Source organism: Brucella pseudogrignonensis (genome assembly GCF_002252525.1).
Lineage (GTDB): Bacteria > Pseudomonadota > Alphaproteobacteria > Rhizobiales > Rhizobiaceae > Brucella > Brucella pseudogrignonensis.
Genome location: NZ_NNRM01000053.1, coordinates 1 through 57,671, shown reverse-complemented (window position 1 = coordinate 57,671; position 57,671 = coordinate 1). Strand labels below are relative to the sequence as shown.

The following is a 57,671-nucleotide window of genomic DNA, read 5'->3' as shown; positions in this document are numbered from 1 at the left end:
TCCGGTTTCTTCTGCAATCTTGTCCCAAAGCTCGAGGCTTTTTGTAGCCATCGGAAGCTCACGGGCATCGCGGTTTTGTTGTCGACACCAGCCCCAGTTTCGGCTCGATTGCTCCGCAGCGATACGCCCCTTTTCAACAAGAGCCACTTTTACGCCGCTACGCGCTAGATAATAGGCTGTGAAAACGCCCACTACGCCACCACCAATCACAACGACATCCGCCTCACTTGGCAAGGTTGGACTGGTTTCGATGTGTAAAAGCGGTGCAGACATGCGCAGGACTCCAATGTTTCGCATATCCTAGTGCTGTACGTTCCGCTTGATGCGTTGGAGTTCGTCTTTACACAGAATTTCGTATGGTTTGGCGTCGTTTTGACAGGCGATTATTGCGCCCAAACAGCGTGCAGTGCGTGGCTCTACTGAATATCAGAAACAGAGCATGGCGCGATTGCAGCTTCCGGGGAAAAAGATAATAATCTCAACCGAAAGTACCGAATAACTGGTTTTGCTATGAAGCTCGATAAAATCGACATCAAAATTCTATCCGAAATGCAGAAGAATGGGCGGATAACCAATGTCGAGCTTGCAGAACTCGTCAACCTTTCACCCAGTCCCTGCCTCATGCGGGTGAAAAAACTGCAATCTGAAGGTTATATTACCGGCTATTCCGCGCAAATCAATGTTTCGAAGCTTGGACAGACATTGACGGTTTTCACTGAGATTACGCTCAAAAACCATCGTCAGATCGATTTTGCGCGATTTCTTGCCACCGTCGAGAAGATCGATTCCGTTATTGAGTGTCATCTGGTTTCCGGCGGCTACGATTATCTGATGAAGTTCGTCACCGCCGGAATTGTCGAGTATCAGACGATCATGGAACGCCTGATCGATATGGATATCGGCATAGATAAATATTTTAGCTTCGTTGTCCTCAAATCACCGATCGTCAAAGCGCATCTGCCGCTTGATGTGATGTTCACAGAGTAGCGGATCAGGCGGCCTCAGAACGCGGCGCCATTGCGCCTGTCATCAAGGCCACTGCATCCGACATCGAATATTCCTTCGGATCGACTACCGTCAGTCGCTTACCAAGACGATGAATATGGATGCGATCAGCCACTTCAAAAACATGCGGCATGTTGTGCGAGATCAGCACAATCGGCATTCCTCGTGCCTTCACATCCTGAATAAGCTCCAGAACGCGGCGGGATTCCTTTACGCCAAGTGCCGCCGTCGGCTCATCCATGATGACGACCTTTGAACCGAAGGCCGCCGCGCGTGCAACCGCGACACCTTGCCGTTGACCGCCGGAGAGCGTTTCCACCGCCTGACCAATATTCTGGATGGTCATCAGGCCGAGTTCAGACAGCTTTTCACGCGCGATCTTTTCCATCGCTCCACGATCAAGCATCCTGAGTAATGAACCAAGCGGTCCCTTGCGGCGGATTTCGCGTCCAAGAAACAAATTATCCGCAATGGAAAGCGCAGGAGAAAGAGCAAGATTCTGATAAACCGTCTCAATACCTGCATGGCGCGCTTCCATTGGCGAATGGAAACTGACTGGCTTGCCATCAAGCAATATCTCGCCTTCATCGGGACGGATGGCCCCTGACAGCGCTTTAATAAGCGAAGATTTGCCAGCGCCGTTGTCGCCAATGACAGCAAGGATTTCTCCCGGATAGAGGTCAAAGTCGGCATGATCGAGTGCAGTGACGCGCCCATAACGCTTGACGAGACCGCGTGCGGAAAGAACCGGTGTTGTAGAGGTTTTCATGCGGCAGCCTTTCTGATCCATTGGTCAATGGCAACGGCAGCAATAATAAGAACACCAATAAGGAGATAGGTCCATTGCGGATCTGTACCCCACAAGCGCAAGCCCAGCGAAAAAACACCAACAATCAGCGCGCCAAACATTGTGCCAAGGATGGACCCACGTCCGCCGAAGAGCGAAATCCCACCAATCACGACAGCCGTAATGGATTCAATGTTGGCAAACTGCCCAGCGGTTGGTGACACAGAACCCAAGCGCCCGATCATAGCCCAGCCAGCAAGTGCGCAAATAAGACCTGCCAGAACATAAACCGACATGAGTATCGGCTTAACCGAAACGCCTGATAGTTTTGCAGCCTCCGGATCATCGCCTATGGCATAGACATGGCGCCCCCAGGCCGTGTGATTTAGCACGAACCAGAGCAACAAAACCAAAAGTACCATCGCGATAACGCCATAGGTGAAGACCGCCCCACCTACGCGAATGCTTTCTCCAAAAAACTGCAGGATAGGCGCCTCTGCCGTAATCTCCTGTGCACGAATGGTTTCATTCGAGGAATAAAGAAAATTCGTCGCCAGGATCACCTGCCACATGCCAAGCGTGACAATAAATGGTGGCAACCGCACATAAGCGATCAAGAACCCGTTGATGAAGCCGCAAAGCGCACCGGTAGCAAAGCCGAACAGGATGGAAAGCTCTGCAGGCAAGCCATAGCGGAATGTGAACTGCCCCATGACCACGGAAGATAAGACCATGATTGCGCCAACCGAGAGATCGATGCCGGCGGTAAGGATCACCAAAGTCTGCGCCGCAGCCACGATGCCTGTAATCGCGACTTGCTGTAGAATAAGTGTCAGCGCGAAAGCGGAGAAAAACTTTCCACCAAGCGTTATGCCGAAGACCAGCAACGACATAACCAGCACAATCAGCGGTACAGCCGCGGGATTGTGATGCAGAAAATGCCGGAGGCGATAGAGCAAAGACTGATCACCCGCATCGAAAGATGCGACATCGCTTGCGCTTTGGGAGAGCGATTTTTCATATTCCTGCATTGATGCTTTTACAGGGGTGGTCGTCGCCTGCGGCTCACTCATATCTATCTCCTGCTTTAGAGCGCATCCCGAAAAGTGTGAAACGGTTTTCGGATAAAGATGCGCGTTAAAACAAACTTTTAGAGCGCCGATCTGATCCAATCAGATCGAACCGCGCTCTAAGGCGCAAGAGCATCCGGCAAAAGCTGCCGGATGCGAGTTATCACTAGAACGCATCTCGAAACGAGCGAAGCGGTTTTCGGAACAAGAAGCGCGTAAAAACAAATGGGTAGAGCATTTCCAATGACTCAATCAAAACCGGAAATGCTCTAAGCTTTTAACCCCAGCACTTGCCGAGCGCAGTTTTGGTGTCGATTGATTCCACACCCTCGACTGGCTTGTCAGTGACCAGCGCCACGCCCGTATCGACGAAGGTCTTGCCTTCTGTCGGCTTTGGCTTTTCGCCGCTATCCGCGAATTTTTTGATAGCTTCGATGCCAAGCGCTGCCATCTGCAGCGGGTATTGCTGCGACGTTGCACCAATTACACCAGCTTCGACGTTTTTAACGCCTGGGCAACCGCCATCGATCGAAACGATAAGCACGTCTTTTTCACGGCCTACGGCCTTGAGTGCTTCATAAGCACCAGCTGCAGCAGGTTCGTTGATCGTATGAACGACATTGATGGTCGGATCTTTCTGGAGAAGGTTTTCCATCGCGCGACGGCCACCTTCTTCATTACCATCAGTCAAATCACGACCTACAATGCGTGGATCATCTTCATCACCAAGCTTGGTCTTGTCTTTCGGGTCGATGCCAAAGCCAACGGCAAAACCCTGATCGCGCAGAACGTCAACGCTTGGCTGCGACGCGGTGAGGTTAAGGAACGCCACGCGCGCATCCTTGACCTTATCGCCAAGCGTTGCCGCAGCCCATTTGCCGACTAGTTCGCCCGCAAGGAAGTTGTCTGTCGCGAAAGTGGCATCTGCTGCATCCGCTGGTTCTAGCGGCGTATCAAGCGCAATGATCAACGCACCCGCGTCACGAGCTTTTTGCAGCGACGGTACGATGCCCTTTGTGTCAGAAGCGGTAATCAGAATGCCCTTGGCACCATCCGCAATACAGGTTTCGATTGCCGCGACCTGACTTTCGGAATCGCCGTCGATCTTACCTGCATAAGTCTTGAGATTGACGCCTAGCTCCTTGGCTTTTGCAATCGCGCCTTCCTTCATCTTGACGAAGAAGGGATTGGTGTCGGTCTTGGTAATCAGGCAAGCACCAACATCCGCCGCATTGGCTAGGCCTGCAACCGAAGCGGCCACACCAAGCGTAAAGGCAGCAACCGCTGCCGAGAGAACTGTCTTCTTCATGAACTCCTCCCAGAGTGAAACCGGTTCCTCTTCCCCCGGCGTGATGAAAGCAAAACACGGCTTCGCAACAGAGTCAATTAATAAATCCACTTGATTTATTAATTTGCTGTGCCACTCTCTGGCTGGGAGATTAAGGCTGGCTTGTTTGCTTAAAGTACGATTCCGGCGCTTAAGTTGATGTTTTTATTTAACATGTTCGACAAATGAGGGCTTTTTCTGCTTCATCGAATGGAGTAGGCCAATCGACGATAAAGCGCGCTTGGATCTGATTGAACCAGATCGACGCGCTAAGCTTATGTTTATTCGCGCATCTTGTTCCGAAGATCGTTTCACACATTTCCGGGCGCGATTTCAACATGCGGGACCTTGGGAGAGGATATGGTCAGGCACACTTCAGAACGTGGTTCTGAGCAGCGCGGCGAACCCGCAGCAGCTGGATCCGCTTTGCCACAATTTGCCGAAACCGGGGCGAGTATTAATCGTGGATCCAATCAAATTGGCGTTCGCGCCTATAATGAACGCCTTGTACTGGCGCTGGTGCGCCGACATGGTGCAATGGCGCGCGCTGATATTGCGAGGAAGACCGGGCTTTCCGCACAAACCATTTCTGTGATCATTCGCGAACTCGAAAAAGATGGCCTCATTACACAAGGCGAACGCGTGCGCGGGCGTGTGGGGCAACCATCCATGCCCATGCGGCTTGCTGCCGATGGTGTCTTTTCCTTTGGCCTCAAGATTGGACGGCGCAGTGCAGAGATCATCCTGATGGATTTTCTCGGTCACATCCGGCAGCGCCGCCACGTCACATATTCCTGGCCCGTTCCCGATAAAATTCGCCAATTCGCTTTCGATAGTATCAATGAGTTTACGGTAGCCCTTGATGCAGATAAACGCACCCGTATTGCGGGCCTCGGTATTGCGCTTCCGTTCGAACTCTGGAACTGGGTCGAGGAAGTTGGTGCACCTGCCGCCGATATGAATGCTTGGCTTGATGCCGATCTGATCCATGATTTCGGGTCAGCTTTGCCATTTCCTGTTTTTCTGCAAAATGACGGAACTGCCGCCTGCGGCGCCGAGCTGACATTCGGGCGCGGGCCTGAATTTACCGATTTTGTCTATTTCTCAATCGGGTCATTTATCGGTGGCGGTGTGGTTCTAAACAACACACTCTATCCGGGTCGCACCGGCAACGCTGGAGCGCTTGGCTCCATGCCTATGCGTATGCGCGGAACAGACGATGCTCGCGAAACAATTCAGTTGATCGATACTGCCTCGCTCTTCGTGCTTGAACGCATGTTGCGTGAGCACGGTATCTCGTCGGAAGAGCTGTGGCTTTCCCCGGAAAGCTGGCCGGATTTCGGTCAATTACTAGACGAGTGGGTTGCATTGGCGGCGCGCGGCCTGGCCCATGCGGCAGTTGCAGCCGCATCTGTGATTGATTTCCCTGCAGCGATTATTGACGGCTGGTTGCCAGAAAATGTCCGCCACAGCATCGTCGAAGCAACTAAGCTTGAGCTAACGCGCATCGACCTGCAAGGTCTTTCGGCACCCGAAATCATTGAAGGGAAAGTCGGTGTTCATGGAAAAGCGATGGGCGCTGCAAGCCTGCCGCTCTCCCATCGCTATCTTTTCGACCAGAGCGTCCTCTTCAAAGACAGCGCCTGATGGTTAGCCGCTGGCGCTGCCTGCATACAGACAGCGCCAGTTCTCTTTGACCACTTAGAATGAACGCTGGAAGCGGACTTTCAAACCGAATGCGTCTTCACCATCAAGCGCAATACGCTTGTTATTCCACTGAACATAGGTGAGTTCCGGGGTGATGTTGAAGCCCGGCACCAGTGCATAGCTCACATTGCCGGTCGCCATCAGCGTTTCGCTGGCATCATAACCAACCTGCAGGTTGAGCTTTGCCTTTTCTGTTGCCTGATAGGCAAGACCGCCCCACAAAGCCCAATCGCCACCCCATGTACCGTAGAAGCTGTCCACCATACGATAGACTTCGCCATTGGCATTGGCTTTGTAATGGTCATCATTGGATTTATAGGCGAACTGCGACCAGACCGAGAACTTGTCGTTCAATTTGAGGTCGACCTTGACCTTACCTGCCCATTCTTCGTTGCGCGCGTCATAGGCCGCTACACCTGCAATGCTACCCCATGACTGTGCATATTTCAGACCACCCACCACATGCGGCATGTAATCATCGATGGTAACATCGACGTCCGCATCTGTGTTTCCACCCTGTTCAAGTGACAAGGTAGCCGAGAAGCCCTCCTTGTTTTTGTAGGTATAGCTGATGAGGTTCGTGCGATAACCACCGGCAAGAATGACGTCATCATTGAGCACATTGCCCAAATAGTCCGTGAATGTCACAAAGGCCGATTGATCGAGACCGACGCGCAAACCACCCAGCTCGATAAAGCCGAGACGCAGGGAGCCTGACGATGAAGAATCTGCACCATTGTACCACTGATAACGAACTTCAGTGACTGTCTTGAGTGTACCAAGTTCGGTTTCGGTTCCAGTAAATGAGCGGAAAGTGAAACGGGTCAGCTGCGCATAAGTATCCATATCCCGGGTGCTCGGTACGCGCGCATAAGCATTATCGCCACCACTGACATCATAACGCACATAACCAGCAAAACGCAGGCAGGTTTCGGTTCCGGGAATATAGAAATAACCCTTGCCATAGGCATCGCAAACGCGAACATATTCAACAGCTTCAGGCTCAGGTGCAACAATGGTATCGGCAGCCGATGCAACTTGCGACATTGCTAGAACAGCGACCGATGCAGCTAGAATTTTCTTCATTTGAGTAAGTGTCCCCTTTGATTTTAGACAATAGGAGTTTTTCGGCGGAAAGAGACTTTCCGTCGTGCTGAGAACAGACTGCCGGAACTCACTAAAACCGGCGGCCTGCTATGACTGTGAATGCTGGATTACGTGCCTGATATCGACAAAGCGCCCCGCCCCGTCATCAACTCAAATCCCCCATCTGGATTTTATTGTAACTTCCTTAAACCCGGAACGGGTTAAGGTTAAATTATTCAGCATTTACAAAGTTTTATAGAGAGCTGCACACGCCAAAACAGGCACATGGCACTCTAAAGCTTGCAGTGACGCGCCATCATTTCGGCAACGTCTTCCCGCCCCTCTTCGCGCAGTTTTTTGATCGCAGCACTCATATCTGCCGACCGTTCGTCCTGCCCGAGCTTGAACTTGATTTCCATCTTCTCAATCGGCATTTCGTAGCCGACGATATTGGGCAGACGCCGCTCCAGACCACCGGGACCGAGTTCCTTCATCTGCCAAGGCTTGTCACGACCCTTTTCCATATGCTTGACGAGCTCGTGGAGATGTTTGGCGGTCGCTGCTTCCGACAGGATTTTGGGCGCGCCATGGATATGAGCAACCATGAAGCTCCAGGTTGGCGCGCTGTCCCTTTCCGGATAACCCGGATACCATGACGATGATACATAATGACCAGCATCCATCAGGATTGCGATTGATGGCAGGCCGCGTTTCAAAAACTCAACATGATCGTTGGATGCAGCAACATGCGAGACCAGCGTGCCGTTTTCGCCGCGTGTTCGATCCATCATGAAGACAGGGTGCGATATAGCAACGCCTCCCTCATGGCTGGTGATCAAAGTACCAAGCACCGTTCTATCAACGAGATCGAAAACCTCGGTCGTATCGGACGGCTGGAAATAGGGCTTTGTATAGAGCATCGCTTGTCTCTTGATTTCAGGCGTGAATGGCGGGTAGTCGATCAGACCATGGGCACATGGCTTCCAACTGACCTGCAAGTTCGAATAGCAGATTTTCGGCCCCATAAGGAGCAATGAACTGGCTGCCGATTGGCAAACCATCAGACGTTTCGTGAAGTGGGACACTCATCGCAGGCAAGCCAGCAGCGTTTACCGGATGGGTGAAGGTTGTCAGCTCGAGAAACTGCCGGGCAAACCCCTTCCAGTCGGGTGATCGCATGTCGAGCATCCCAAGCGGAAATGATCCAACCGGCATGACCGGGCTTAACACCACATCGCATTCTTCAAACAGACGACTAAAACTGCGCGCCGTACTGTTTGCGGTCAAACGCGCTTGAATAACCTCTGTCGCAGCCAAGCCATCGCCGTAAGCGGCCAATCCCAGATTTGAAGGCTCAAAATAGAGGTCGTTGGCAGGCTTTGCCATTGTCGCGGCAACATCGGCCACTTCAATTGCGGTGTAAACGGCGATCAGTTTTTGTACGGCACCCGCAAGCTCAACGCCGTCAAAATCAGGCTTCACCCGAACAACGTTATGTCCGAGCCGTTCGCACAACGCAATCGTCGCCTCAAGTGCTGCGACTGTCTCCTCATCCAGATCATGACGCAGATCAGACTTCTGCCAGACGCCGATACGAAGTTTCCGCGGGGCCATTCTGACACTGTTTACGAACAAGTCCGTCTTGGCCGGGGCTGCGTAAAGCGAACCCGGTTCAAGCGCATCTGTCAGATCAAGCATCATTGCAGAATCGCGAACCGAGCGCGTCAACACATGATGGCTGACCATTCCGCCCCAGTTTTCTGTCGAAACCGGACCGCATGGGACACGCCCGCGCGACGGACGCAGCCCGAAAAGCCCGCCACAAGATGCGGGGATACGGATCGAGCCTGCTCCGTCATTGCCATAGGCCACAGGCACCATACGCGCGGCAACTGCCGCTGCCGCACCGCCGGAAGAACCGCCAATGCTGCGTGTCACATCCCAGGGATTGAGTGCCGTTCCATGAAGCGAGGATTCCGTTGCGATATTGCAGGAAAACTCCGGCAAATTGGTTTTACCCACCACCACCAGACCAGCGGACTTATAGCGTTTGACGAGTTCATGATCGCGCTGCGAGATATTTCCCTTTGCCGCACGACATCCAAAGGACATTGCTGCACCGGCATAGGAAGGGCAATCATCCTTCAACAGAACCGGAACACCGCTAAGCGGACCCTCTGGCAGCAGCGATTTAAGCTGTTCTTCCGCCTGATCGCGCATCTCGTGGATCACAGCATTCAGCTTAGGATTGCACCGATCAATCGCTGCAAATGCCTCATGAACAGCCTCACGCGGCGACAGAATTTTTGCGCGAATGGCCTCTCCCAGACCGATAGCGTCGGTCCGGGTGTAGTCAAAGGATGTAGACGTCATGGGGTTATCCCAATGCTAAGCTCGTGAAGCGGAGCGTTTACTGTGCCTTGCTGATCGTCCAGAAGCGAAGCGTATCACCAGCCCAGCCCTTGAAATCGTTCACTTTTGGACCGGCAGCGGTGATCGATGGCAAGTTTACCAGACCAAGGATCGGAACCTGCTCACCCATCAGCGTGTTGAGTTCGTTGAAGAGCTTCTTGCGTTCTTCGACGTCGCTTTTCGCAGAAACCTGCTTGAGAAGGTCTTCCGCCTTGGCATCGTCCCACTGGCGTGCGGCATCGACCTTCTTGTCACCGATCATCGACTGGAAAGACAACAGCGGATCAAGGCGGGCTGAATAAGCGAAAACAGCAAGTTCATAGGCGCCACGACGATACTGATCGAGCTGGGTCGCCCAGTCGCGCACTTCGAGCTGCGCATTGATGCCGGAGGCTGCAAGAAATGCCTGAACAATCGTGGCAACCTGCACGCGGTTCTGTCGGTTGGCGACCAGAAGGCTGATCGGTTCGCCCTTATATCCTGCCTTGGTCAGCAGCTCCTGCGCTTTGGCTGGATCGTATGCAGGCCAGGCAGCCGCCTGATTATCCGAATAGATTGTGTTTGGTGCAATGACCGACGGGTTTGGCGCATAAATGCCCTCACCGATCGCCGTTGCCAGCTGGTTAAGATCGATGGCGTGAGCAATCGCCTGACGCATCTGCGGATCTTTCAGCTTATCGGAAGTGGACTGAATTTGAAGCACCATCCATGAAGGCGTCTGCTGCACATTGACCTTCATGCCCTTCGCTTCCAGATCCTTGACACCAGTTGGCTCCACTTCATCGATGAAGTCGATCTCACCGGAAAGCAGACCATTCGTGCGCGTGCTGGAATCTGGAACAGTCATGAACTGAATGGTCTTTACATGACCTTTCTTGTTCCCTCCCAGACCGTCGAGATCGCCGGACAGAGCCGAATAATCATCGAAACGGGTCAGGTCCAGATAACGGCCACGCTCCCATTTGGAAAAAGCATAGGGACCTGTACCAATCGGCTTTACAAACTTGCCATCCGCATCAACGGATTCCGGGCTCAGTATCCAAGGGGTACACTGGATGGTAGCCATGGTGATGACAAAGTTTGGCGCAGGAGCTGCGAAGCTGAAGCGCACCGTGTTGTCATCAACAGCCTCGACCGTCTTCAACTCGGAATCGACCTTGCCATTATAGCGATTGACGCATTGAAACGCTGTATCCGGCTTGAGATAACGCTCGAAATTCCAGACGACATCCTTGGCAGTCAGGTCTTTGCCATTCTGGAACTTGACGCCTTTGCGCAATTTGAATTCATAGACCGTATGATCGGCATTCGAGGTCCAGCTCTCAGCCAGCATCGGCTTGATTGCGAGATCGTCGCCATAAGCGACCAGACCTTCGGCAATATGGGCAACAACCATATCGGCATTGGCATCGCGATTGACGCCCGGATTGATGCTCGCAACATCAGAGTGAATGGCGACGCGCAAGGTCTCATCGTCTGCAGCATGTGCTTGGAAGGATGTGGCGCTGAGGCCAAGAAGCGCAATGCTGAGTGCAGAGCGGATTGAAATTGGATTGAACATTTTGGTTTCCCCTTTTTGTTTTTGATTTAGCGGTATGGTCAGCTTTGTGACCTCAACACGTCCGCGAAAAATGCTTCGACCGGCTCCAGCACTTTGAAAGGCTCATGAGCCACGCCCGGCACCCTGTCCCTGCGAACCGCGATTCCATGCGCTTCAAACGACTTGGCCAGTGCTTCAATGCGGTCGATCCGGCAATCGCCCTGAAGATCGGCGCCGTCCATCCAGAAGGCGCTGTCACGCGGGATGGCGATTTCCCAAGTCGCGGTATCTTCCTCGCCGATCACTGTATGAACCGTAACAGCCTTCATCGCTTCAAGATCAATGCGGCAGCCAAAACGTGCTTCAACATCGCGAACGCCAACCCACCAGTCATAATCAGAATTGAGCAGAGTTACGACGCCCGGTGCTCCGATAGAGACAGCCTTGAGCCTATGAGGATGCAGCATGAAAAAGCGCTGGCAGAACTGCCCGCCGCCCGAAAAGCCGTACATGATGGCGCGATTGCTTTTGAGGCGATATTTGGCGGCCACTTCGTCGATCATCGACAGCAGAATATGATCAAAGCGAATGCCGTGAAACTCGATGCGCTTGTAGTTGGCAAGATCGCCCTGCACGACGATGCCCGCAGGAAACAGCGGCGCCAGAACAATGCAGCGGTTCTCTCGCGCAAAATTTGCAAAGTGGTCGCGGTACTGTGCCGCCGTCCGCCCCGTCCCGTGAATGATGACGATCAGTTCGTGCGTTTCGGTGCCGTCTTCATCATAGTCCTCGGGGACATAAAGGCAGTAACTGAAACGCTGATCGAACTGACTTGCAAAAAACGTGGTCGCTCCGAAATCGTAGAAGCTGAGTTTTTTGCCATGGCCCTGCCGTTTAGTAACAGGCTTTTCCTCAGTGATGGACATGACCGCCCTCCTCTTCAGACTTCGTATTTGCACTATCGCCGCGCCATTTGAGTTTGACGCCGCCCTCACCCGTCAGTTCGAGCATTGGAATGGCTGACAGAAGACGGCGGGTATAGTCGTTTTGCGGCGCGTCAAAAATCTCGTCGCGCGTTCCCTGCTCGATAATGCGACCGTCATTCATCACGACCACACGATCGGCAATTTGTTCAACCACGCCCAGATCATGGGTAATGAACAGGCAACCGAAGCCATAGCTCTGCTGCAACTTGGCAAAGAGATCGAGAACCTGCGCACGCACCGTTACGTCAAGCGCCGAGACTGCTTCATCGGCAATGACAAAAGCGGGACGGCGAACGAGCGCACGCGCAATCGCCACACGCTGACGCTGACCACCCGACATTTCATGCGCATAACGATTGGCATAATCTCCACCGAGGCCAACATCCTCCAGTGTCTCGCGAACACGATCCACTTTCTGGCTGGACGAAAGCTCTTTCGAGAAGCGCAGCGCCTCACCGACCAACTCGCCCACTTTCATACGCGGATCGAGTGATGAATAAGGGTCCTGAAACACCATCTGCGTGTGATAACGATAATCCTGATAATGGGATGAACGTCTCTCGACAGGCTGTCCCTTGAACAGCAACTTCCCTTCGCTCGGCTTGATTAGCCCGGCCATCACGCGCGCGGCCGTGGTCTTGCCCGAACCCGAGCCGCCAACCACTGCAACAACCTCGTTGGGCAGAACATCAATCGTAACCCCATGCAGAGCTCGTTTGCCGCCAGCTTTCTTGAACCAGCCACCCCGGCCTTCAAAATCGACAACAAGATCGCGCACGCTGATCAGCGGATCAGCCTTTGGAACCAGGCGCGCAGGCCCACGAACCGGCAATGTCGAAAGCAATTTGCGGGTGTAATCATGCCGGGGCTTTGCCAGAACATCCGCGGTATCGCCCGTTTCAACCACTTCACCATGGCGCATCACAACCACACGTTTGGAATAGCGCGCAATCATTGGAAGATCGTGACTGATCAGCAAAACGGTCGTGCCACGTTCCCGCGTGAGATCGACCAACAACTCCATAACCTCGCGCTGGATAACCGCATCAAGCGCAGTGGTCGGCTCGTCCGCGATCAGCAGATCAGGCTTCATGAGCATCGCGCAGGCGATCATGATGCGCTGGCGCATTCCACCTGAGAACTCATGTGGGAACGCCTCAATTGCCCGATCAGGATCGGCAATGCCAACACGCAACAACATGGCTCTGATCCAGTCGGCATGTTGTGCCTTCTCGGCTGGAAAGTGCAGTTCAAGCCCTTCTTCAAGCTGCCGCCCGATAGTCAGTGACGGGGTAAGCGAAGTCATCGGCTCCTGAAAGATCATGGCAATACCATCGCCACGCAGCCCGCGCAAAGCGGTCGACGACATCGTTGACACGTTCTGCCCCTTGAAGCGGATCGCACCATGACTTGTTTTAATGGACGCCGGAACCAGCCCCATGACCGCCCGCGCGAGCATGGTTTTGCCGGAGCCGGATTCACCAACGATGCCGAGAATTTCGCCAGCTTTTATGGAGAAGGAAGCGCGCTTGACGATCTCCAGCGCACTATCGCCAACACGCAGGCTGACATCGTCGATTTCAAGCAAGGGTGCGGAAGTCATGAGCGCTTCCTCATGCGTGGGTCGAGGCGGTCGCGCAACGCGTCACCAAGAAGATTAATACCAAGCAGCGACAGCGAAATTGCAAGGCCGGGGAAGATACCAAGCCAAACGGCCTGCTCAATGAAATTGCGGCTTCCCGCCAGCATATTGCCCCAAGTCGGCGCTGGCGGCGGCACACCCAGCCCCAGAAAGCTAAGCGAGCTTTCTGCGAGAATTGCCCAGCCGCACATGGACGTTGCCATGACCAGAACAGGTGCCAGACAGTTGGGCAGAATATGGCGCACCATCGTATAGATTTCCGAGTTTCCCATGACGCGGGAGGCCTCAACGAACTCCCGTTCACGCAGGCTCAAAACCGTGCCACGGACCACGCGGATCACCGAAGACATATAGGCCAAAGCAAGTGCTAAGATGATGCCGTTCTTGTTGGCACCAAAGACGGCCAGCAAACCAAGCGCCATCAATATGCCGGGGAATGCCAGCAAAGCATCATTGACCATCATCAACAGCCGGTCGAACCAGCCACGCAAGAAGCCGCTGATCGCCCCGATAAGCACTCCGCCGAGGGTGGCGAGAAAGACTGTGAACACGCTGATTGAAACACTGGCCGATGCGCCTCTCATAAGACGGCTTAGCTGGTCGCGCCCAAATTCATCCGTACCCAGCCAATGCGCAGCGCTTGGCGGCGCAAGGCGCGCGGCAAAGTCGAGGGCAAGCGGGTTGTAAGGCGTCCAGAAGGAACCTACCACCGCTATCGTGAGAAGCGTTGCGGTCAGAGTTCCGCCAATAATCGCGTTGAGAGAGAGATTTTTCATTTCGCCGTCACCTTCGGGTCGAAGAACGGATAGAGAAGGTCCACGATCAGATTGACCAGCACATAAACGCAGGCCGTGAACAGCAAGCAGCCCTGAATGACGGGATAATCGCGAGCAAAGATTGCATCAACCAGAAGCCTGCCAAGTCCGGGAATCGTGAAAACCGTTTCCACAACTGCAATACCGCCAAGCAGATTGCCAAGGATCAGCCCCAACAGTGTCCAGGTCGGGCCAAACGCATTACGGAAAGCATGACGCCACATCACGGTTGCTTCCGACAGTCCCTTGGCGCGGGCATGGGTGATGTAATCCAGATTCAACACTTCAAGCGTCGAGGCGCGTGCCATCCGCAGAATGACGCCGATTTCATGCAGAAACAGTGTGGTGATCGGCAAAACCAGATAGAGACACGCTTTCCATGGGTTCTCACCAAAGCTGACATAGCCGACAATCGGCAACCAGCCGAGCTTGAGGCCAAAGGCCAGCAACAGCAGCAAGCCCATCCAGAATGTCGGAACCGAAAGCAGCAAGGTGGCGCAGGTCACAAGCGTCAGATCGGTCAGGCTGTTCTGCTTCCAGGCTGCGATCATTCCAAGCGGAACAGCGACAAGCGTAGAAAGCATAACTGCTGACAAGACGATACGCGCACTGACCGAAAAGCGCTCCAGAACCAGCGAAAGAACCGGCTGCTGGTTGGCAATGGAGACACCGAGATCACCATGCAGAACATTGCCTCCCCAGATCAAAAACTGGGTAAAGACGCTGTGATTGAGGCCCAGCTGCTCGCGCAGCGCGGCCAGCGTCGCAGCATCCGCAGAATCGCCCAGCATCAGGGCTGCAGGATCGCCCGGTATCAACCGGACAATCACAAACACAGCCACTGCCACGATCAGCAATGTTGGAATGGCCATGCCTATTCTGGAAAGCGCAAAGCGCAGCATTTCTTTAGCCTTCGATAAAGAGGGATTTCGCGCGTGGCGCGGCATCAGACGGTAGCGGCGTATAATCCTGCAGACAGTAGGTCGCAAACTGGCGGTTCAAAGCAGGCAGCGGCGCGATTTCCATCATGCCAAGCGCTGCTTCCATCACCACCATGGCAACTGTGGCCGTGATATTGTCGTGATTGCCGGGACGCGGCGGGCGGCAGACTGCATAAGGTGTCAGGAAGTCGTCGAACAGTGCTTCTTTCAGCTCCTTGCGACCAATTTTTCCACCATGTGATTCAAGAGACTGGCGAACGCGCCAATCACGGTAGAAGCTTTCAGGTACGAACGGGATGCCGGTGTCGCGCAGCTTTGTCAGCGCAATTGGGCTGACCCAATGATTGGCATGAACGATCAGATCATTCTCCGGCAAGATCGGGAAGGACTCATCCGGCGCACATTCAAAATCGATGCCGAAACCGGCGCTCGTCGCAATCATGATATTGTTTGAGCAGGATTTTGGTGTCGAAGCCACAGCCTTGATTGCTTTCGCAAAATGCTCCTGCTCAAGCACCTTGCGGCGCACGAGCCCCAAAGGAACGCCTAGCTTCTTATAGTCGCGTTCGCATTCGAGATAATTGGCGGTGATCGAGATTCCCGCTTCATTGAAGCCGCTGCGCGCCAGCCCACCAGCCTCGACAAACGTTACAAAATCGGGACCGTTATTGTTGCGAACACGCAGCACAATGCCGGTTTCCACACATTCAGAACGCCAGTCCCAGTTCTGGCCATGAACCAGATTACCAGAAGCACTTTTCGCAGGCATGATGAGAGCACCGGTGCAGCCATCATCCTGCTCTTCGGGATCAGGCGACCCCGTTTCCGCACGCGCCATCGCAACGACTTCCGTGCGTGCATTGATCATGACGATCTGCTCAAACGGCACATCCGCACCTTTGGCGATGCCGCGCATTTCCTCGACATAAGACGCGTCGAATTCCTCGATCCGGCCGGCAAATTCTTCGATGAGACCTTGCCTGCGCTCAGGCGAAAGACCAAACGCGTCGAGCGTGCTGGAATAAAGACCAGCGCTGCGCCGGATGCGTTCCGCCGCCAGCACCCCATATTGGCGCCCGCGCTCTTCCGGTACGCCCGAAACTGTAATGAATGGAAATGGGGTAACTGACATACTCAATCCATATTTTGTATTTTGTATCTGCTTAATACAATTCACATTCAATCATTGCGGAGTCAATAGTTTTTTATTAGAATATGGAACAATTTGATTTATACCCTTCCTACAGAGAGTCAGCCTGTCATTCCAATGGGATAGGCTATACGAGAAAGAAATGGCCTATTGCGAAATATCCCGTATTCTTTGAGCATAGGTTCATGGGAGAACGCACATTCAGGGGGCGCTGCGCGTGAATATGGACGTTAAGAGATCAACGGAAGGCGAATCCGGCCTGAGCAGTCTTCAGGCGGAAGTCGCACATAAAATGGTCTCGCTCATATCCGCTGCACGCTGGAATATCGGCGACCGGCTGTCGGATGCTGCCATTGCAAAAGAGCTTCGTGTATCGCGGTCGCCCGTGCGTCAGGTGCTCAATCTTCTTGTGCAGCAGGGTATTGTCAGCCAGACACCCAATCGCGGATATCAGCTGCATCGCATTCCAGAGCCGGACGAACTTAACGACAACCTGCTGCCGCCATCGGAGGCGGAAGAGCTCTACCGGCGTCTGATGAGTGCGCGCGCCTCTGGTGCTGTTGGTGACGAAGTGTCGGAAGCCGAACTTGCCGATCAGCTGGGTGCAACGCGCGGCGCGGTGCGCCGGGTTCTGATGCGTTTTGCCACCGAAGGTCTCGCAGAGCGTCTTCCGGGCCATGGCTGGCGCTTTGCCGAGTCGCTCGATAATGAGCGCGCGGTCAATGAAAGCTACGCCTTCCGCCTGGTGATCGAATGCGGTGCGCTTTCGCAACCCGACTACGCGCCTGATCTCAGCCAGCTCGCAGCTTTGCAACGCGAGCAGAATGAAATATCGGTCTTGCCGATCCAGAGCCTCACACGGGATCTCTGGTTCAACGCCAATGCAAACTTTCACGAAACCATTGTTTCGTGGGCGAATAATCGGTTTTTCACGCAATCAGTCCGGTGGCAGAACCATCTTCGCCGCATGACGGAATATTCCGACTTCGATCGTTTGGGCGAAGAGCGTATCCGCAAGGCTTGCAAAGATCACTTAGGTATTCTCGAAGCCATCGAGAATAGAGACTTTGAATTTGCTGCAGCCCTGCTCAAACGCCATATCAGCCGCTCGGGTGCAGAGGACGTATGACCGTTACGGCTAACGCACCGCGCCTGCTCAAACTTTTTCCAGAGCGATTGCAATCCCTTGACCCACACCGATGCACATTGTCGCCAGCGCATAACGACCGCCGTTCAAAGAAAGTTCGAGCGCTGCTGATCCTGTGATCCGTGCGCCCGACATGCCAAGCGGATGACCCAGCGCAATCGCACCGCCGTTCGGGTTAACCCGGTGATCGTCGTCAGTAACGCCAAGTTCGCGCAAGACAGCAAGCCCCTGAGAGGCGAAAGCCTCATTGAGTTCGATGACGTCCATTGCATCGATGGCAAGCCCGAGCCTGACCAGAAGTTTCTGTGTTGCGGGCGCTGGGCCTATACCCATAATCCTCGGTGGCACACCGGCAGTGGCACCGCCCATTATTCTCGCCAGAGGTTTCAGGGCATATTTCTTGATTGCTTCTTCAGAGGCAATGATCAGGGCTGCAGCACCATCATTGACCCCAGAAGCGTTGCCCGCCGTAACCGTACCGCCAGCCCGAAAAGGCGTACCCATTTTTGAAAGGGCGTCGATGGATGTTGCGCGCGGATGTTCATCATGCTCGACCACCAGCGCAGCACTTTTGCGTTGCGGGATGGTGACGTTTACGATCTCCTTGGCCAGCCTGCCGTTAGCCTGCGCGGCCGCAGCTTTTTCCTGACTGCGCATCGCAAAGGCGTCCTGATCCTCGCGCGAAATCTGGTAGTCTGCCGCAACGTTCTCACCGGTTTCAGGCATCGACTCGACACCATATTGCTTCTTCATCAGCGGGTTTATGAAGCGCCAGCCAATTGTCGTATCGTATATTTCAGCCCGTCGCGAAAAGGCGGCATCAGCCTTTGGCATAACGAAAGGAGCCCGGCTCATGCTTTCAACGCCACCCGCAACCATCAGATCAGCTTCACCGGCCTTAATCGCCCGCGCTGCACTAATAATGGCGTCCATTCCAGACCCGCATAAACGATTGATAGTCGTTCCCGTTATGCTGACTGGCAGTCCGGCGAGCAACAGCGACATACGTGCAACATTGCGATTGTCTTCGCCTGCCTGATTAGCAGAACCGAAAATAACATCGTCCACCGCTTCCCAATCAACAGCCCCATTACGCTCCATTAACGAGCGAAGCGGAATAGCCCCTAGATCATCCGTTCTCACAGATGAAAGGGAACCACCAAAACGACCGATCGGTGTACGAACATAATCACAGATAAAGGCTTCACTCATAATGAGGTCTCGTATTTCGGGAATGATGATGGTTGCCGGTGCAGGGCCTATGCCTGCAAATGCGAAACGAATTTCGTATTCTGGTAGGCATCCAGCGCGTCGGCTCCGCCTTCGGTTCCGTAGCCGGAATCGTTGATGCCACCGAAAGGTACTTCCGGCAGTGCCAACCCGTAGTGATTGATAGTGATCATTCCGCTGCGAACAGAAGAAGAGATTTTTGCAGCATTGGCCGATGATCCAGTAAAAGCATAAGCAGCAAGACCATAATTGAGCCTGTTGGCTTCCACCAAAGCCTCGTCAAGTGACTGAAAGCTATTGAGAAGTGCCACCGGACCAAACGGCTCCTCGTTCATGATTGCCGCATCACGCGGCACATCTGCAAGGATCGTTGGCTCAAAGAAATTGCCGCGATTGCCAATGCGTTCGCCGCCCGTAACCACTTTGGCCTTGTGTTCCTTCGCATCACCAATCAAGCGCTCCATGGCGTTGACCCGGCGCGCATTGACCAGCGGTCCCATTGTCGTTTCGGCATCGAGCCCATCTCCGACTTTCAACGAACGGGCGTAAGTTGAAAGACCTTCGATCACCTGATCGTAGACTGGTTCTTCAATCAGAAACCGAGTGGGTGCGATGCAAATCTGGCCTGCATTTCTGAACTTGGCTGCAGCTGCCACCTTGATTGCCTGCTCCACATCGGCATCTGCCAGGATGACAACCGGCGCATGTCCACCAAGCTCCATCGTGGCCCGCTTCATGTGCAAACCACTCAACGCTGCAAGCTGCTTTCCCACCTGCGTCGAACCCGTAAATGACACTTTCTTAATCACAGGATGAGGTATGAGGTAAGACGAGATCTCTGCCGGATCGCCATAAACGAGGTTGATAACACCATCAGGCAAACCAGCATCAGCAAAGGCGCGCACCAGTTCGGCTGGGGCTGCCGGCGTATCTTCAGCAGCTTTCAAAATGATGGAGCAGCCAGCAGCCAGAGCCGCAGATATTTTGCGAACCGACTGGTTGATTGGAAAGTTCCAAGGAGTAAACGCAGCCACTGGACCGACCGGCTCTTTGACTTCCGATTGCATCACATTTGCAAAGCGTGGCGGAACGATACGCCCATAGCTGCGCCGGGCTTCTTCTGCAAACCAGTCGATCAGGTCACCGGCCGCAGCAGCCTCGGCACGCGCTTCCGCCAGAGGCTTGCCCTGCTCAATCGTCAGCAAGCGCGCAACGCCCTCGCCGCGAGCCCGAAAAATGTCTGCAGCCTTGCGCAGCATCTTATAACGATCAAAGGCCGATACCTTGCGCCAAATCTCAAAGCCACGCTCGGCGGCAGCCAAAGCGTCATCAAGATCTGCTGTCGTGGCTTTAGCAATATGTCCGATAACGTCGTTGGTCGCCGGGTTCAGGACGTCAACCGTTTCACCAGAACTACCATCGCGCCATGTTCCATCAATGAACAGCTTGATATTGGAATATTCCACTTGAGTGTTCGTCATCACTCTCTCCTCAAACTGTTGCCTGATATTGATGGATGACACCGGCGTCGATCAGCTCTGCCAGTTTGGATTTATCGAATTGAAGAACGTCCTCCAGAATGGAGGTACTATCTTCACCCAACATTGGCGGCGCCTTATAGGAAGCATGTTTCTGTGCCTCTAATCCTTGGGCTGGGCGCACAAGAGAGACCGGCCCCAGATGTGGGCTTTCCAATGTTTGCACCACATTCCGTGCCACAACATTGGGACTTTCAAAAGCTTCTGGAACAGTTTTCACCTGCCCCGCAGGAACGCCCATCTTCAGGCATTCAGCCATCCAATATTCGCGCGTTTGGGTGCGGAAACGCTCAGCCATTGGCGGTATCAGTTCGGAACGATTAAGCGCTCGCCCGCTTGCCGTCTTGAAACGATCGTCCGCTGCAAGTTCTGGCAGGCCAATGATCTTTTCGCAGAGGATTGCAAACTGACGGTCGTTACCGACAGCGAGGGCAAAGGCACCATCGGAACACTCGAAAATCTGATAGGGCACCACGGTCGGATGGGCATTACCAAAGCGTTTGGGAATATGCCCGCCATTCAGATGTGCACTACCAATATTGATAAGCGTATTGAGCGCGCATTCAAACAGAGAAATATCGACAAACTGTCCGAGACCTGTGGTCTTGCGCTGATAAAGCGCTGCCAGAATGGATTGCGTTCCAACCATACCCGCCACGATATCGGTCATAGCAACGCCGATGCGCATCGGCTCGCCATCGGTTTGTCCGGTGATCGACATCAGGCCGCTTTCAGCTTGAACCACGAAGTCATAGCCGGGGCGGCGTGCTTCCGGGCCGGTTTGGCCATAACCGGATATTGAGCAATAGATGAGCCCGGGATTGAGCGCCTTCAAAGTCGCGTAATCAATTTTCAGGCGTTCGACAGTTCCGGCACGAAAGTTCTCGACCACAACATCCGCCTGCTTGGCCAGTTCATAAATTATATCGAGGCCTTCTGGCGACTTCAGATCGAGCGCCAGGCTTTTCTTGCCGCGGTTAGCACAGAGAAAATAGGTACTTGCTCCTTTATAATTGGGAACCGACCACGCGCGCGTGTCATCACCGCCTTGAATATTCTCGATTTTCCAGACTTCGGCTCCAAGATCAGCAAGGCTCATCGTGGTCCAGGGACCGGCAAGAACGCGCGAAAGATCAAGAACCTTTATTCCAGCCAGCGGAAGGGCAGAGTTGTTATCGCCCATAACAGGAACCTCAAGTTCGTTCATTATTTTCAAGGTCACGTCCTTCTCAAACATCCGCGATAAGCGGCACCTGATAGTCAAAATTAGTCACGGGAATTACTGAGGTGATCGCCATTCCTGCGGGAAGTGACACGCGACCGCGTGTCCGCCTCCCTGAAGCTGCAATTCCGGCCTGACTTCCGCGCAGATCGCTTCCGCCCTGAAACAGCGGGTTCTGAACGGGCAACCGGATGGGGGATTGATCGGGCTCGGCACATCGCCCTTGAGCAGAATTTGCTGCCGCTTTCGCTCAATGACCGGATCGGCCAGCGGAACAGCCGACATCAAAGCCTGCGTGTAAGGGTGCAGCGGTCGGTTATAGAGTTCTCCAGCCGGAGCCTTCTCAACGATCCGCCCAAGATACATCACTGCAACCGTGTGCGAGATATGCCGCACGACTGACAGATCATGCGCAATGAAGATGTAGGACGTGCCGAACTCCGCCTGAATTTCCTGCAAGAGATTCAGCACCCCAGCCTGCACCGAAACGTCGAGCGCCGAGACAGGTTCATCGAGCACCATAACCTGCGGGTTAAGCGCCAAGGCGCGTGCGATCACGACACGTTGCCGCTGGCCGCCTGACAGCTCATGCGGATAACGCTTGCCGTGCTCCGGGTTGAGCCGGACAAGTCGCAGCATTTCCTGGACACGCTCTTTACGCTGCTGTTGTGAAAGATCACTGATACGAAGCGGCTCGGCGATGCTTTCTTCGATGCGCATACGCGGATGAAGTGAAGCAAACGGATCCTGAAACACGAATTGCAGATGCTTGCGTGCAGCGCGCATTTCTTTCGGCGAGAACTGCGCCACGTTCTGTCCCTGAAACAGAACCTCTCCGCTCGTCGGCTCGATCAGCCTGAGCAGGCAACGCCCGAGTGTGGATTTTCCGCAGCCGGATTCACCGACTAGGCCAAGCGTCTCACCCTTGGCCAGATCAAACGAAATATCGTCGACCGCTTTAACCTCAGCCACATCACGCTGAAAGATCGTGCCGCCTTTGATCGGAAACGATTTGCGAAGATTGCGGACCGAAAGAGCGGCATCCGACACAGAGGATGGAGCTGTTTGCGATGAAAAACTCTGGTTCATAGCGCGGCCTCGTTACTGACCGGTATGTCGGCCTTTCGTTGATATGCAGGCAGACTGTCGGCAAAGTGGCACGCCGATATGTGGCGTCCGAATTGCTGATATGTGGGAGCCGTTGTCTTGCAGATTTCCTGTGCATGTGCGCATCGCGGATGAAACGCACATCCTTTGGGGAAAGCACCCAGAACAGGCGGCGCACCATCAATGGAATAGAGTTTGCCGCCGCTATCATTTAGTGTCGGGATCGAAGCGATCAGCCCGCGCGTATATGGATGACGAGGATTGTCGAAAAGTTCAAAGACATCCGCTTCCTCGACCACTTCACCAGCATAGACAACGGCAACACGGTCAGCATGGCCCGCAAGCACACCAAGATCGTGTGTGATGAGGATAAGTCCCAGACCAAGTTTATTCTGCAAGTCCCGCAATACTGCCATGATCTGCGCCTGAACCGTGACATCAAGTGCCGTGGTAGGTTCGTCCGCAATCAATAGGTCCGGATCATTAGCGACAGCCATGGCGATCATCACGCGCTGCCGCATCCCACCTGAAAACTCATGCGGGTATTGTTTCACACGCTGATCAGGTTGCGGAATGGAGACGAGCTCCAGCAACTCAATCGCCCGCGCCATAGCGGCTTTCCGGTTGAGCTTTTTCTGATGAAGCTGCAAGGCCTCGATCAGCTGATCGCCTACCTTCATCACCGGATTGAGAGAAGACAGCGGGTCCTGAAAGATCATCGCAATTTTCGAGCCGCGAAGGCTTCGCATTTCGCGCCGCGACTTGCCAACCAGTTCTTCGCCCTGAAACGTAACCGAGCCTGAAACCTTGGCATTGGGCGGCGTCAGGCCGATTGAGGCCAGCATCCCGATAGACTTGCCGGAGCCGGACTCGCCAACGATCCCCAAAACTTCGCGCCGCTTGAGTTCAAGATTGATGCCTCTGACCGCATCAAGCACCACACCATCGCGGCCAAAGCCGACACGCAGGTTTTCAATTCGAAAGAGACTGGTGTTCTCATTTGGATTTGTCATTTTGTTCTCCAATCACTTCGAACGCGGGTCGAAATAGTCGCGAAGACCATCGCCGATGAAATTGAAACCAAGAACGATGGTCAGGATAGCAAGGCCCGGCCCCATCGCGATCCACCAGTTGTAGAAATAGACAGCACCCTCGGCGATCATGGAGCCCCATTCCGGCGTGGGCGGCGTTGCGCCAAGACCGATAAAGCTGAGCGATGCCGCAAGCAGAATGACCTGCCCTAGATCCATCGTTGCGCTGATCAAAATCGGGGTCCAGCAGAGCGGCAGAATATGCTTGAACAGAACACGGGAGCTGCTGGCGCCAGATGCTATCGCGGCCTCCACATGCTCACGCTCACGCACTTCCAGCACCTGTGCCCGCATGAGGCGCGCATAGACAGGCCACCAAACAATGACCATGGCAATCGCAGCGTTTTCAAGCCCGGGTCCGAGCGATGCGGCAACCGCCATTGCGAGAAGCATCGGAGGAAATGACAGTGTGATATCGACGAGCCGCATAATGGCTGAGCCGATCAATCCACCTTTATAGCCTGAGATAGCACCAGCCAACGCACCAATGATAACCGCACTTACCACCACCAAAAGGGCAATTGGCAGCGAATGCTTGGCTCCGTAGAGCGTGCGCGTCAACACATCGCGTCCCAGAGCATCGGTTCCAAGCCAGTGCGACCAGCTTGGTGCCTGCAGGCGGCGTCCAACCATGTCGAGCGGGTCGTAGGGCGTCATATATGGCGCAAAGAATGTCGCAATGATCCAGAAGGCGACGACAATAATTCCGATTGCCACCGGCAAGGTAAACCAGCGCGGTATTCTGAATTTAAGCTGACGTGATGAGGTGTTTGCTGCTGCAACCATTTGCTTTCCCCTTAGCCCAGGCGCACGCGCGGATTTGCGAGAACATAGGCAACATCGGTGAGCAGGTTCGTAATCAGGAACATCACGCCACCGACGATGGTAACACCAATGATTGCTGGGAAATCCAGTGATCGCGCAGCCTCAACCGCATAAGATCCCATGCCAGGCCAGGCGAAAATTGTTTCGGTCAGCACGGCACCTGTGATGAGATAAGCAAACGAATAACTGATGACTGTCAGAACCGGCACAAGAATGTTGCGTAGGGCATGGCGGAACACCACACGAAGTTCGCCTGCACCTTTGGCGCGCGCGGTGAGGATGAATTCACGCCCGATTACATCAAGCATATTGGCGCGAACGAGACGCGAAATCGTACCCGCCACGGTCCAGCCAAGCACTGTCGCAGGGAGAATCAGATGTGCGAGGGCATTTTTGAAAGCCGCGAAATTTCCTGCGAGCAGACTGTCGATTGTCATGAGGCCTGTGATGGCAGCAGGCGGCGCCATGCGTGGATCAAGTCGGCCCGGTCCGGGCAGCAACTCAAACTGCACTGAAAAGATGAAGAGAACGGCAAGCCCCAGCCAGAAGACGGGCAAAGATGATCCCAGCAGCGCAAAAAGGCGCGCCACATGATCAATCGCGCTGTCGCGATAATAAGCCGCCAGAATACCAAGCAGGATACCGACAATAGATCCCAGAACCATGGCCGATAAAACCAGCTCCATCGTGGCTGGCAAACGGGCCATCAAGTCTGTGCTGACAGGACGCTTCGTGACGAACGAGGTCCCCATGTCGCCAGACAGAAGGTTTTTGAGATAGATGACATAGCGCTCTGGCAGACTGCGATCGAGCCCCCACTTTGCTTTTGCAGCAGCCACAACTTCCGGGTTGTTCATCTGCTGCTCGGCCACAATGGATGTAAGCGGATCACCCTTGGTTATCGTCGTGAGCGCAAAGGCCATGGTCACGATGCCAAGAATTAGAAATGGCATCGCAATTAGGCGCTTAAAGAGATAATTTGACATGCACGGTTCCCATTTTGGAAATCTGGCGCAGTTTTTGTGCGTCCTTGCACATAGTATTGACAAGCAAATTTGACGCCGTCAATATAAATGAAATTAAATTTCATTTTCTGGAACGGCATTCCTCTAAACTGAAAACGACACACGCCCAGGAGACAACGTGAAGAAGAGAACGAAGCCCAGCTCATTGGACCTCGATAAAGACAGCGCTCAGGTTTCCAGTGCCCTCGTAAGGGGTCTGGAAATTTTGCGAAGCTTCACCCCAAATGATATTTCTCTTGGAAATCAGGATCTTATTGATCGGACAGGCTTGCCGAAAGCCACCGTTTCACGCCTGACACTAACCCTGGTCAATCTGGGTTATCTTAATTACGATGAAAATCTCGGGCGCTATAGCATTGGCCCCGCGACAATTTCGCTGGGCTACTCAGGCCTCAGTGCAAATGCTGTTGTTTATATGGCGATGCCGCTCATGCGGAAACTTGCGGAAAAAACCGGTGTCGCCGTTGCCATGGGACTGCGTGAGCAACGCGAAATGGTCTATGTCGCCAATGCGCGCTCTGAAAACCCTGTTTCCCTGCGCCTCAATGTTGGCTCAAGGTTGCCAATCTGGCGGACTGCAATGGGACTTTCCTATTATGCGGGCATGGAAGAAACGCAGCGTGAGTCTCTGCTTGAGCAAATGCTTGCAGCCGAGCCGGAACAGGCCGAGAAAATTCGTCGCCTCACAAGCAATGCACTCGAAGATTTTGCGAGAGATGGCTTCGTTGCATCATGCGGCGACTGGTACAGCTATATAAATGCGGTTGGCGTTCCATTCAGCCCGACTGATGGCACCCAGCTTGTGGCAATTACCTGTGGCGGCATTACCGACATTGCGCCACGCGATGTCTGTTATGGCGAAATTGGCCCCGCACTCAAACAGTTGACCATCGAGCTGCAGGAGCGGCTTGTCGGCAAGCTGGAAGCACCTTCACACACCTTACCCTAATCATCGCCAACGCGACGTAGCAGATTGTTGCAGGAAATCTCATGGCCACCGATATTCTATATCCAAAAGTCAGTCTGGAAACCAATTCCGGCACAATCTCTCGTTGGCACGCGAAAGACGGTGATACAGTCAGCCAAGGACAGCTCCTTTTTGAAATAGACAACGATAAAACCGTTGTTGAGGTGGACGCGCCTCACAGTGGAATACTTAAAATTCTAAAGCCTTCGACATCAGATGAAATCGACGTCGGCCAGAGTGTGGCAAGCCTTTTTCTTGAAGGCGAAGCTATTTCCTCGGCCACTTCAAAACCCGCATCGGAACCCGCTGCCGTTTCGTCACCTGAAGCCACAAAGTCTTCGGAAACTCCGGCGTTGGATATCCGTTCACACACCACACAAGTCGGCAGGACTGTAGCAACACCACTTGCAAAACGTCTGGCCGGAAACGCTGGAATTGATCTTTCGCAGATCAACGGTAGCGGGCCGAGCGGGCGCATACAGAAGAAAGATGTTGTTGCTGCCATCGAAACGCAGCAGCCTGCGGCAAGCATCTCGTCCCAACCTATCAACGGTACTGAGCTGAACGCGGTATGGCTGCGCAAGGGAGATGGAACGCCGATTGTCCTTCTGCATGGCTTTGCCTCGGATCATAATAACTGGCGTGGCTTGTTTGCCGGCACCCAATGGCAGCAACCCTTGCTGGCGATTGATCTGCCATCGCATGGTGCCTCACCGCTTGACGTTGTTGGCGACCTCGACGCAATTGCAGAACGCGTAGAAACGACAATCCAACGGCTCAACTTCTCGCAAACGATAGTTGTCGGGCATTCTTTTGGCGCGGCAGTGAGCGCCCGACTGGCAGTCCGAGGGAATATCGATATCCGTGCGCTCGGATTGTTTTCACCAGCGGGTCTGGGGCCGGAAATCAATAATGGCTTTGTCGAGAACTTCGTTAAAGCCAAATCCAAAGAAAGCGTCATACCTTGGCTGCATGAACTTGTTCATGCAAAGGACGCAATTTCAGACGCCTTCATTTCAGCCGTGGTGCAACAGCGACAGAACCAGCCGCTGAGTGACGCGATGAGCGCTTTTGCAAAACAGTTCTTTGCGGATGGAACACAAATCATATCAATCACGAACGACCTTGCATCGCTCGAAATACCGGTTCGAGTTGTCTTTGGAAAACAGGATCGCATCCTGCCTTTCAAACACAGCCGCAATCTGCCGGATAATGTAGCGCTCCACGCTTTTGACGCCTGTGGACACATGCCTCATTTGGAAAAACGCGGCCTGTCGCTCCGTATCCTGCAGGAGCTTGCAAACTCTGTTCGGAACTAAAACATCATGGCAACAAAAAAGGCCGGAGATTTCTCTCCGGCCTTTTTTGTTTCATCTCGATAGCTTATTTGGCGACTGAAATCTCAGCCAATGGCAGATTGCAGCAAGCCGAATAGCGCACGCCGTTCACCTTGCTATTATATGCCAGAATGACATCTGGGCTCAGCATCGGAATGATGACATTGGCAGCGGCCATTTTCTCACCAGCCTGGAACCAGACTTTATCAGCCTGATCGGCAGGCGCTTTAAGAGCATCGGCCATAACCTGCTGAATATCGCCGATCACGAATGACGGGTCACGCGCTTCACCCGCGCGCTTGGCCCAGAGGCTACCCTTTGCCAGACCGAATGCATCGACATATTGCGATGTGCCATAGAAGTCAGGTGCATAATAGACGACAGTCAGCGGCGTGCCGTCACCATTCACCTTCTCACGCCACGTTGCAAAAGAAACAGGCTGCAGCTCAACCTTGATATTCACCTTGGACAGATCCTGCTGGATCTTCTGCATCATCTGCGTGAAATCAACACCGTAGACGTTGAGGTTTGGATAGGTTGCCTCCAGCTTGAAACCATCCGGGTGCCCTGCCTTTGCAAGCAGTTCCTTTGCCTTGTCGGGGTTGTATTCAGGTATCTTGTGATCAGAGCCACCCGGGAAGCCGATTGGAATAGCGGCACCAATCAACTGGCCTTTGTCACCCAACATGAAATCGAGCAGTGTTTCACGATCAATTGCCGTGGAAATGGCTTCACGAACTTCCGGTGTCAGAGGCACTTCATTCGATTTTGCACCCGGTGAGAGCGCGATATAAATGAAGTTATAGGAATGAATGGAGTCAATCTTCACATCGGGATTGCGGATGGTCTTGGCAGTTTCCGGATCGATCTGCATGGCAATATCTGCAGAGCCATTTTCAAGCATTTGCGCCTGAGCAACCGCATCCTTAACCTGACGGATAACGACTTCCCCTACTTTCGCAGCCTCGCCCCAGTATTTTTCATTACGCTTCAGGCGAAGTTCGGAATTGGGTTCGTAAGCGGCCAGAACAAACGGGCCACTACCTGCAGAATTGGCGAGAAACCAGGCTTCAGCATTGTCCTTTTCTGCAGCATCTTCACCATTGACGGCCTTGGCTTCAGACGTAGCAACTTCACTATTGACGATGCCGAAATATGGCGAAGCCACAACATTGAAGAACTCCGAATTGGGCGCCTTGGTCTTTACGACCACGGTTGCCTCATCAGGCGTATCGATGGAAGCAATCGTATCTGCCAGAAATGAAGGGCTTGCCTTCACATTCTTGAGGCGCTCCCAGGACCACTTAACGTCCTTGGCTTCAACCTTCGAGCCATCCGAGAACACAGCTTTCGGATTTATCTTGAAGGTAAATTCGGTCTGATCGCCATTTGCGGTATAGCTCTCGGCGAGCACCGGCACGACCTTGTTATCTTTGTCGAGCGACAAAAGACCTTCATAAACTGCCGAGTCATAAATCTGGCAGGTGTCGCAGAAGGTGCGATGCGGATCGAGCGAGTTGATGTCCATATTGCGCGCGATCACAAGAGAATCTGCATTTTGCGCATAGGCTGCGGGAACCGCAGTCAGCAACGTCGCAGCCATCATCAGGCTTTTGAAATTCGTCATCAAAAGGCGGTTTAGCCCTGTTTTCCCATTTTTCATTTCGTTCCTCGTTTTTCTCTTCTTATGTTCAAACTCATCAGGCATTGCGCGTGATTGTTTCCAGCGCCGCCCGAACCTTTTCCGACGACCCAAGAGCCGCCTTATTCAAGACCAGTGAAACCACAGGCGACGACAAACTGCCGGTCACATGGAGAATTTCATGGTCAAGATCGTTGAAGAAACGCCGCTGAATTTCAGCAGCCCAATGGCGTCCGAGCGAAAGCCCGCTCGCGACCTGCTCGGCAATCACCACACGATTGGTCTTGGCTATAGACTGGCCGATAAGCTCCCAATCAATGCCCGTCATATCGAGGCTGCGCATGTCGATAATCTCGGCATCTATGCCGGATTCTTCCGCGGCTTTAACCGAGGCCTGTACCATCACAGATGTTGCAAGCACCGTACATGCCGAGCCTGATCTCACGATGCGGGCCTTCCCGAGAGGAATACAATAATCACGGTCTTCCTTGGGCACGAGGCTTTCACGCTGATAAAACTCAACATGTTCGATAATGGCCACCGGATCATTTGACTTGAGCGCGCTGTTCATCAACCCGACATAGTCAAAGGCATTGGTAGGGGATACGACACGCCATCCCGGAAACATGGCAAACAATGCCGATGGATCACCCGAATGCTGTGAGCCGTAGCCAGTGTGCGGCGACACGCGAACGCGCATCACAATCGGCACAGGAAAACCATCGCCGAACATATGACGGACTTTGGAAATACCATTGGCGATCTGATCAGCCGCAACAAAGCAGAAGTCACCGAACATGATTTCCACAACCGGGCGCAGACCCCGCAAGGCCGCTCCCAGTGCGACACCCGTAAAACCATTTTCCGCAATCGGCATGGCGAGCACTCTTCCCGGGAACAGCTCAAGTGCGTTCTTGGTGAACCCGCTGACGCCACCGGCAAAACGGTGAACATCCTCACCCATGACGATGATTGTCGGGTCCTTCTCCATTGCCCGACCAAGAACGTCGGACGCAGCCGCCGCAAAACGCACCTTCACAAGCTCGTCAGCGGAATAGTCCTCAATCTCGCTAAAGCGAGCATCAGAGAACTCCTGCCCGTCGCCAAGTATGCCTTCATCGACGCTTTCTGCTGAAGGCCATAGAGCATCAGGTATCCGCAGCACATTGCTACCGGGTGCTGTTTCAGTCAGGCGAGATCCCGCAGCCTGTACTGCAGCGCTGACTTTCACGTCGATCTCGGCAAGCTCTGCATCGCTGACAATGCCAAGTTCCTTCAAACGCCGCTCTGCCTGCGCGATTGGATCACGGCGCTTCCACTCTTCCTCTTCTTCGCCTGTACGATATCCGAAATCGCTCCCGGCCTTGCTCCCGCTTTGATGAAGGTAGCGATAGCATTGCGCTTCAATAACGACCGGGCCGCCTTCTTCTTCAATGATCTGACAGGCATCACGCATTGCCTGATGAACAGCCACAACATCCATTCCGTCGCACTCAATGCCAGGGAAGCCCAGCATTGGGCCGCGCGACGCAATGCGTGTTTCGCGCGTGGCATCCTGAATGTGTGTCGATACCGCGTAGAGATTGTTTTCGACGTAGAAAATCACGGGCAAACGATAGAGTGCAGCGATGTTCATCGCTTCATAGGTCGCTCCCTGTAAGGAAGCGCCATCGCCAAAGAATGCGACCGATATGCCTTTTCTGCCAAGCAGTTTATCGGCGAGCGCATAACCGGCAGCATGAGGAATATTGCCACCAACGATAGCACTTGTGCCTGCAATGCCGGATGCGGCATCGCGCATATGCATGGAGCCGCCACGACCACCGCAATAGCCGGGGTTAAGCCCCATAATCTCTGCCATCAAACGATAGACGGCATCATTCATGTCGTCGGTAAAATCGGATTGAAGAATATCGAAATCCGATGGTGTCTGTGCATTGATCAGCTTCGTCAACACCTGGTGATGCGCACGATGTGTACCATTGATCTGGTCATTAGAACCGAGCATCGACATGGCGCCCACTGCCGCAGCTTCCTGCCCAATACTGGCATGAGCCGGACCATGAACCAGCCCCGCTTTCTCAAAGTCGAGTATTTTTTCCTCAAAGCGCCGGATGAGCTTCATCTGGCTATACCACTTTAACAGATCACCGGCATTTGCAGCGCGCCAGTCATCTTCCGTCACATTGAGCCGATACCAGGGCGCAGAAGGTTTCAGTTCAATTTTCTCGGCCATGATAAAGGTTCCCTAATTGCATTCTGCCAATGGCAGTTTCAGTTCTGCCCTGCGGCGCAGCCACAGGCTGGCGCGATATCGCGGATCTCCAGTTCTCCCAAACATGCGATCCAGAATATGGACGACGATATCGGCTCCGATCCGGTCGCCCCATTCAAGCGGGCCATATGGATAGCCGAGTCCCAGACGCACGGCAGCATCGAGGTCATCGACTGATGCTATGTTTTGATGAACGATATCGGCTGCGATATTCACAATCATAGCCAAAACACGCTGGCAAACAGTTCCGCATGTATCTTCAACCAGCGACGCTTTGACTCCATCGGACTGCGCCAAAGCGAGAGCCTCTTGCCGCGTAAGGTCCGTTGCTCCCGGTGAAGCGACCAGCGTTCGGTGTCTGTGGATGCCAAATACCGGATCAAAGCCGATGGTGTTGGCAGAGTTCAGACCTTCCCGCACTATTGCCGAGGTTAGATCATCGCCAATCAAACCGATCAGAACCAGCGCGCTCGCACTTACATCATTGATGACTGGAACGCCTGCCTGCTTCGCGATCTTATGCAGCGCCTTGTCAGGTGTATCGCCGATAATCGTCACCGATTTGGGCAGGCTCCGCGCGCCATCGCTTGCTACAGCTGTCGTGGCATCGTCTGAATAATCATAAAAGCCGCGGCCGCTTTTGCGTCCAAGCAGACCTGCATCAAGGCGCTGCCGTGTGATAACCGACGGACGATAACGGGGTTCGTGATAATATTGCCCGTAGATCGCTTCCATGACGGGATGCGACACATCAAGTCCCGTCAGATCAAGAAGCTCGAAAGGCCCCATGCGGAACCCGGCAGCGTCCCGCAGAATTGCATCAATCGTAGTGAAATCAGCGATATTTTCCCGGATCATCGCAAGCGCTTCCGTGCCATAAGCACGACCAGCGTGGTTGACGATAAAACCCGGTGTATCGGAAGCCATAACGGGTCGATGACCAACCCGTACTGCAAGCTCCTTCAGAACATCAAGAACCCTGGCATCCGTCAGCGCAGCTTTGATTACTTCCACAACGCGCATTAGCGGAACGGGATTGAAAAAGTGAAACCCGGCTATGCGCTGCGGATTTTGAGCTTTACCGGCAATTGCAGTTACCGACAAAGACGATGTGTTCGTTGCGATGATCGCTTCAGGCGGAAGACATTTTTCAAGCGCAGCAATCAGCTCTCGCTTCACGCCAATGTCTTCAACAACAGCTTCTATGACAAGATTGACCTCAGCCAAATCGCCAAGAGCATCAACAGGTGTGATCCGATCAAGAACACCTGCCGCCGTATCCGAGTCCAGTTTCCCGCGCGAAACCCGGCTATCCAGGCGCTTTGCAAGCTCCTGTTTTGAAGCCTCGGCTTTTCCGGGAAATTGGTCGAATATATGAACAGTCAGGCCAGCCGCAGCCATGGTTTCGGCTATGCCGATCCCCATAATCCCGGCACCAACGATACCAACTCTATTGATAAGACGATATTGCTCCGACATCGCAGCCATACTAGCGCCCCTTGAACTGAGGCTTGCGTTTGGACAGGAAGGCGTCAATGCCTTCCCGCTTATCTTCCGTGTCGAAGAGAAGCTGGAACGCTTTACGCTCCAATCTCAGAGCTGTTTCAAGAGGTGCATCTTCGCCGTGAGTGACAGCCTCTTTGATTTGTTCCGCTGCAAGCGGTGGCATCAGGGCAATTTTTCCAGCAAGCTTTAGCGCTTCTTCCAACGCCTGCCCTTCGTCCGTCAATCGGCTGACGAGACCGTATCGTTCCGCGTCCACCGCCGAGAGCATTTCTCCCGTCAGAGCAAGCAGCATAGTTTTATATTTGCCTATCGCGCGTAAAAGCCGCTGCGTACCCCCTGCGCCAGGCATCAATCCGAGCTTGATTTCCGGCTGACCGAAATTTGCTGTTTTTGATGCAACGATAATATCGGCGTGCATTGCAAGCTCACAACCACCGCCCAACGCATAGCCTTCCACGGCAGCGATCACAGGCTTGGGGCAACGAGCGAGGCTCTCCCAGTAACGATGAAGCCGCTGGGCGAGAATTTCTCCCGCGCCAGTTTGTGCAAACACTTTAACATCTGAACCAGCGGCGAAATTTCCACCTTTGCCCGCAATGACGATAACCCGCGCTTCCGCATCACTCGCAAGCCGATCAACTGCTTCTGACAGTTTCTGGCGGATATCCATATTCAATGCATTGAGTGCTTCTGGACGATTGATTTCCAGTAAGGCCACACCTGCCGCCGGACGGCTTTCGATCACCACATCGGTAAGCTCGGTCATCCTCTCCCCAACTTCCCCTGAACCCATTCCAATCATAGCAAAACCACAAATGGAATTTAATTTCATTTTATATTGTCTCGAACTTTAATCTATGAAACATTCCCTTAGCAATAGGATATTTCTGCAAAACGCGACGTGTTTCATCTTTGTTGAAATCACCCGCGAAGGGGCACTTCATGATCCGCGACCCGGAGACCTTTCAATCACTCTTAGATACGATCAGACGCTTTGTCAGAGAGCGGTTGATGCCCGTCGAAAGACAGGTGGAAGAAACAAACAGCATCCCCACCGATGTCATAGACGACATGCGTGCCATGGGCCTGTTCGGCCTCTCAATTCCCGAACAATATGATGGACTTGGGTTGACGATGGAGGAAGAGGTCCTCGTCGGTTTTGAGCTCGGCTACACCTCTCCGGCATTTCGTTCTGTCATCGGCACAAACAACGGTATCGGGTCGCAGGGGATTATCGCTGACGGCACCGACGCCCAGAAAACCTATTGGTTGCCGAGACTTGCCAGTGGAGAAATCATTGGCTCATTCGCCCTGACAGAACCCGATGTGGGGTCCGATGCAGGTGCGGTCAAAACCACGGCAGTAAAAGACGGCGATGCTTACATTCTCAATGGCGTAAAACGCTTCATAACCAATGCGCCAATTGCTGGCGTATTCACGCTCATGGCACGAACAGGCGAAGCCGGACCTTCCGGCGTCACAGCATTTCTGGTTGACCGCAATTCACCCGGCCTCACCGTTGGTAAGGCGGACCATAAGATGGGACAACGCGGCACGCAGACCTGTGATGTCTATCTGGAGAATGTTCGTGTCCCTGCGGAAAACATCATTGGTGGTGTGGAAGGCCGTGGCTTCAAGACAGCAATGAAAGTTCTCAACCGTGGTCGGCTGCATATATCCTCCGTCTGCACAGGCATGGCAGAGCGATTGATTGATGAAGCCGTCGGTTTTGCCAAAACCCGTGTTCAATTCGGCAAGCCCATTGCAGAACACCAGATGATACAGGCAATGCTGGCGGATATGAGCACCGAAGCCTATGCCGCACGATGCATGGTACTCGATTCAGCGCGTGCTTTCGATGATGGAGACCCCGCAATCATTCGCAAGGCGGCAAGCTGCAAACTCTATTGCTCTGAAATGGTGGGACGCGTCGCCGATCACGCCGTGCAGATACATGGTGGCTCCGGCTATATGCAGGACTATGCTGTCGAGCATTTCTATCGCGACGTGCGCCTGTTCCGTCTTTATGAAGGCACGTCACAAATTCAGCGGATCATCATCGCACGCGAAATGACGAGGGCTTAACCCATGGAAGTTACCGGCAAGAGCAAAATCCTTTTCGTTCTGGCACATCCAATCGGTCATGTGCGGGCAAGCCACGTCTTCAATACCCACTTCAACAAGACAGGGAAGAACGCAGCGGCAGTTCCCTTGCACGTTCATCCTGATGATCTTGCGCAAGTTACGCAATCCATTCGCAAAATGGGCAATGTAAGCGGATTTGGTGTGACTATCCCACACAAAATCGCAATCATTCCGCTTCTCGATGCTGTGACAGATGCAGCGCAAGAAATTGGTGCCGTCAACTTCGTGCGCCGGGAGGAAAGTGGTCGCCTTGTTGGTGACAATTTGGATGGCCCCGGCTTTATCGAAGGATTGCGCAGCAATGGTATCGAACCTAAAGGCATGTCTGTTTTGATGCTGGGAGCAGGCGGCGCCGGGCGTGCTGTGGGCTTTGGGCTGGCAAAAGCGGGCGCGCGTTCCTTGTGGATCGCCAATCGCGATACTGCAAAAGCTGCAGCGCTCGCCACGGATATACAATCTGCTTATAAAGACTGCTCCCTCCAAAGTGGACCCGATCACGGCAACCACTTCGACCTCATCGTCAATACGACATCGCTTGGCATGGCCGAGCAAGACGAGCTTCCGCTGGATCTGACAGGGATTTCCTCCGACACCATAATATCCGACATCATCGTCAATCCACCGATGACGCGCTGGCTGGAATTGGCCCAAGCCAAAGGATGCAGGATCATCAATGGTGTTCCGATGCTTGATGCACAGATGGCTCTGGCATGCAAACATATGGGCATTTGAGTCGTGATGATGAATTGATATATTCGACCGCTCGATAAGGATGCGTCCGGCAATTGGAGCCTATTGATGAATTTTGTAAATGAACCGGACAACAGCTTGACTGAAGCTGATGATGTTATCGCTGAAGAAGCGCAGACGGAATCTGGCGAGGTGTTGTCCAACACCGTTTACAATACGCTCAAATCGCAGCTGATGCAGGCGCAGCTCCTTCCGCTTCAGCGGCTCAAGGTCCGCGATCTTGCGCGCTCGTTAGGAACATCTGAGACCCCTGTGCGTGAAGCTCTGATTCAGCTTTCGCGCGAAGGTGCCATCGAGATCAAGCCGCGCTATTACATCCGCGTGCGCAAGCTTTCGGCCGATGAATACGAAGAAATTCGTGCGATGCGTCTGGAACTTGAACCCATGGCGGCGGAACGCGCATTACCGCATATCACTGAAGAAGACATTCTTCAGCTTGAAGATCTGCATAATCGGCTGGTTGCTGCAGAAAAAAGCGGCGACTGGCCGGAAGCATTGCAGACCAACTTTGATTTCCATTTTATCATCTATCGTCGTTCAGGCATGAAACATCTGATTGATGTGCTTGAAGCGCTCTGGATGCGTATCGGGCCGATCCTTTCGGAACTTTATCCCAACGCAATGCCAACCTATGCCGGCCCTCACCAGCACGAACAAGTTCTGGCTGCCTTGCGCGATCGGGACTCCTATGCTCTGCGCATGGCTATTCGCATGGACCTGATCGAAGGTGGAGCAGCTCTCGTCAGGCATCTGAAATCGTCAGCCTATACAGATTGATCCAAACAAAAGGCCGACCCCACGAGGGCGTCGGCCTGAGATTCTTTTGGGACCTTTGCTTATTCAGCAAGCCAGTTCTGCCAGCGTTCACGCAGCATGTTGCGGTTCTCGCCGATCCATTTGAAATCCGGAACAAGCAGCAGCTTGTAATTATCCGGCGAAGTTGCGTAGTTCTTCTGCTCAGCTTCAGGCAGCAAAGCCACGCCTTCTTTTGAATGGGTCGCGTAGTTTGCTGTCTTGATGAAGGCCGGATGGCCTTCTGCATGACCATAGAAGTAATTGATAAACTTCAGGGCGCCTTCCGGATTAGGGGCATCTTTCAGGATAGCGAAATAGCCTGTGTCCATCACCGCATCATTCCAGCTTACATTGAATGGCGCACCATCATTCATGGCGCTCAATGCTCTGCCGGAATAGGACATCGTCATGGCGACTTCCTGGTCGCGCATGATCTGTGCCACCTGATTGCCCGTCTTCCACCACACGCTGATATGCGGCTTGATCTCGTCGAGCTTTTTATAGGCCCGGTCCAGATCCATCGGGAAGATCTTGTCGCGCGGCACGCCATCAGCGATCAGCGCGATAGCCGGCAACCACCAGTCACGATCACCAGTATCCGGCAATCCACGCGGGCCGGGAAACGTGTTCACGTCCCAGAAATCAGCCCAGGTCTGAGGCACCTTGTCCTTGTAAACGGATGTGTCATAGGCGAGCAGCATACCGCCCGTCGTTCTTGCAACACCCTTTTCCTTGCAGGAGCCTTCGACGCCTTTCGCTTCGACATTCGGTAGTTTCGAGCAATCAATCGTCAAAAGAAGATCGGCTTTGTCGACCAGATCGGGACCCGTTGCCGTAACAATATCAAACTCAAATTTGTTGGCGCGCTTCATGGCTTCGACACGCGCCCATTGATCCGGCACCTCAATATCAAACGGCACGACATCCGTGCCGCTTTCTTCCTTGAAAGGCCCGTAGAACTCTTTCTCAAGCGTCTGGCGCATCTGTCCGCCAGTCGTCGCATAAACAACGCTGTCAGCTTTGGCCACTATCGATCCGGCTGCAAGCAGCAACCCAGCGCACATCAGTAATCTGGTAGTTTTCTTGAACATGTTTCCCTCACTTCTATGGTTTTCTTATTCTTCAGACACAGCCTGCTGTGAACGCGTAGCAAGCGCGCGCAGCCCTGCGGCCCCCACCAGAACAATGATGGAAAGCAGCGTGAGCATCACGGCAATCGCTGGGATAATCGGTGTCAGGTTCTGCTCGATATCATCGAACATCATGCGCGGTAGGGTCTTGTCGCGCACACCTGCGAGAAAGAACGAAATTACCGGTTCATCAAACGATATGACGAAAGCAAACAACGCGCCCGATAAGACATTCGGCCATATCAGCGGCAAGGTCACGGCGCGAAAAGCCAAAAAGCGATTGGCGCCACAACACATTGCCGCATCTTCCAAAGCGGGATCGACCTGCGAGAGCGCTGCTACGATCGTAAACACGCTGAAAGGCAATGCTATAATTGTGTGCGCAAAAACGTAACCGGCCGTTGTCTCTGTCAGTCCGACACTTTGAAACATCAGATAGAGCGCAATCGCCAGGGCGATATGCGGCACAACGATGGGGCCAATGAGCAAAGTCTGGAAAATGGTCGCGAGCGCACCCTTGCCGCGAACTATCGCATAGCTTGCACATAACCCAATAATTGCACTCGAAATCGCCGTGAAAAATGCAATCTTCGCGCTGAATGCCGTTGCACTCATCCATTGTGCAGACTGAAAGAAGGCACCAAACCACTGCCACGTAAACCCGCGAGGCGGAAACGTGATGTAATCCGTCTCACTAAACGCCATTGGCAGAATGATAAGGATCGGCACAACGAGAAAACACAGCACCAGATAGACATAGGCATTGAGGAGCAAATTGCGGCTGTTCATGCATTGCCTCCCATCATCCGGTTGAACTTGAACACTCGACCGAAGACCAGCGAAACAGCCATCACCAGAAGTGTAAGAATACCCACCAGTGCTGCTGCGAATGGCCAATCCAGTGTTTCGCGCAGCTGCTGGGAAATCAGCGTTGCAATCATCATTTCTTTCGGCGAACCAAGCAGCGAAGGCGTGATGAAATAGCCAAGTGCTGTGAGAAAGGTTAGGATCATCCCGCCCATAACTCCCGGCAGGGTGAGCGGAAAAATGACCTCGAAAAAGGTTCGTATTGGGCCGGCTCCAAGGATGGCAGCAGCTCTCGCATAATCCCGCGGCACGTTGCGAATAGCGCCATAGATCGGCAGAACCACAAACGGCAGGAGAACATGCGTCATAGCAATGAGAACTGCGGTTTGGGTATAAAGCAGCTTCAGCGGTTGATCTATGAGGCCAAGTTGAAGCAAACCTTGATTGACCAATCCATTACGCTGCAAAAGCACTGCCCAGGCTGCGGTTCGCACCAGCACAGACGACCAGAACGGCAACAGAATGCAGGCGGTTATGAAGATCAGTTTTGGTCCGCTCGAATGCGCCATCAGCCATGCGATGGGGTAGGCCATCAGCAGTGCGATCACGCTGACCAGCGCGGCAATCAAAACAGTGCGTCCCAGCACATTGAGATAAACCGGATTTGAGAAAACCCGCTGATAATTGTCCAACGAAACCGATGGCTCTGTCACGGACAAAGCGAGCAGACTGACCAACGGATAGATAAAGAACAGCAATAGCAGCGAGAAGAACGGCAAAAGCAGAAGAAGCATTCCGCCTTTCGATAGCTTGCGCCCGTCTGGCTCAAAGAACATTTTCAACATCGGCTCAGCTCGCACGGGAATAGACGAGACTTGCTTCGGGAGCAAAGCCCAATCGCAGTTTTTGGCCTGCGCCAATGTCAGGAACCGCTGCACTCGCCAGTCTTGCGCGCAGTTCTGTTCCGTCGGCCATTGCCCCTAGAATAGCAGTGTCCGGACCGGCATAGATCACATCACGAACGGTGATTTCCAATCCGTGCTCCGCAGGAATTAAGCGTTCCGGACGAACTGCCATCAACGCATTGCCGGATTTGGCTCCCATGACATTTTCAGAGGGTATCGAAACCACGGTGCCGTCAGCGGCTTGCGCCTTGGTCCCATCCCATACGATCGGGATGAGGTTCATTTCACCGATGAAGCTTGCAGAAAACAGATTGGCGGGCCGGTTATAGAGTTCGCGCGCGCTGGCGACTTGCTGAATATGTCCGCCTTGCAGGATCGCAACGCGATCCGCCATTGTCAGCGCTTCACCCTGATCATGGGTGACGAATACGATGGTCATGCCCAATTCGGAATGAAGGCGTTTGATCTCGATCTGCATTTCTTCACGCAGATTCTTGTCCAGCGCCGACAAGGGTTCATCCATCAAAAGAACGCGCGGCGAATAGACAATAGCGCGAGCCAGCGCAACACGCTGCTGCTGCCCTCCCGACAATTGCTTCGGACTGCGATTGGCGAAATCGGCAAGTCGCACGCGAGCAAGTGCCTCGCGGGCAATACGGTGCCGTTCTTCTTTTGGCACACCCCTTGTTTTAAGTGGGAAAGCCACATTATCGAGCACCGTCATATTGGGAAACAGCGTGTAGTGCTGAAACACCATGCCGATATTGCGTTTATGCGGCGGTACGCGGGTGTAATCGCTGCTGCCAAACAGAATACGTCCTTTGTCGGGACGCTCGAAACCGGCCAGCATCATCAGGATAGTTGATTTGCCGGAACCCGAAGGCCCCAGCAGGGCAAGGAATTCACCCGGCGCGATCTCCATGTCGAGACCGTCTACCGCTGTGAAGCTCCCATAATTTTTAGTCACTCCCTGAATGCTAATACCCAGCCCGGAATCGGGCGTGCTCTTCTGGCTAGCCATGCTTTCCCCTGATCTTTTTGTTGTTGGCAGAGCTTAACCCGCATTTCGCGTCTATGTCTATAATGATATATCAAATTTATTGATCAAAATGGCTGAGCACCATCTTCAACGCTGTTTTGCCTGATGTTTTTGCCAGATAACGCGGTAAAATGCCTAAATTCTCATACAGAAACCGATGGAATGCCTCGCAGCGGGAATATTTATCTCAATTTTTGGAATCTCTCTTGACATATCATCGCGACAAGGATCATTTTTGATATATCATAATTTGAGGTGATGAACGTAAAAGCGTCATCAAATGGGAGACTACCAATGCCTGCGCATTCCACTTCAGCCCAAACCCTGAGCGAACACAATCCAGACGCAGAGCTTCGTGCACGCGCCGAACGCGTGATCCCGAACGGCATGTGGGGCCATCAGCGCGCAGCGTCGCTTCCAGAGGGATATCCGCAGTATTTTGCATCGGGCGAAGGTGCTCATGTTACGGATGTAAACGGCAACAGCTATATTGATTTCATGTGTGCTTGGGGACCGATCATTCTGGGCCACCGTCATGAACTCGTGGACGCTGCAGCACTCAGCCAGATAAAGGCAGGCGATTGCCTCAACGGTCCAACAGCGCACGCTGTTGAACTTGCAGAGCTGCTCGTTGAAACGGTACCCCATGCCGACTGGGCATTACTGCAGAAGAACGGCACCGACGCCACGACCAGCTGCGTAACAATCGCACGCGGCGCAACCAAACGCCGCAAGGTTCTGGTCGCTAAGGGTGCCTATCACGGTGCTGTGCCATGGTGTACGCCATCACTGGTCGGCGTAACGGCCGAAGATCGTGCTCACCTCGTCCACTATGTTTACAATGATGTTGAAAGCCTCACTGCCGCCGCAAAACAAGCCGGTGACGATCTGGCTGCAATCATTGTCTCCGCCTTCAAGCACGACCTTGCCATCCCGCAGGAACTTCCCACCACAGAATTCGCCAAAACGGCACGCGCCCTTTGCGATGCGGCGGGTGCGGCGCTCATTCTTGATGACGTGCGTGGCGGCTTCCGCATTGATCTGGGTGGAAGCTGGCGCGGAACCGGCGTTGAGCCTGACCTTGCTGCTTATTCCAAGGCAATCGCCAATGGTTATTCGCTTGCAGCGGTCACCGGAACCAACCGTTTCCGTGAATCTGCAGGACAAGCTTACATGACTGGTTCGTTTTGGTATGCTGGTGCATCCATGGCAGCGGCGGTTGCCACCATCAAGGAACTGAAGCGTATTGATGGTCCTGCACGCATGAAACATGCGGGCGAACGCCTGCGCACCGGTCTTGATGCTCAGGCACGCGCACATGGTTTTGAGCTGCTGCAAACCGGACCTGCCGCAATGCCGCTGGTGCAATTTGTCGGCGATACGGATGCACAGCTTGGCGCACGTTTCTGTCGCGAAGCGCTGAACCGCGGCGTTTACCTGCACCACAAGCACAACATGTTCATCTCCTGCGCACACACGGATGCGGTGATCGACGACGCTCTTTCCCGGACGGAAGACGCTTTCAAGGCAATCTCCACCCGGTAAGGAAAAAGCGTGAGCGAACAGCCGGGCGACGAAAGGGATAACCTTTCAGACATTGTGTACCAGCAGCTCAAATCAGGGCTGCTGCGGGCACAGTTCAAACCGCATCAGCGGTTCAAAGTTCGTCAACTGGCTCAGGATCTGGGCACATCGGAGACACCTGTTCGCGAAGCGCTCATGCAGTTGTCACGCGAAGGCGCGATTGAAATCAAACCGCGCTTTTATATTCGCGTACGGCGTTTAACGCTGGCTGAGTACAAGGAAATCCGCGCAATGAGGCTCGTTCTGGAGCCTCTCGCAGCCGAACATGCGCTGACAAACATATCCGATGAAACCATCACCAGACTGGAAACCATTCATCAGCATCTGACCGAAGCGGAACGCACGGAAGATTGGCGCGCGGCCCTACAGATAAATTCGGATTTCCATTTCGCGCTCTACAAACAAAGCCGGATGGCACATCTGATAGACGTGCTTGAAAGTCTCTGGATCAGGGTTGGTCCGCTCGTTTCGGAGCTCTATCCAACGGCAAAACCGAGTTATCCCGGACGCCACCAGCACGAGAACATTTTAACGGCGCTCAGCAACCGCGACAGCTATGCGTTACGCCTCGCCGTCCAACTCGACCTCATAGAAGGAGGCGCTGCCCTTCTGAAGCGCCTTCAGCAATACGAACAAGACAATCCCGGCGATGCCGATCGTTCAGCATTGAACAGCAATCAGAATTTTTGATTCAAGGAGGAAGCTCACAATGTCCCGCGACAAGTTCAATTTTCCCGAAATGGGGCCACATGCGATCAAGCCATGGGCGGTTCGCAAAGGCTTTGCGGACGAGCACTTTCTTTCAGACTATCGCTATCAGTTTCCGCGTGAAGACCCTGCTCTGCCCGAAGTTTTCGTCTACACCGAGAAGATGTCTTACGACCCCGGTGAAACGGTCGAGTTTCATGGCTCCACCACAGCCAAAACATGGTCGATCCAGATATATCGCGACGGCCACGAACCTCAAATGATGGACGAGGCTTTCGACCTTCCCGGCAGCTTCACCAAAACATCAGAAACAGCCTATATGGATGGCTGCGACTGGCCAGTTCTTTATAGCTGGAAAATTCCCGACGATGCCCGCTCGGGCTTCTATCGCGTTGTCTCGACATGTATGCGCCCCGATGGCGAGCGCTTCGTTCAACATCATTTCGTTGTGGTCCGCCCGACGAAGAAGACCCGTTCGGGCCGCATTCTCCTCATGTTCGCAACTGGCACCTGGACTGCCTATAATGATTGGGGCGGTGCGAACCACTATTTTGGAACATGGGGTCCAAATAAGAACGAAGGTTCGCCGATCTTGAGCCTGCGCCGCCCATGGTCGAAAGGCATGATCTGGTTGCCGCAGGGAGCTGCGCGCGTTTGTAACCCGGTCTGGCAGGACATGGGCGATGCGACCCGATACCCATCCAAGGAATGGGGCTATACGATGGGGTTCTCGCAATATTACTCATCTGCGGGTTATGCCCAATACGAACGTTATTTCGTAACCTGGGCCGAGGCAGCAGGCTATCAGATCGACTATATAACCCAGACTGATCTCCACTATAATCCCGGCATTCTCGACGATTACAATTGTCTGGTCACCGTTGGCCATGATGAATATTGGTCATGGGACATGCGCAAAACCGTCGAGGATTTCGTCGCTCGCGGCGGGCATCTCGCGCGCTTTGGCGGCAACTTCCTCTGGCAGATCCGTCTTGAGAATGATGGCCAGACACAGGTTTGCTGGAAAACCAAAGCGCCTACACAAGACCCCATCATGCAAACCGATCAGAAACACCTATGCACGGCGAACTGGGCAAGTGGCGCGGTTAACTGGCCGGGGGCTTCGACTGTCGGTGTTAACGGTGAAAACGGAATGTATGGCAGCTGGGGCGGTTTCTCTCCCCGCGGCTCTCGCGGGCTTACCGTCTACCAACCAGAGCATTGGATCTTCGAAGGCACGCATCTGCGTTATGCGGATATCTTTGGTCACGAAGCCCAGATCTTCGGTTATGAGGTCGACGGGCTCAACTATTCATTCAAGAACGGCTTCCCCTATGCCGTTGAAGAGCATGGCGTACCGACCGAAAAGATCGAAATTCTCGCCATGACGCCAGCATCGATCTACGAATATGAACTCGACGGTCAGGGACATCGTTACTATGTTCGCGATAGCGATCTGCAAGGCATCTGCGAAATGGCGCCTGATGGCTATGAAGCGGCGCGCAAGCGCCTGGCACATGGTGCGGGTATGCTCGTCTCCATGAAGCAAGGTGACGGTGAAGTGATAACCGCCGGGCTTTGTGAATGGGTAATGGGCCTCAAGCGCAACTGCGCCTATACCACTACCATTACCCGCAATGTGCTGGACCGGTTTCAGGAAACGGGACCTTCCCGCGCCTGATCCATAACGCAAATCAGGCCCGAATTTTCATTCGGGCCTGTTCCTATCGGCGATCAGCGCGGCATCGGTTTGCTGCCGTAATATCCATAACGCGCGCGAACTTCATCTAGCTCAGCCTCACTCAAAAGAACCGGTTCGCCAATCTGACAAGCCAATATGTACTGGCGTGCCAGCGTTTCAAGTTTCTCTGCCAGTAATGTTGCGTGGGCCATATCCCGGCCCCACACCACCATTCCATGGCTTGCCATCAGACAGGCGCGATGGTTGCCCATAGCGCGCACGATTTCATAGGCCAAAGCATCAGAACCAAATACGCGGTAATCAGCACAGGGAACTTCGTTCCCGCCAAATGAAGCAATCATATAATGGAAAGCGGGCAATGGCTTACGCAGACACGACAATGCAACACAGCTATCCGCATGCGAATGGATGACCGCGCCTGCTTCAGGATGATTGCGCATAATTTCTGTGTGGATGCGCCATTCGCTGGAAGGCACCTTGCCCGCAAGATGCTCGCCTTCCACAGAAACGAGACTCATATCTTCAGGCTTCATAAGCGATGTGGCGCCAGTCGGCGTAACCCAGATATGTTCGCCTTCCCGAATACTGATATTACCGCTGCTGCCGTGATTGAAGCCCTTCTGTTCCATGTGACGCATCGCATCCACGATGGCGCGACGTGCTGTAAGGCTCTGATCATAATCGGTTGGCATCGTCTGTTCCCCGTTGTTGGCAGCCAAGAGTTTGTGATGATGCCTAACTTCATAATCCCGGCAATTGACGCGGTCCATCAAAATGATACTTAATTGGAATTAAATTTCATTATCTATGGCGCGCAATTACGCATGGCATGATACGAGGATAAAAATGGGGAATAACGGCACTCTTGGGATCATCGCCGACGATATGACAGGCGCGTTGATGGTCGCTGCTTATTATGAAACAGCAGGCATTAGAACCGCTGTCGTGACTGATATCGAAGCTATCAGCGAATGTGCAGGCGAAGCTGTCGTCATATGGGCCGGCAGAACGCGTCTTGCTGAGCCTGATGAAGCAAAACGACAGATCACACGCGCAGCTGATGCATTTGATGCAATCGGTTGCGATCAGGTCATTTACAAAGTCTGTGCCAGTTTCGATTCAACAGAACAGGGCAATGTTGGGCCTGCTGCCGATCTGTTGCGCGCACGCTATAATCCCAGCAGTCTTCTATTCTGCCCCGGCTTTCCCAAGTTTAACGCCACGGTTCATCAAGGCTATCTCTTCTATCGAAGCCGCCTCATCTCTGAATCCGTCAAGCGCTATGACCCGGCCACTCCTATGAGCGATCCCGACATGGTGCGTTTCATCGGAAAACAGACGAACGAGCCGATCGGACTTTTGCCCCACTCCGTACTGCTTAAAGGCAAAGACGCAGCACAAGCACATCTTGATGAGCTCGCAAATGCAGGCAAATGCTATTGCGTTGTCGATGCGAGCGATGACGGTGACGTCAGGATAGCCGCCGAACTGGCACGGGCACAGCCAACAATGGTCAGCTCCGACGCTGTTCTCATTCAGCTTGGAATTGATCGCTTTGCGCCCAAGCCAGCCATCACCATTGCACCACCATTACCAAGCCACGGCACTGCCGCGGTTCTGGTGGGAACAGTTGGTCCAATTGCGGACGGACAGATTGCGGTTTTTGCCAAACAGCACCCGGTTTTGACTCTGGACCTTACAAAAGATGGCGATATCGACGCCATGGTGTCAAAAGCAATGGAATGGGCAAAAGATCATCACGGCAAACAGCCTTACCTCATTTCAACGGCGGTCAGTGATACTCGTGTCAAAGAAATCCAGACAGAGCTGGGCGTTCGCGGCGCAAGCGAAAAGGGTGAAAAGCTTATATCTGAGCTTGCTGCAGCAATTTCCGAACTCGGTGTCGACAAGCTTATCGTGGTTGGTGGTGAAACATCAGGTGGTGTCATCAAGCGCCTTGGCTTGCAGCGACTACGCGCCCTCCCTGATAATGGGATTGGAACCGGTTTCTGTCGCAGTGCAGGCAATGACCAGATCATCTTCTTCTTCAAATCCGGCAAAACAGGAACAGAGACGGTCTTTCTCGATTCACTGGCCGCGATGTGATGCGAAGGTCTTGTAAGTGGTGAAAGTAATTACCAATTAAGGAACACTTCCCGTCAAGACGCTTCCTGCCGCACTAATCAATGCGGTGTTTGAGGCTGTCCGGGGTAAAAAAGGGCGCTCCCCGTCATGGGTTGAGCGCCCTTTTATTTATCGGCCTAAGCCTTCAGATCAATCACCAGCTTATCTTGAGGCCGCCAGAGGCTTTGCCTGCAACATTCGTGGAACCGCCAAATTCGACAGCACCCCGAGCATAGAGGCTCACATTTTCCGAAACGCGCGCAACGACACCAACACCAACATCATAGGCTGTACCGCTCATGTCGTTACCGATGCTGGCTCCCGACGCGACGAGCCCGTTTTTGCCCTTGAACTCGCGCTTGACGTTTGCGTCGGCATAAGTCGTGACAGACTTTACGAACTTTTTCTTTTGGGGTGCGTCCGGCAAAACTGCCGGAACCTTCTTAGTCACCGAGCCTTTTCTGCCCTTTATCGCGCTTGACGCAGGCTTGGATACCTCTTCTTCGTCACCAAAATAGATGGTCTTTTCCAGACGCACGCCAACACGACCAATAAGAGATTTAGCCGACTGGTCGTAAACATGAATGCCGTAAGTATCTGTAAAGCTATCTGCTTTGATTTTCGAATAGATCAACTGAGCTTGAGGTTGCAGTACGACATTGTTGCCGAGATCAAAACCATAACCGGCTTCAATGGATGCCGTCGTTGCACGTCCCTTGTAGCTATTCTGAAGCGCAAACCCGGAAACCGATTTTGCACTGACACCAAAGTCTATCCAGTCATGTTTGATAACGGCATCAACATAAGCACCCGTGCCAGGCTTATAGTCGCTTGGAGCGACCTGTTGCCAGGTTACATAACCACCGAGGCCCTTGGACGAAATCGATCCGTCTGCTGTGCGGCCACGCACATCAAAGCTCGAATTTGCATATTCGCCGAAAATGCCAACCGTGAGCTTGTCACCGGCAATAAACACATCCCCCTTCGAATAATCGACACCAATCTGAACACCGGCTGTCGTCATGTCAAAGCCATGACCGTTATAGCCCGTGATGCTTTTCGGTGAATAAGATCCTGTCTTGCCGATGCCGCGCATCCAGACATTATAGCCGTCTCGCAGATCTTCGGCGCGCAGTTCGCCTAGACGTTCGTGAAATGTATCAAGCGTTGTCAAAACATGGTTCTGGGCTGCAGCAAGAGCAATGTTATATCCCGGAACGATATCGACAACGTGTCCCGTACCCGGGCCGGGATTGACGGGAGGCTCAACCGGGCAATCGACATCCGGAGTGCAGACTGGCGGCTCAATAACATCCTTGCCATCGGTCTGCAGATACCAGTTCTGTCCATCGGCCTTGCGAAGCTGATAATCATAGATGCCGACGATTGCCGCCGAACCGAGTTTGAACTCGGCATCGCTTTGACCACCAACTTCAACAATCTGGATACCGTCCGTTGCGCCGGTTCCGGTGAAGGCTCCAATGCCGCCATTGTTACGGACATTGACCACACCAAGACCTGTTGTGTCGCCCGTCACAACAATCTTATCAGTTTCGCTTGCAGCTCCACCTTCGTTGAGCTTGGTATTCAGCACGAACGATCCGTTGTCCATCGTAAGACTACCAACTGTGAGCGCCTTATATGGAGTGGCTGAATCAAATTCGATTGTGCCGTCATTGGTAAGAGCACCGACATCTGAAGAACCGGACATCAGCCAATATGAAGTGCTATCAACCGCAACGCTCGTCACGCCTTTGCCCGCACCAGTCCAGATGCTGCTGTTGGATAAACTAGCATCGATAACCGCATCATTAGATTCAACAACCATATCGCCAGAAAGCACAACATTGCCATCTGCCGCCAACATGGTGGTTGAGCCAGCCGCCGCCTGTAGCAAAGTGCCATTGCCGCCGACAACCTGCGTTCCGTTCTTGAGTTCGAAGCCCACACTTCCGCCGGACGTTTTTAAAGCCGGGCCATTTGCTGTCGCAATCAGAGAACCGTCTACAACGGCCATGCTATCGCTCGCCAAAGCGATACCCGCGCCATTTACACCCGAAACACGCGCGATCGTGTTTGTAACTTGAACTGTGCTGCCATTCTGGGCAACCAGACCATGTGCGCCAATGCCCTCCGTTTGGACCGAGCTGTTCGCCACGGTGACTGCACCACCGCCACTCGCAAATGCACCATGTGCGCCTGCTCCCGTCGTGGTGACGCGTGAACCCTTGGCGCTGACAGTTGAACCAGCTCCAAATGCATGGAGGCCACGCGCATCTGCGCCTTCCGTGCGCAACTCAACATTCGTCAGATCAACCAGTCCCCCGCGCACGGCATAGGCTGCAGACCCATTAAGATCGTCGCCTTTTGTTGTTACGCTGCCACCATTCATGGTGAGAATTCCGCCGATATCGCCTGCAACGACACCGCGACTATTTGCGGTGGTAATCACGACATTGTTCAGATTTGCTGTTCCACTATTATAAGCGACTGCGCCACCCGCATTGACGCCGGATGTGGTGATGCTGCCACCACTCATCTCGAGATGAGAGCCAGTATCCGTAACATTGAAGCCTGCACCACGTTCTCCGGAAGTCACAATATTCGTGTTGTTCAGCTTGGCAGTGCCGCCATTGGCTACAATCACTCCCACTGCCCAGGAATTACCTGTGCCATTGCCTTCAGTGATAATGGTTGCACCATCCAGATTGACGACACTGCCAGCCGAGGACCGCACACCTGCAGCACCGTCGCCCGTCGTTCGAATGAGCGTGGCTTCGCCCGTTCGCAAGTCTCGACCGATATTGATCTCGCCACCGTTTGCAGCATTGATACCATCTGCACGAAAGCCGCCGGTCGAATAGCTGCCGCCATAGATATTGCCTTGAGCCTTATCCCCATCTGCGGATAGCCCATAGGCCCAATCGCCCGCTGTTGTTACATCCACATTGGTGGCGTTGACTGTGCCACCGGAATAAATATCAATGCCATGCGACCCATCACCAGTCGTTGTGACTTCGGTATCAATCAAATTTGCAAAAGCATTCTCGTTACTTGCAATCACGCCCATCGAATTGTCGCGACTGGTTGAAACCGAGCTGTTTGTGAGGGTGAGGATGGCGCCCTGAGACGCAACTACCCCGTGCGACCTATCACCATTCGTTGAAACAACCACTCCATCTGCGTTCAGAATAGCTCCGGCATTGCTTACCAATATTCCGCTTGACGTGTCACCATGTGTTGTGACCGTTCCGCCAGTCATGGTCACGGTTGATGAGGTTTCCGCACTCACTCCAACGGAAGCGGTACCCTCAGTAACAATGCTGACATTGGTGAGATCGGCCTTCCCTTCCTGGACATAGACACCCTGTGCATAATCACCCTTGGTATGAATGGAAGTATCAACCGCCGTTACAGATGAATCCCGAAGTGCTGCAACAATGCCTGCTGCATAGTTGCCGGCGGTAGCGATAGAAGAGCCTGCCTGCAGGTTTATCACACCACCGAAATACGCCTGCGCGCCCACTGCTGCCTCACCGCCCGTTACGACAGTAACCGGACCATGCGTTTTGATTTCGCCATTCCAGATGGCGTATAAACCAATCCCCGCATCCCCATTGATCAGGCCGGTATCGATGGTTGTATCGCTTGGAACGTCAACCACAGTTCCATTCGCGATTACCTGCTGCGCGAAACTCGGCGAACTAAGCAGTGATAAGACCGCTGTCGATAGCCAAAGTCGTTTTATCGAGCTGCGAACGGTATTGCGCTGTGCGAGGCCATTATTGGCTGACATGATGCTGTTCCTTTCGAAGGGGCGTCTCTTCGGGTAAGTTTGGCGCGCACTTCTCCATCCCAAGCCGTCGGGTCGATGCGCTGAACTATGCTGCTTTGAAACTTCGAACTGGAAGAACCGAGAACCGGCGGGTACTCGGTCCTTCCAGTCGCTATCCGTCACCTTGCGCGCGACGGAAGCTTTGAATTCCTTAGCCTTGAATTCGCCGGTCACAGCGTAAATGGCTGCGAAAAGCACAAACTTCACGTCGAGATGATTTCAGAATGAAAGGGAACAGGGCGAAACCCGCAAAAGGATCGCTTATCTAATTGATAATACAAACATTTTTTTGATTCAAAATGAAAAGGAAAGCCGCTTTGCTATGGCTTTCCCTGCATCTGCTGATCAAGCGCACAGAGATAGGATGTCATCAGTTCTATCGAATGATCGGAAAGCGCTACAAACTGGCGCCGTCCATCATCAGGATCGAGCCAGCGTCGAACCAGGCCAACACCCTCCATTTCGTCTAGCCGCCGCGACGCGGTCGCAGCCGAAACGCCTGACACGATGTAGAGAGAGGAGACAGAAACCTGCTTGTCTTGAAGATGGTTTTCCATCAAATCGAGAAGCATGTGCCAGGCGGGGTCAACAAACAACTTGTCAGAAAAATAGCGCGTCTTGATATCGCGTATGCGCAGAAGCTCAAGCATCCGTTCTTTAGATGGGGCGTTGGCAAGAGCGTTCGGCTCATCATTATGAGATAAACCTTGAGCACTTTGCCGCTCCGAGCCGCTTGATGTCATTGGCTGCAATGTTTCCAGCATCGCGCCCAGTTGCTGCGCCTCCTGCATCAAACGCGAGAGCCGTTCGTGGCCTTGAGACCATTGCGCCGCTTTCGCGCGCAGCTCATAGGCTTTGGTCGCTGCCTTTTCGACGGATTCCAGAAACGGCACACGACGCACCGGTTTGTGAAGAAAATCCACTGCGTTCAGTCGTAGCGCTTCAACAGAATTATCAAGCGTCGCATGGCCGGTTACAAAAATAACCTGCAACCAATTTCGATCCGTGTATCGTTCGCGGATTGCCCTGAGCAACTCGATACCATCCATCCCCGGCATCCGAATATCACTGACCACCACGTCTATCTCTGGTGTTCTGTCGAGCAATTTCAACGCTGCCATAGCGGCAGAGGCACGCAGGCAATTATAGCCCGCGTCGGTAAGCGCCGTTCCCAGAACATCGAGCAATGCCTCTTCATCGTCGATCAGAAGGACCGTTGTATTGGCTGGCGAATTATCCATTTTCTGCCCCCTCCTTTTCGTCTTTTGCCGCACGCAGGATCAGTCGAAACTCTGCGCCTTTTGTACCGTTTTTGACTTCCAGCCGACCGCCCATATCGCGGGCCATGCCATAGCTTAGCGATAGTCCCAGTCCCGTGCCTTTACCGACGGACTTGGTCGTGAAAAACGGCTCGAACAAGCGATCAAGATTAGCTAGCGGTATGCCTGGGCCGGAATCCTCGACAACGACGGCAATCATGTCATCGTTCGCTTGTTCAAAGCGGATTGCGATAAAATCGTCCTCGCCCCGCACCTCACGCCCATCGTCCTGTGGTCGGCTTTCCACGATAGCATCTCGCGCATTCAGCAACAGGTTAAGAACAATCTGCTCAATTAGCACAAGATCCGCAGTCATTTTGTAATCACCGGCGCGGTACTCTTTGCGGATTGAAATGCCCTGATTTTCAATCTGTGTTCCAGCAATGGCAAGCACGCCATCTACCGCTTCTGCCGGATCAACCGGGCGCAATGAGCCATCACTGCGATGGCCGTAAATGCGCATATGCCGGACGATATTGGCAGCGCGATCAATCTGCCGACTGGCAAGATCGAGGCCATCGACAATCATCGCCTGATCGAGATTGCCACCGGAAACCCGCGCATGAAGATTGTCGACCGCCATTGCAAGCGTTGCGAGAGGCTGATTGATCTCATGCGCGATCCCGGTTGCAACCTCTCCCAGCGTCACAAGCTTGCCTGCCTGATAGATTGACAGCTCCGCCTCGCGCCGCTCAGTAATATCGAGACCGACGGCCACCAGGTTCTTTATCTCACCGTCATTGGTTTTGATGGGCGAGACAGACCAGGAAAGCGCACGTTTTCGCCCGTCTGCCAAAGTGATATTGTTCACGGCTTGCCATGGGAGATTATCGACAACCGCTGAAAGCTGTTCGCCGAGTGGCCCGGCAATAGCACCAACCTCCGATTTCAGGGTTTCCATCTCGGGAAACAACTCGTGCATGGCCTGATTAGCAACAATCAAGCGCCCCTCAGCATCCGTTACGGCCATCAAAACACCGCCCGTATTGACGATTGTTTCGAGGAACTCTTTTTCGCGTCGTTGGTTTGCAGCCTCAATCATGACATGCACGAGCGAACTTCTATTTTGCATATATTTGCCGAGGATCACGCCAAGAACGCCAAGTGCTGCAAACAAAGCCAAAAGTGCGGCGACAATCAACGAGGATGCGGTCAGCCAAGCCTTATAGATCGGTTGCGTTGGCAATCCCACATAGGCAACGAGAGGCGCAGCGGACGAACGATAATAGGCAAAAATCCGCTCCGTCCCTGTTTTGACGGACGGGTTAATTCTGATGCCTTTACCAGCAGCCAATTGCTCTGGAATGTAAGCTGAAACATTCTGTCCGACGACAGCGGGTGAACTCGAAGCACGGATGGTGCCATCCGTTCCCATCAATCCGAAAACCATGCCTGGCTGTTCGTCGAGCTGACTGTAAAAGCCATTGAGATAGGCCTCATCAACAACAATCAGGACATAGCCATCGAAGTTGCCATTGCCGTCACTGATGCGACGCGCATAACTCATAGCCCATCCGCTAAAGTCGCCCGGCACACTCAGTTCAGATTTATAGGGCTTGCTGATGTAGAAATCAGCGGCATTCGGTCGGCTCAACGCCTTGAAATCGACGGCATGGCTCAGATCGCGCCCGACCGGATAATCATCCATGCCGCTGGCATAGACTTTGCCGCTTCTGTCTATAATGGCAATTCCCATGGCAGCAGGCTCTGCGGCTGCGCGGCGACGCATGACTTCCGACAGAAGACCTTCATAGACAATTCGGTCAGCACGATCTTCCATCACTGCTCGGCTTAGCGCATCGAGCTTTGTGAAAACCTGCGTCGTATATTCCGCAAGCGCCTGGGCCAGAGACATGACTTGCTGGCCCGCACTATCAACACGGTTTGTATAGTCGCGGTAGATGATCGTCGTTGCGCCAAGTGATGCGATCAGGATGACAAAGGTCGCAGCAAACCAATAGGCTCGCATGGTCCGGCGGTCGATTTTAGTCAGACGTTCCATCTGTCTCCCAAAGTATGGCATCTCAGACTAAGCAATAAATAGCAGAATTACTAACAAACAGACCGCAATTGCTTTGACGCGCTATCTTACATTGCCGGGCAACCCATGCTGCCATCGCAACTGCAGGCGAATATCAGTTGCACGTTGATGAAGCATCAAATGTTTGCATTCTTCTACTGATGTCCACATCGGGAAATTGACCTGTCTGAATCCACATTCCGCATCCCGATATTTTCGCCATGCGGTTCTCGCTTCAATAAATTGTCTTTGACGCGAGGCAGGCAGACCAAACAGCAGCATCTCTTCCAGCTTCTGCAGATCGGGCGACACGGCCGCCACATTCAACGGCTCGACAGGACTTGCCCAGAGCAGCGATGACAAGAGGTACAGTGAAACAATATTGATCATCTGGCTTGCTCCCCACCCAACTCCCCCAACTCCCTTTGAGCGCAACGCATTGAATCAAAAAGGCAGCGCTCTTCGCGCTGCCTTTACTTTGTGACTTATTACTTCAGCTTGTCTTTGAACAAATCCAGCGCTTCAACCGCGCAAGCTTCGTCAAGATTGCCACCTGGTGCGCCACCAATGCCGATTGCGCCGATGGTGTCATCACCAATCTTGATCGGAACGCCACCAGCCAGCACGAGGAAGCCCGGGATAGATACAAGCTGTGCAGCACCAGGATTTTTCTGCACATTCTCAGCCATCATGCTGGTTGGGGTGCGGGCGGATGCGGATGTGAACGCCTTTGCCTGCGCAGCATCAATCGTGTGCGGGCCAGCTTTGTCTGCACGCATCAGGGAACGGAGCAAACCGGCACGGTCAACAACAGCAACCGATACATTGTAGCCCTTGGCCGTGCAGATCTTGACGGCTTCGCTGGCGATTTCATTGGCAGTTGCCAGCGAAATGTTTTTCTCTTCAAGTTCGGCAGCCGAGACAGTGGCAGTACCAAGAACCAGAGCTGCGATTGCAGATATGATCAAGTTTTTCATTTTGACTTCCATCCGTTTGAGTTGTCATCACGAGAGTAGGGTCGAACAAATCGACGGTTTAACTGTCTCCCGACCGACGGCTGTTGCGGGGGCGTTGCCAATGCCGATCGGGAGCGCCTGACCTCAACCATACGAGGGTATCCGAGGCCTTGCCTGCTTCGCTACCAGGGTAGCGTTTTAAACTGTTCAACTTTCAGAGCAGTCAACAGCGTATTCCTTTAGACGCCGGAAATCATGAAGCTTAACGCCGCGATCCAGAATGTCAGGCATCCAGTGACCATGGTCAGCCATATCGGTACCAGAATGCGTTGGGGCAGCTTTTCCTCATACTCGAATGCCAATTCCGTTATGTCTGCAAACTCATTACGCGAGGAATTTTTGAATTCAACTACAGACATTGGCTTCACCTTTCCGTGCTCTCAGCCTGCATCATTGCTGCGGGCTACGAAGCTAAAATGGAGCCATTGCAAATAAATTTCATCCAAGAGTGAATTCAGGATGAAAGCATTCAGCCTTAAACAGCCGCATGCACCAGTATCTAATTGAAATATTTTCATAATTTCAGGTTCAGATTGAACCTTCTTAGCTCGAACAAGCGTTCAAGCCTTATCGAGCGGCTCAATTTTCGCCACTCGACTTCACTGTTATCGAAGCTGGATAGCGGGATTGCCGACTATTGCTGAGCAAGCTGCTGCTTCAACATATCGGCGACGACCTTATCAAAAGAAACATCACCATTTTTCGCGTTCTTCTGCATTTCACTTTCAACATACTCATCCCGCTTCTGGACAAGATCCGTCATCTGGCGCTCAAGCTCGGTTCTCACATTCAGGGTTTCATCGATAATCTTCTTCTGCTCCGCATGGGATTTGTCCTTCAACGAGGCTGGCAGCTCGCTTTCTTTGACTTCGTCCCATTTCAGGTTCTTGTTGCGGATATCGTCAAGAAGATCGCCGCCACCCGTAACAACCTCCTTCATTGATGATCGCTTGGAATAGAACTTGGAGTTCTCGACCTGCGCCTCCATCGGTGCTGCGGCTTTCGCGGCTAGTTTGCTGTTGAGCTCTTGCCTGATCGCGGCATTACCGTATGGCATGATTGTGTTATCGATGTTCTGCTGAACCGTAATGATCTCCTGATCATAGGGTGTTTTGACTTCATCAATACGTCCACCATCCTGCGCAATCTGGATATAGCGACCTGATCCACGCTCCGCGATATCCTTCCAGAAGTTGCGGGTTTCTTCAGAGTTACCCGCTTGGACGGCATTCACGCGAATATTTCGGCTTTTTGCTTCGGCCAAAATCTCAGGATATTTGCGCTCACCCTTATAATCCATGTGAGGTGGGGCATCGCCGACCAGGAACACAATTCTCTGGGTTGCGGAGCCTTCGCTCCATGTCAGTCGCCCAATCGCATTATCAAGCGCCTCATTGACGGATTCAGGATCATCACCGCCGCCATCAGCCTCAAAGCGCCTCAGATTTGCGTAAAGTGACTGCAAATCTTTGCTCATGTCAAAGGATTTGACCACATAATCGTCACCACGATCACGATATCCGATAAGTGCCATTCTTATATCTGCATCAGGCTGCACATCGACGATTGTATTCGCAATCGACCAGATTTTGCGCTTCGCTCCCTCAAGCAAATCTACCATTGACCCTGTGGTATCGAGTACGAAGGCCACTTCAATGCGTTTGGGTTGGGTTGATACCTGCTGGGAGGTTGGCTCGGCAAAGGATGCCGTGGCAAACAGGAGCGATGCAAATGCCGCTAATGCCGATGCTGTAGAAGCGCTTTTCATGAGTTCTCCGCCAATCGTTAGGGAGAATATAATGAGCCGCGACATTATGTCTTAAGTAAGCCTGCGAAGCCGCAATTAATAGGCAGACTTCAAGTGATGAGTGGTCGAGACCTAGCGAAGTAATATTACTCGATAGCATCTACGTTGCAGGTCAGCGTTGCACCCTGAGATGTAACAAATATTTTTTCCATAGTGGTGAACGATATCTCGTACCCCTCACCTACGAAAGTCTTATGAGGAGCATCCGTTGTTTTCTCAAGCGAACGTTCACGTCCAAAAGCATTTAGAATGATCTGTTCGGGCTTGTCTTGCGAAGTAATAATCTCAATCGCATTTTCATGATCGCATATATACGAGATATGATCCTGATCGGCTTCAGCCAAAGCAATACTCGGCGACAATGCAAGGGCAGCGATCAGGCAGAAGCGCATTCGAAACACACCTTCAATAATGATATAAGCCCATTCATAATCAAAAATTCGAAACCGCCAAAGAGGAGATTGAGCGGTTCTGAACAAGAATAACCATATGCACTGCGCGCTTCACTGGCAGTAGTGATGTCAACGGACCTGTTACGAGCTTACTAGTTGGGTTAGTATATAGTTTCAAAGCCACTTTTTCAAAAGCGCCGCGTTGTGTCTTTA

Annotated in this window: 49 protein-coding genes (1 of these 49 running past the window's edge); 12 read left to right on the top strand and 37 right to left on the bottom strand. The window is 53.2% G+C overall.

Going from position 1 to position 57,671, the window contains the following annotated elements:
- On the bottom strand, nt 1-273 hold the 5' end (the start) of the coding sequence (locus tag CEV34_RS25565; protein WP_007878284.1) for an NAD(P)/FAD-dependent oxidoreductase. The gene continues 1,053 nt to the left of window position 1, outside the view; the window shows 273 of its 1,326 coding nt (coding positions 1-273); its start codon is at nt 271-273; its stop codon lies off the left edge, out of view.
- 237 nt (nt 274-510) lie between these two features.
- Between CEV34_RS25565 and CEV34_RS25560 the strand changes: the two genes are divergently transcribed.
- On the top strand, nt 511-987 hold the full coding sequence (locus CEV34_RS25560; protein WP_007878283.1) for an Lrp/AsnC family transcriptional regulator: 477 nt from the start codon (nt 511-513) through the stop codon (nt 985-987).
- A 4-nt stretch (nt 988-991) separates the two neighbouring features.
- On the opposite strand, the gene CEV34_RS25555 is transcribed toward CEV34_RS25560, so the two are convergent.
- The 3 genes from CEV34_RS25555 to CEV34_RS25545 all read right to left on the bottom strand — a co-directional run bounded on the left by CEV34_RS25555 (nt 992) and on the right by CEV34_RS25545 (nt 4,171).
- Nucleotides 992-1,774 carry an ATP-binding cassette domain-containing protein gene (locus CEV34_RS25555; RefSeq protein WP_007878281.1) on the bottom strand — a complete coding sequence of 261 codons (783 nt, stop codon included), beginning with the start codon at nt 1,772-1,774 and terminating at the stop codon, nt 992-994.
- On the bottom strand, nt 1,771-2,865 hold the full coding sequence (locus CEV34_RS25550; protein WP_007878280.1) for an ABC transporter permease: 1,095 nt from the start codon (nt 2,863-2,865) through the stop codon (nt 1,771-1,773). Before CEV34_RS25550 ends, CEV34_RS25555 begins: the two co-directional genes overlap by 4 nt.
- 274 nt (nt 2,866-3,139) lie before the next feature.
- Nucleotides 3,140-4,171: a sugar ABC transporter substrate-binding protein gene (locus CEV34_RS25545; protein WP_007878279.1), complete on the bottom strand. Its 1,032-nt coding sequence runs from the start codon at nt 4,169-4,171 to the stop codon at nt 3,140-3,142.
- 378 nt (nt 4,172-4,549) lie between these two features.
- Here CEV34_RS25545 and CEV34_RS25540 point away from each other — a divergent pair, with 378 nt between their 5' ends.
- On the top strand, nt 4,550-5,836 hold the full coding sequence (locus CEV34_RS25540) for an ROK family transcriptional regulator (RefSeq protein WP_007878278.1): 1,287 nt from the start codon (nt 4,550-4,552) through the stop codon (nt 5,834-5,836).
- A gap of 54 nt (nt 5,837-5,890) precedes the next feature.
- On the opposite strand, the gene CEV34_RS25535 is transcribed toward CEV34_RS25540, so the two are convergent.
- From CEV34_RS25535 to CEV34_RS25495, 9 genes are all read right to left on the bottom strand, one after another.
- Nucleotides 5,891-6,982: a porin gene (locus tag CEV34_RS25535; RefSeq protein WP_007878277.1), complete on the bottom strand. Its 1,092-nt coding sequence runs from the start codon at nt 6,980-6,982 to the stop codon at nt 5,891-5,893.
- Between the two features lie 293 nt (nt 6,983-7,275).
- Nucleotides 7,276-7,902 (bottom strand): FMN-binding negative transcriptional regulator, encoded by a 627-nt coding sequence (locus CEV34_RS25530; protein ID WP_007878276.1) that lies wholly within the window; start codon nt 7,900-7,902, stop codon nt 7,276-7,278.
- A 16-nt stretch (nt 7,903-7,918) separates the two neighbouring features.
- Entirely contained in the window at nt 7,919-9,355 is a 1,437-nt protein-coding gene (locus tag CEV34_RS25525; RefSeq protein WP_094544754.1) for an amidase, read from the bottom strand.
- Nucleotides 9,356-9,392: 37 nt separating this feature from the next.
- Nucleotides 9,393-10,955, bottom strand: coding sequence for an ABC transporter substrate-binding protein (locus tag CEV34_RS25520; RefSeq protein ID WP_007878274.1), 1,563 nt, complete (start codon nt 10,953-10,955; stop codon nt 9,393-9,395).
- A gap of 38 nt (nt 10,956-10,993) precedes the next feature.
- On the bottom strand, nt 10,994-11,860 hold the full coding sequence (locus CEV34_RS25515; protein WP_007878273.1) for a hypothetical protein: 867 nt from the start codon (nt 11,858-11,860) through the stop codon (nt 10,994-10,996).
- A complete protein-coding gene (locus CEV34_RS25510) occupies nt 11,847-13,523 on the bottom strand; it encodes a dipeptide ABC transporter ATP-binding protein (RefSeq protein ID WP_007878272.1) in 1,677 nt (558 codons plus the stop codon). The genes CEV34_RS25515 and CEV34_RS25510 overlap by 14 nt, the downstream gene beginning before the upstream one ends.
- The gene (locus tag CEV34_RS25505) at nt 13,520-14,338 is read right to left on the bottom strand and encodes an ABC transporter permease (RefSeq protein WP_007878271.1); all 819 of its coding nucleotides are present in this window, start codon (nt 14,336-14,338) and stop codon (nt 13,520-13,522) included. Before CEV34_RS25505 ends, CEV34_RS25510 begins: the two co-directional genes overlap by 4 nt.
- Nucleotides 14,335-15,279, bottom strand: a complete 945-nt coding sequence (locus CEV34_RS25500) for an ABC transporter permease (RefSeq protein ID WP_007878270.1) — start codon at nt 15,277-15,279, stop codon at nt 14,335-14,337. The genes CEV34_RS25505 and CEV34_RS25500 overlap by 4 nt, the downstream gene beginning before the upstream one ends.
- Nucleotides 15,280-15,283: 4 nt before the next feature.
- Entirely contained in the window at nt 15,284-16,450 is a 1,167-nt protein-coding gene (locus tag CEV34_RS25495) for a C45 family autoproteolytic acyltransferase/hydolase (protein ID WP_171379632.1), read from the bottom strand.
- Nucleotides 16,451-16,691: 241 nt separating this feature from the next.
- Between CEV34_RS25495 and CEV34_RS25490 the strand changes: the two genes are divergently transcribed.
- Nucleotides 16,692-17,597, top strand: coding sequence for a GntR family transcriptional regulator (locus CEV34_RS25490; protein ID WP_007878258.1), 906 nt, complete (start codon nt 16,692-16,694; stop codon nt 17,595-17,597).
- A gap of 27 nt (nt 17,598-17,624) precedes the next feature.
- On the opposite strand, the gene pcaF is transcribed toward CEV34_RS25490, so the two are convergent.
- The 7 genes from pcaF to CEV34_RS25455 all read right to left on the bottom strand — a co-directional run bounded on the left by pcaF (nt 17,625) and on the right by CEV34_RS25455 (nt 25,614).
- Complete coding sequence (gene pcaF / locus CEV34_RS25485) at nt 17,625-18,827, bottom strand: 3-oxoadipyl-CoA thiolase (protein ID WP_007878256.1); 1,203 nt, start codon at nt 18,825-18,827, stop codon at nt 17,625-17,627.
- 47 nt (nt 18,828-18,874) lie between these two features.
- Nucleotides 18,875-20,326: an NAD-dependent succinate-semialdehyde dehydrogenase gene (locus tag CEV34_RS25480; protein WP_007878254.1), complete on the bottom strand. Its 1,452-nt coding sequence runs from the start codon at nt 20,324-20,326 to the stop codon at nt 18,875-18,877.
- A gap of 10 nt (nt 20,327-20,336) precedes the next feature.
- On the bottom strand, nt 20,337-21,590 hold the full coding sequence (locus tag CEV34_RS25475; RefSeq protein WP_007878252.1) for a CaiB/BaiF CoA transferase family protein: 1,254 nt from the start codon (nt 21,588-21,590) through the stop codon (nt 20,337-20,339).
- Nucleotides 21,591-21,662: 72 nt separating this feature from the next.
- On the bottom strand, nt 21,663-22,694 hold the full coding sequence (locus CEV34_RS25470; protein ID WP_007878250.1) for an ABC transporter ATP-binding protein: 1,032 nt from the start codon (nt 22,692-22,694) through the stop codon (nt 21,663-21,665).
- Nucleotides 22,691-23,725, bottom strand: coding sequence for an ABC transporter ATP-binding protein (locus tag CEV34_RS25465; protein ID WP_007878248.1), 1,035 nt, complete (start codon nt 23,723-23,725; stop codon nt 22,691-22,693). The genes CEV34_RS25470 and CEV34_RS25465 overlap by 4 nt, the downstream gene beginning before the upstream one ends.
- 12 nt (nt 23,726-23,737) lie before the next feature.
- Complete coding sequence (locus CEV34_RS25460) at nt 23,738-24,589, bottom strand: ABC transporter permease (RefSeq protein ID WP_064321469.1); 852 nt, start codon at nt 24,587-24,589, stop codon at nt 23,738-23,740.
- A gap of 11 nt (nt 24,590-24,600) precedes the next feature.
- Complete coding sequence (locus tag CEV34_RS25455; RefSeq protein ID WP_007878243.1) at nt 24,601-25,614, bottom strand: ABC transporter permease; 1,014 nt, start codon at nt 25,612-25,614, stop codon at nt 24,601-24,603.
- 157 nt (nt 25,615-25,771) lie between these two features.
- Between CEV34_RS25455 and CEV34_RS25450 the strand changes: the two genes are divergently transcribed.
- Nucleotides 25,772-26,602, top strand: a complete 831-nt coding sequence (locus CEV34_RS25450; RefSeq protein ID WP_039860553.1) for an IclR family transcriptional regulator — start codon at nt 25,772-25,774, stop codon at nt 26,600-26,602.
- Nucleotides 26,603-26,643: 41 nt separating this feature from the next.
- Nucleotides 26,644-27,939: an acetoin dehydrogenase dihydrolipoyllysine-residue acetyltransferase subunit gene (locus CEV34_RS25445; RefSeq protein WP_007878241.1), complete on the top strand. Its 1,296-nt coding sequence runs from the start codon at nt 26,644-26,646 to the stop codon at nt 27,937-27,939.
- Nucleotides 27,940-28,003: 64 nt separating this feature from the next.
- Here the strand turns inward: CEV34_RS25445 and CEV34_RS25440 are convergent, their stop codons facing one another.
- The 4 genes from CEV34_RS25440 to CEV34_RS25425 all read right to left on the bottom strand — a co-directional run bounded on the left by CEV34_RS25440 (nt 28,004) and on the right by CEV34_RS25425 (nt 34,212).
- Nucleotides 28,004-29,563 carry an ABC transporter substrate-binding protein gene (locus CEV34_RS25440; RefSeq protein ID WP_051063973.1) on the bottom strand — a complete coding sequence of 520 codons (1,560 nt, stop codon included), beginning with the start codon at nt 29,561-29,563 and terminating at the stop codon, nt 28,004-28,006.
- Nucleotides 29,564-29,657: 94 nt separating this feature from the next.
- Nucleotides 29,658-31,835, bottom strand: a complete 2,178-nt coding sequence (locus tag CEV34_RS25435) for a dehydrogenase E1 component subunit alpha/beta (protein ID WP_007878237.1) — start codon at nt 31,833-31,835, stop codon at nt 29,658-29,660.
- Nucleotides 31,836-31,847: 12 nt separating this feature from the next.
- On the bottom strand, nt 31,848-33,362 hold the full coding sequence (locus CEV34_RS25430) for a 3-hydroxyacyl-CoA dehydrogenase (RefSeq protein ID WP_007878236.1): 1,515 nt from the start codon (nt 33,360-33,362) through the stop codon (nt 31,848-31,850).
- Nucleotide 33,363: 1 nt separating this feature from the next.
- Complete coding sequence (locus CEV34_RS25425; RefSeq protein ID WP_039860550.1) at nt 33,364-34,212, bottom strand: enoyl-CoA hydratase-related protein; 849 nt, start codon at nt 34,210-34,212, stop codon at nt 33,364-33,366.
- A 110-nt stretch (nt 34,213-34,322) separates the two neighbouring features.
- On the opposite strand from CEV34_RS25425, the gene CEV34_RS25420 reads away from it, so the two are divergent.
- The 3 genes from CEV34_RS25420 (at nt 34,323) to CEV34_RS25410 (ending at nt 37,052) form a co-directional block, all read left to right on the top strand.
- Complete coding sequence (locus tag CEV34_RS25420) at nt 34,323-35,465, top strand: acyl-CoA dehydrogenase family protein (RefSeq protein ID WP_007878233.1); 1,143 nt, start codon at nt 34,323-34,325, stop codon at nt 35,463-35,465.
- Nucleotides 35,466-35,468: 3 nt separating this feature from the next.
- Nucleotides 35,469-36,257, top strand: coding sequence for a shikimate dehydrogenase family protein (locus CEV34_RS25415; protein ID WP_007878232.1), 789 nt, complete (start codon nt 35,469-35,471; stop codon nt 36,255-36,257).
- A 66-nt stretch (nt 36,258-36,323) separates the two neighbouring features.
- On the top strand, nt 36,324-37,052 hold the full coding sequence (locus tag CEV34_RS25410; protein ID WP_007878231.1) for a GntR family transcriptional regulator: 729 nt from the start codon (nt 36,324-36,326) through the stop codon (nt 37,050-37,052).
- Between the two features lie 59 nt (nt 37,053-37,111).
- Here CEV34_RS25410 and CEV34_RS25405 read toward each other — a convergent pair whose 3' ends face one another.
- From CEV34_RS25405 to CEV34_RS25390, 4 genes are read right to left on the bottom strand one after another with little or no spacing between them, the layout of a single operon-like run.
- The gene (locus CEV34_RS25405) at nt 37,112-38,161 is read right to left on the bottom strand and encodes an extracellular solute-binding protein (RefSeq protein WP_039860548.1); all 1,050 of its coding nucleotides are present in this window, start codon (nt 38,159-38,161) and stop codon (nt 37,112-37,114) included.
- A 24-nt stretch (nt 38,162-38,185) separates the two neighbouring features.
- Complete coding sequence (locus CEV34_RS25400) at nt 38,186-38,989, bottom strand: ABC transporter permease (RefSeq protein ID WP_007878229.1); 804 nt, start codon at nt 38,987-38,989, stop codon at nt 38,186-38,188.
- The gene (locus CEV34_RS25395) at nt 38,986-39,852 is read right to left on the bottom strand and encodes an ABC transporter permease (protein WP_007878228.1); all 867 of its coding nucleotides are present in this window, start codon (nt 39,850-39,852) and stop codon (nt 38,986-38,988) included. The genes CEV34_RS25400 and CEV34_RS25395 overlap by 4 nt, the downstream gene beginning before the upstream one ends.
- A gap of 4 nt (nt 39,853-39,856) precedes the next feature.
- A complete protein-coding gene (locus tag CEV34_RS25390) occupies nt 39,857-40,933 on the bottom strand; it encodes an ABC transporter ATP-binding protein (protein WP_007878226.1) in 1,077 nt (358 codons plus the stop codon).
- Between the two features lie 312 nt (nt 40,934-41,245).
- Here CEV34_RS25390 and CEV34_RS25385 point away from each other — a divergent pair, with 312 nt between their 5' ends.
- The 3 genes from CEV34_RS25385 to CEV34_RS25375 are packed head-to-tail and all read left to right on the top strand — an operon-like array spanning nt 41,246 to nt 44,924.
- A complete protein-coding gene (locus tag CEV34_RS25385) occupies nt 41,246-42,496 on the top strand; it encodes an aminotransferase class III-fold pyridoxal phosphate-dependent enzyme (RefSeq protein WP_007878225.1) in 1,251 nt (416 codons plus the stop codon).
- Between the two features lie 9 nt (nt 42,497-42,505).
- On the top strand, nt 42,506-43,225 hold the full coding sequence (locus CEV34_RS25380) for a GntR family transcriptional regulator (protein ID WP_007878224.1): 720 nt from the start codon (nt 42,506-42,508) through the stop codon (nt 43,223-43,225).
- A 19-nt stretch (nt 43,226-43,244) separates the two neighbouring features.
- Complete coding sequence (locus tag CEV34_RS25375; protein WP_007878223.1) at nt 43,245-44,924, top strand: N,N-dimethylformamidase beta subunit family domain-containing protein; 1,680 nt, start codon at nt 43,245-43,247, stop codon at nt 44,922-44,924.
- Between the two features lie 53 nt (nt 44,925-44,977).
- Here CEV34_RS25375 and CEV34_RS25370 read toward each other — a convergent pair whose 3' ends face one another.
- Nucleotides 44,978-45,637: a class II aldolase/adducin family protein gene (locus CEV34_RS25370; protein ID WP_007878222.1), complete on the bottom strand. Its 660-nt coding sequence runs from the start codon at nt 45,635-45,637 to the stop codon at nt 44,978-44,980.
- 193 nt (nt 45,638-45,830) lie between these two features.
- On the opposite strand from CEV34_RS25370, the gene CEV34_RS25365 reads away from it, so the two are divergent.
- The gene (locus CEV34_RS25365) at nt 45,831-47,051 is read left to right on the top strand and encodes a four-carbon acid sugar kinase family protein (protein ID WP_374891527.1); all 1,221 of its coding nucleotides are present in this window, start codon (nt 45,831-45,833) and stop codon (nt 47,049-47,051) included.
- A 172-nt stretch (nt 47,052-47,223) separates the two neighbouring features.
- Here CEV34_RS25365 and CEV34_RS25360 read toward each other — a convergent pair whose 3' ends face one another.
- The 8 genes from CEV34_RS25360 to CEV34_RS25325 form a co-directional block, all read right to left on the bottom strand.
- Nucleotides 47,224-50,865: an autotransporter outer membrane beta-barrel domain-containing protein gene (locus CEV34_RS25360; RefSeq protein WP_143853515.1), complete on the bottom strand. Its 3,642-nt coding sequence runs from the start codon at nt 50,863-50,865 to the stop codon at nt 47,224-47,226.
- Nucleotides 50,866-51,224: 359 nt separating this feature from the next.
- The gene (locus CEV34_RS25355) at nt 51,225-52,145 is read right to left on the bottom strand and encodes a response regulator (protein WP_007878217.1); all 921 of its coding nucleotides are present in this window, start codon (nt 52,143-52,145) and stop codon (nt 51,225-51,227) included.
- On the bottom strand, nt 52,138-54,225 hold the full coding sequence (locus CEV34_RS25350; protein ID WP_007878216.1) for an ATP-binding protein: 2,088 nt from the start codon (nt 54,223-54,225) through the stop codon (nt 52,138-52,140). The genes CEV34_RS25355 and CEV34_RS25350 overlap by 8 nt, the downstream gene beginning before the upstream one ends.
- A gap of 81 nt (nt 54,226-54,306) precedes the next feature.
- Nucleotides 54,307-54,633, bottom strand: coding sequence for a lysozyme inhibitor LprI family protein (locus tag CEV34_RS25345; protein WP_007878215.1), 327 nt, complete (start codon nt 54,631-54,633; stop codon nt 54,307-54,309).
- 98 nt (nt 54,634-54,731) lie between these two features.
- The gene (locus CEV34_RS25340; protein ID WP_007878214.1) at nt 54,732-55,220 is read right to left on the bottom strand and encodes a GlcG/HbpS family heme-binding protein; all 489 of its coding nucleotides are present in this window, start codon (nt 55,218-55,220) and stop codon (nt 54,732-54,734) included.
- Nucleotides 55,221-55,438: 218 nt separating this feature from the next.
- Nucleotides 55,439-55,618 carry a hypothetical protein gene (locus CEV34_RS25335; protein ID WP_039860536.1) on the bottom strand — a complete coding sequence of 60 codons (180 nt, stop codon included), beginning with the start codon at nt 55,616-55,618 and terminating at the stop codon, nt 55,439-55,441.
- Between the two features lie 275 nt (nt 55,619-55,893).
- Nucleotides 55,894-57,027: a vWA domain-containing protein gene (locus CEV34_RS25330; protein WP_007878212.1), complete on the bottom strand. Its 1,134-nt coding sequence runs from the start codon at nt 57,025-57,027 to the stop codon at nt 55,894-55,896.
- A 125-nt stretch (nt 57,028-57,152) separates the two neighbouring features.
- On the bottom strand, nt 57,153-57,458 hold the full coding sequence (locus tag CEV34_RS25325) for a hypothetical protein (protein WP_007878207.1): 306 nt from the start codon (nt 57,456-57,458) through the stop codon (nt 57,153-57,155).
- Between the last annotated feature and the right edge of the window lie 213 nt (nt 57,459-57,671).

Coding starts and splice junctions, on each gene's coding strand:
- CEV34_RS25560 (WP_007878283.1), top strand. CDS start 511: ATGAAGCTCGATAAAATCGACATCAAAATTCTATCCGAAATGCAGAAG.
- CEV34_RS25555 (WP_007878281.1), bottom strand. CDS start 1,774: ATGAAAACCTCTACAACACCGGTTCTTTCCGCACGCGGTCTCGTCAAG.
- CEV34_RS25550 (WP_007878280.1), bottom strand. CDS start 2,865: ATGAGTGAGCCGCAGGCGACGACCACCCCTGTAAAAGCATCAATGCAG.
- CEV34_RS25545 (WP_007878279.1), bottom strand. CDS start 4,171: ATGAAGAAGACAGTTCTCTCGGCAGCGGTTGCTGCCTTTACGCTTGGT.
- CEV34_RS25540 (WP_007878278.1), top strand. CDS start 4,550: ATGGTCAGGCACACTTCAGAACGTGGTTCTGAGCAGCGCGGCGAACCC.
- CEV34_RS25535 (WP_007878277.1), bottom strand. CDS start 6,982: ATGAAGAAAATTCTAGCTGCATCGGTCGCTGTTCTAGCAATGTCGCAA.
- CEV34_RS25530 (WP_007878276.1), bottom strand. CDS start 7,902: ATGCTCTATACAAAGCCCTATTTCCAGCCGTCCGATACGACCGAGGTT.
- CEV34_RS25525 (WP_094544754.1), bottom strand. CDS start 9,355: ATGACGTCTACATCCTTTGACTACACCCGGACCGACGCTATCGGTCTG.
- CEV34_RS25520 (WP_007878274.1), bottom strand. CDS start 10,955: ATGTTCAATCCAATTTCAATCCGCTCTGCACTCAGCATTGCGCTTCTT.
- CEV34_RS25515 (WP_007878273.1), bottom strand. CDS start 11,860: ATGTCCATCACTGAGGAAAAGCCTGTTACTAAACGGCAGGGCCATGGC.
- CEV34_RS25510 (WP_007878272.1), bottom strand. CDS start 13,523: ATGACTTCCGCACCCTTGCTTGAAATCGACGATGTCAGCCTGCGTGTT.
- CEV34_RS25505 (WP_007878271.1), bottom strand. CDS start 14,338: ATGAAAAATCTCTCTCTCAACGCGATTATTGGCGGAACTCTGACCGCA.
- CEV34_RS25500 (WP_007878270.1), bottom strand. CDS start 15,279: ATGCTGCGCTTTGCGCTTTCCAGAATAGGCATGGCCATTCCAACATTG.
- CEV34_RS25495 (WP_171379632.1), bottom strand. CDS start 16,450: ATGTCAGTTACCCCATTTCCATTCATTACAGTTTCGGGCGTACCGGAA.
- CEV34_RS25490 (WP_007878258.1), top strand. CDS start 16,692: ATGGACGTTAAGAGATCAACGGAAGGCGAATCCGGCCTGAGCAGTCTT.
- pcaF (WP_007878256.1), bottom strand. CDS start 18,827: ATGAGTGAAGCCTTTATCTGTGATTATGTTCGTACACCGATCGGTCGT.
- CEV34_RS25480 (WP_007878254.1), bottom strand. CDS start 20,326: ATGACGAACACTCAAGTGGAATATTCCAATATCAAGCTGTTCATTGAT.
- CEV34_RS25475 (WP_007878252.1), bottom strand. CDS start 21,590: ATGAACGAACTTGAGGTTCCTGTTATGGGCGATAACAACTCTGCCCTT.
- CEV34_RS25470 (WP_007878250.1), bottom strand. CDS start 22,694: ATGAACCAGAGTTTTTCATCGCAAACAGCTCCATCCTCTGTGTCGGAT.
- CEV34_RS25465 (WP_007878248.1), bottom strand. CDS start 23,725: ATGACAAATCCAAATGAGAACACCAGTCTCTTTCGAATTGAAAACCTG.
- CEV34_RS25460 (WP_064321469.1), bottom strand. CDS start 24,589: ATGGTTGCAGCAGCAAACACCTCATCACGTCAGCTTAAATTCAGAATA.
- CEV34_RS25455 (WP_007878243.1), bottom strand. CDS start 25,614: ATGTCAAATTATCTCTTTAAGCGCCTAATTGCGATGCCATTTCTAATT.
- CEV34_RS25445 (WP_007878241.1), top strand. CDS start 26,644: ATGGCCACCGATATTCTATATCCAAAAGTCAGTCTGGAAACCAATTCC.
- CEV34_RS25440 (WP_051063973.1), bottom strand. CDS start 29,563: ATGATGGCTGCGACGTTGCTGACTGCGGTTCCCGCAGCCTATGCGCAA.
- CEV34_RS25435 (WP_007878237.1), bottom strand. CDS start 31,835: ATGGCCGAGAAAATTGAACTGAAACCTTCTGCGCCCTGGTATCGGCTC.
- CEV34_RS25430 (WP_007878236.1), bottom strand. CDS start 33,362: ATGGCTGCGATGTCGGAGCAATATCGTCTTATCAATAGAGTTGGTATC.
- CEV34_RS25425 (WP_039860550.1), bottom strand. CDS start 34,212: ATGAAATTAAATTCCATTTGTGGTTTTGCTATGATTGGAATGGGTTCA.
- CEV34_RS25420 (WP_007878233.1), top strand. CDS start 34,323: ATGATCCGCGACCCGGAGACCTTTCAATCACTCTTAGATACGATCAGA.
- CEV34_RS25415 (WP_007878232.1), top strand. CDS start 35,469: ATGGAAGTTACCGGCAAGAGCAAAATCCTTTTCGTTCTGGCACATCCA.
- CEV34_RS25410 (WP_007878231.1), top strand. CDS start 36,324: ATGAATTTTGTAAATGAACCGGACAACAGCTTGACTGAAGCTGATGAT.
- CEV34_RS25405 (WP_039860548.1), bottom strand. CDS start 38,161: ATGTTCAAGAAAACTACCAGATTACTGATGTGCGCTGGGTTGCTGCTT.
- CEV34_RS25400 (WP_007878229.1), bottom strand. CDS start 38,989: ATGAACAGCCGCAATTTGCTCCTCAATGCCTATGTCTATCTGGTGCTG.
- CEV34_RS25395 (WP_007878228.1), bottom strand. CDS start 39,852: ATGTTGAAAATGTTCTTTGAGCCAGACGGGCGCAAGCTATCGAAAGGC.
- CEV34_RS25390 (WP_007878226.1), bottom strand. CDS start 40,933: ATGGCTAGCCAGAAGAGCACGCCCGATTCCGGGCTGGGTATTAGCATT.
- CEV34_RS25385 (WP_007878225.1), top strand. CDS start 41,246: ATGCCTGCGCATTCCACTTCAGCCCAAACCCTGAGCGAACACAATCCA.
- CEV34_RS25375 (WP_007878223.1), top strand. CDS start 43,245: ATGTCCCGCGACAAGTTCAATTTTCCCGAAATGGGGCCACATGCGATC.
- CEV34_RS25370 (WP_007878222.1), bottom strand. CDS start 45,637: ATGCCAACCGATTATGATCAGAGCCTTACAGCACGTCGCGCCATCGTG.
- CEV34_RS25365 (WP_374891527.1), top strand. CDS start 45,831: ATGACAGGCGCGTTGATGGTCGCTGCTTATTATGAAACAGCAGGCATT.
- CEV34_RS25360 (WP_143853515.1), bottom strand. CDS start 50,865: ATGTCAGCCAATAATGGCCTCGCACAGCGCAATACCGTTCGCAGCTCG.
- CEV34_RS25355 (WP_007878217.1), bottom strand. CDS start 52,145: ATGGATAATTCGCCAGCCAATACAACGGTCCTTCTGATCGACGATGAA.
- CEV34_RS25350 (WP_007878216.1), bottom strand. CDS start 54,225: ATGGAACGTCTGACTAAAATCGACCGCCGGACCATGCGAGCCTATTGG.
- CEV34_RS25345 (WP_007878215.1), bottom strand. CDS start 54,633: ATGATCAATATTGTTTCACTGTACCTCTTGTCATCGCTGCTCTGGGCA.
- CEV34_RS25340 (WP_007878214.1), bottom strand. CDS start 55,220: ATGAAAAACTTGATCATATCTGCAATCGCAGCTCTGGTTCTTGGTACT.
- CEV34_RS25335 (WP_039860536.1), bottom strand. CDS start 55,618: ATGTCTGTAGTTGAATTCAAAAATTCCTCGCGTAATGAGTTTGCAGAC.
- CEV34_RS25330 (WP_007878212.1), bottom strand. CDS start 57,027: ATGAAAAGCGCTTCTACAGCATCGGCATTAGCGGCATTTGCATCGCTC.
- CEV34_RS25325 (WP_007878207.1), bottom strand. CDS start 57,458: ATGCGCTTCTGCCTGATCGCTGCCCTTGCATTGTCGCCGAGTATTGCT.